This is a genomic window from Dysgonomonas massiliensis (assembly GCF_900240225.1).
Classification (GTDB): domain Bacteria; phylum Bacteroidota; class Bacteroidia; order Bacteroidales; family Dysgonomonadaceae; genus Dysgonomonas; species Dysgonomonas massiliensis.
In genome coordinates this window covers 230,686-288,356 of record NZ_OEPV01000002.1, presented here as the reverse complement: position 1 = coordinate 288,356, position 57,671 = coordinate 230,686, and the positions used below count along the sequence as shown (strand labels likewise).

The 57,671-nt window shown below is 38.8% G+C and carries 48 protein-coding genes and 1 tRNA gene (2 of these 49 only partly in view); 27 read left to right on the top strand and 22 right to left on the bottom strand.

What is annotated here, in order from left to right:
- Both C1A06_RS03460 and C1A06_RS03455 read right to left on the bottom strand, forming a co-directional pair.
- Window positions 1-631 carry the 5' end (the start) of an MFS transporter gene (locus C1A06_RS03460; RefSeq protein WP_101688827.1) on the bottom strand. The gene continues 752 nt to the left of window position 1, outside the view, so only the first 631 of its 1,383 coding nucleotides appear in the window; its start codon is at window positions 629-631; the stop codon falls past the left edge of the window.
- 2 nt (window positions 632-633) lie between these two features.
- Window positions 634-1,215, bottom strand: coding sequence for a thermonuclease family protein (locus C1A06_RS03455; RefSeq protein WP_101688826.1), 582 nt, complete (start codon window positions 1,213-1,215; stop codon window positions 634-636).
- A gap of 188 nt (window positions 1,216-1,403) precedes the next feature.
- On the opposite strand from C1A06_RS03455, the gene glsA reads away from it, so the two are divergent.
- From glsA to C1A06_RS03410, 9 genes are all read left to right on the top strand, one after another.
- Complete coding sequence (gene glsA, locus C1A06_RS03450; RefSeq protein WP_101688825.1) at window positions 1,404-2,237, top strand: lyso-glycine lipid O-acyltransferase GlsA; 834 nt, start codon at window positions 1,404-1,406, stop codon at window positions 2,235-2,237.
- Between the two features lie 5 nt (window positions 2,238-2,242).
- Window positions 2,243-3,298 (top strand): glycine N(alpha)-acyltransferase GlsB, encoded by a 1,056-nt coding sequence (gene glsB, locus C1A06_RS03445; protein ID WP_101688824.1) that lies wholly within the window; start codon window positions 2,243-2,245, stop codon window positions 3,296-3,298.
- Window positions 3,295-3,882: a Maf-like protein gene (locus C1A06_RS03440; protein ID WP_101688823.1), complete on the top strand. Its 588-nt coding sequence runs from the start codon at window positions 3,295-3,297 to the stop codon at window positions 3,880-3,882. Before glsB ends, C1A06_RS03440 begins: the two co-directional genes overlap by 4 nt.
- A gap of 149 nt (window positions 3,883-4,031) precedes the next feature.
- A complete protein-coding gene (locus tag C1A06_RS03435; protein ID WP_101688822.1) occupies window positions 4,032-5,621 on the top strand; it encodes a sulfatase family protein in 1,590 nt (529 codons plus the stop codon).
- A 168-nt stretch (window positions 5,622-5,789) separates the two neighbouring features.
- Window positions 5,790-7,184: a TolC family protein gene (locus tag C1A06_RS03430; protein WP_101688821.1), complete on the top strand. Its 1,395-nt coding sequence runs from the start codon at window positions 5,790-5,792 to the stop codon at window positions 7,182-7,184.
- Window positions 7,185-7,192: 8 nt separating this feature from the next.
- On the top strand, window positions 7,193-8,191 hold the full coding sequence (locus C1A06_RS03425) for an HlyD family secretion protein (protein WP_101688820.1): 999 nt from the start codon (window positions 7,193-7,195) through the stop codon (window positions 8,189-8,191).
- An 8-nt stretch (window positions 8,192-8,199) separates the two neighbouring features.
- A complete protein-coding gene (locus C1A06_RS03420; protein ID WP_101688819.1) occupies window positions 8,200-9,369 on the top strand; it encodes an ABC transporter permease in 1,170 nt (389 codons plus the stop codon).
- A 6-nt stretch (window positions 9,370-9,375) separates the two neighbouring features.
- Window positions 9,376-10,617, top strand: a complete 1,242-nt coding sequence (locus C1A06_RS03415; RefSeq protein ID WP_101688818.1) for an ABC transporter permease — start codon at window positions 9,376-9,378, stop codon at window positions 10,615-10,617.
- Window positions 10,618-10,734: 117 nt separating this feature from the next.
- On the top strand, window positions 10,735-11,847 hold the full coding sequence (locus C1A06_RS03410) for an acyltransferase family protein (protein ID WP_101688817.1): 1,113 nt from the start codon (window positions 10,735-10,737) through the stop codon (window positions 11,845-11,847).
- 2 nt (window positions 11,848-11,849) lie between these two features.
- On the opposite strand, the gene C1A06_RS03405 is transcribed toward C1A06_RS03410, so the two are convergent.
- Both C1A06_RS03405 and C1A06_RS03400 read right to left on the bottom strand, forming a co-directional pair.
- Window positions 11,850-12,701, bottom strand: coding sequence for a polysaccharide deacetylase family protein (locus C1A06_RS03405; protein WP_221405673.1), 852 nt, complete (start codon window positions 12,699-12,701; stop codon window positions 11,850-11,852).
- A gap of 9 nt (window positions 12,702-12,710) precedes the next feature.
- Complete coding sequence (locus C1A06_RS03400; protein WP_101688816.1) at window positions 12,711-13,538, bottom strand: GNAT family N-acetyltransferase; 828 nt, start codon at window positions 13,536-13,538, stop codon at window positions 12,711-12,713.
- A gap of 495 nt (window positions 13,539-14,033) precedes the next feature.
- Between C1A06_RS03400 and C1A06_RS03395 the strand changes: the two genes are divergently transcribed.
- On the top strand, window positions 14,034-14,696 hold the full coding sequence (locus C1A06_RS03395) for a helix-turn-helix transcriptional regulator (RefSeq protein WP_145996330.1): 663 nt from the start codon (window positions 14,034-14,036) through the stop codon (window positions 14,694-14,696).
- A gap of 54 nt (window positions 14,697-14,750) precedes the next feature.
- Here C1A06_RS03395 and C1A06_RS03390 read toward each other — a convergent pair whose 3' ends face one another.
- The 3 genes from C1A06_RS03390 to C1A06_RS03380 are packed head-to-tail and all read right to left on the bottom strand — an operon-like array spanning window position 14,751 to window position 18,529.
- Window positions 14,751-15,866, bottom strand: coding sequence for an Mrp/NBP35 family ATP-binding protein (locus C1A06_RS03390; RefSeq protein ID WP_101688814.1), 1,116 nt, complete (start codon window positions 15,864-15,866; stop codon window positions 14,751-14,753).
- Between the two features lie 34 nt (window positions 15,867-15,900).
- Window positions 15,901-16,668 (bottom strand): tRNA (guanosine(46)-N7)-methyltransferase TrmB, encoded by a 768-nt coding sequence (trmB, locus tag C1A06_RS03385; RefSeq protein WP_101688813.1) that lies wholly within the window; start codon window positions 16,666-16,668, stop codon window positions 15,901-15,903.
- Between the two features lie 22 nt (window positions 16,669-16,690).
- Window positions 16,691-18,529 carry an ABC transporter ATP-binding protein gene (locus C1A06_RS03380; RefSeq protein WP_101688812.1) on the bottom strand — a complete coding sequence of 613 codons (1,839 nt, stop codon included), beginning with the start codon at window positions 18,527-18,529 and terminating at the stop codon, window positions 16,691-16,693.
- Between the two features lie 129 nt (window positions 18,530-18,658).
- On the opposite strand from C1A06_RS03380, the gene C1A06_RS03375 reads away from it, so the two are divergent.
- The 7 genes from C1A06_RS03375 (at window position 18,659) to C1A06_RS03340 (ending at window position 26,394) form a co-directional block, all read left to right on the top strand.
- Window positions 18,659-20,065, top strand: coding sequence for a S8 family peptidase (locus C1A06_RS03375; RefSeq protein WP_101688811.1), 1,407 nt, complete (start codon window positions 18,659-18,661; stop codon window positions 20,063-20,065).
- A 53-nt stretch (window positions 20,066-20,118) separates the two neighbouring features.
- Window positions 20,119-21,447 carry an exodeoxyribonuclease VII large subunit gene (xseA, locus tag C1A06_RS03370; protein ID WP_101688810.1) on the top strand — a complete coding sequence of 443 codons (1,329 nt, stop codon included), beginning with the start codon at window positions 20,119-20,121 and terminating at the stop codon, window positions 21,445-21,447.
- 7 nt (window positions 21,448-21,454) lie between these two features.
- Window positions 21,455-21,652 carry an exodeoxyribonuclease VII small subunit gene (gene xseB / locus C1A06_RS03365; RefSeq protein WP_101688809.1) on the top strand — a complete coding sequence of 66 codons (198 nt, stop codon included), beginning with the start codon at window positions 21,455-21,457 and terminating at the stop codon, window positions 21,650-21,652.
- Between the two features lies 1 nt (window position 21,653).
- The gene (locus tag C1A06_RS03360) at window positions 21,654-22,325 is read left to right on the top strand and encodes a 2-C-methyl-D-erythritol 4-phosphate cytidylyltransferase (RefSeq protein ID WP_101688808.1); all 672 of its coding nucleotides are present in this window, start codon (window positions 21,654-21,656) and stop codon (window positions 22,323-22,325) included.
- A 637-nt stretch (window positions 22,326-22,962) separates the two neighbouring features.
- Window positions 22,963-24,327 carry an LTA synthase family protein gene (locus tag C1A06_RS03350; RefSeq protein WP_101688806.1) on the top strand — a complete coding sequence of 455 codons (1,365 nt, stop codon included), beginning with the start codon at window positions 22,963-22,965 and terminating at the stop codon, window positions 24,325-24,327.
- 82 nt (window positions 24,328-24,409) lie between these two features.
- Window positions 24,410-25,321 carry an NAD(P)-dependent oxidoreductase gene (locus tag C1A06_RS03345; protein WP_101688805.1) on the top strand — a complete coding sequence of 304 codons (912 nt, stop codon included), beginning with the start codon at window positions 24,410-24,412 and terminating at the stop codon, window positions 25,319-25,321.
- 11 nt (window positions 25,322-25,332) lie between these two features.
- A complete protein-coding gene (locus tag C1A06_RS03340) occupies window positions 25,333-26,394 on the top strand; it encodes a M20 family metallo-hydrolase (RefSeq protein ID WP_101688804.1) in 1,062 nt (353 codons plus the stop codon).
- Here C1A06_RS03340 and C1A06_RS03335 read toward each other — a convergent pair.
- The 4 genes from C1A06_RS03335 to pbpC all read right to left on the bottom strand — a co-directional run bounded on the left by C1A06_RS03335 (window position 26,383) and on the right by pbpC (window position 31,809).
- Window positions 26,383-28,368, bottom strand: coding sequence for a KUP/HAK/KT family potassium transporter (locus tag C1A06_RS03335; RefSeq protein WP_101688803.1), 1,986 nt, complete (start codon window positions 28,366-28,368; stop codon window positions 26,383-26,385). The genes C1A06_RS03340 and C1A06_RS03335 overlap by 12 nt on opposite strands.
- 90 nt (window positions 28,369-28,458) lie before the next feature.
- Window positions 28,459-28,845, bottom strand: coding sequence for a DUF2752 domain-containing protein (locus C1A06_RS03330; RefSeq protein ID WP_101688802.1), 387 nt, complete (start codon window positions 28,843-28,845; stop codon window positions 28,459-28,461).
- A gap of 15 nt (window positions 28,846-28,860) precedes the next feature.
- The gene (locus tag C1A06_RS03325) at window positions 28,861-29,361 is read right to left on the bottom strand and encodes a CD225/dispanin family protein (protein ID WP_101688801.1); all 501 of its coding nucleotides are present in this window, start codon (window positions 29,359-29,361) and stop codon (window positions 28,861-28,863) included.
- Window positions 29,362-29,418: 57 nt separating this feature from the next.
- Entirely contained in the window at window positions 29,419-31,809 is a 2,391-nt protein-coding gene (pbpC, locus tag C1A06_RS03320) for a penicillin-binding protein 1C (protein WP_245871994.1), read from the bottom strand.
- Window positions 31,810-31,917: 108 nt separating this feature from the next.
- Here pbpC and C1A06_RS03315 point away from each other — a divergent pair, with 108 nt between their 5' ends.
- The 3 genes from C1A06_RS03315 (at window position 31,918) to C1A06_RS03305 (ending at window position 36,413) form a co-directional block, all read left to right on the top strand.
- Window positions 31,918-32,736 carry an alpha/beta hydrolase gene (locus C1A06_RS03315; RefSeq protein ID WP_101688800.1) on the top strand — a complete coding sequence of 273 codons (819 nt, stop codon included), beginning with the start codon at window positions 31,918-31,920 and terminating at the stop codon, window positions 32,734-32,736.
- A 248-nt stretch (window positions 32,737-32,984) separates the two neighbouring features.
- On the top strand, window positions 32,985-35,702 hold the full coding sequence (locus tag C1A06_RS03310; RefSeq protein WP_101688799.1) for a TonB-dependent receptor: 2,718 nt from the start codon (window positions 32,985-32,987) through the stop codon (window positions 35,700-35,702).
- 114 nt (window positions 35,703-35,816) lie between these two features.
- Entirely contained in the window at window positions 35,817-36,413 is a 597-nt protein-coding gene (locus tag C1A06_RS03305; protein WP_101688798.1) for an acetate uptake transporter, read from the top strand.
- Window positions 36,414-36,490: 77 nt separating this feature from the next.
- Here C1A06_RS03305 and C1A06_RS03300 read toward each other — a convergent pair whose 3' ends face one another.
- Genes C1A06_RS03300 through pta form a run of 3 tightly spaced genes read right to left on the bottom strand, consistent with a single transcriptional unit; the run spans window position 36,491 to window position 39,691 of the window.
- Window positions 36,491-37,690, bottom strand: a complete 1,200-nt coding sequence (locus C1A06_RS03300; protein ID WP_101688797.1) for an acetate/propionate family kinase — start codon at window positions 37,688-37,690, stop codon at window positions 36,491-36,493.
- 4 nt (window positions 37,691-37,694) lie between these two features.
- Complete coding sequence (locus C1A06_RS03295) at window positions 37,695-38,660, bottom strand: 3-hydroxyacyl-CoA dehydrogenase family protein (protein WP_101688796.1); 966 nt, start codon at window positions 38,658-38,660, stop codon at window positions 37,695-37,697.
- Window positions 38,661-38,683: 23 nt separating this feature from the next.
- Entirely contained in the window at window positions 38,684-39,691 is a 1,008-nt protein-coding gene (gene pta, locus C1A06_RS03290; RefSeq protein WP_101688795.1) for a phosphate acetyltransferase, read from the bottom strand.
- A gap of 336 nt (window positions 39,692-40,027) precedes the next feature.
- Here pta and C1A06_RS03285 point away from each other — a divergent pair, with 336 nt between their 5' ends.
- The 3 genes from C1A06_RS03285 to C1A06_RS03275 all read left to right on the top strand — a co-directional run bounded on the left by C1A06_RS03285 (window position 40,028) and on the right by C1A06_RS03275 (window position 41,516).
- Window positions 40,028-40,978, top strand: a complete 951-nt coding sequence (locus C1A06_RS03285; RefSeq protein WP_101688794.1) for a hypothetical protein — start codon at window positions 40,028-40,030, stop codon at window positions 40,976-40,978.
- A gap of 141 nt (window positions 40,979-41,119) precedes the next feature.
- Window positions 41,120-41,293, top strand: coding sequence for a CDGSH iron-sulfur domain-containing protein (locus C1A06_RS03280; RefSeq protein WP_245871993.1), 174 nt, complete (start codon window positions 41,120-41,122; stop codon window positions 41,291-41,293).
- 141 nt (window positions 41,294-41,434) lie between these two features.
- Window positions 41,435-41,516 (top strand) — tRNA-Leu (locus tag C1A06_RS03275).
- Window positions 41,517-41,667: 151 nt separating this feature from the next.
- Here C1A06_RS03275 and C1A06_RS03270 read toward each other — a convergent pair.
- Both C1A06_RS03270 and C1A06_RS03265 read right to left on the bottom strand, forming a co-directional pair.
- Window positions 41,668-42,180 carry a DUF2867 domain-containing protein gene (locus tag C1A06_RS03270; protein ID WP_101688793.1) on the bottom strand — a complete coding sequence of 171 codons (513 nt, stop codon included), beginning with the start codon at window positions 42,178-42,180 and terminating at the stop codon, window positions 41,668-41,670.
- Window positions 42,181-42,227: 47 nt separating this feature from the next.
- Window positions 42,228-42,749 carry a TetR/AcrR family transcriptional regulator gene (locus tag C1A06_RS03265; RefSeq protein ID WP_159461377.1) on the bottom strand — a complete coding sequence of 174 codons (522 nt, stop codon included), beginning with the start codon at window positions 42,747-42,749 and terminating at the stop codon, window positions 42,228-42,230.
- 168 nt (window positions 42,750-42,917) lie between these two features.
- Here C1A06_RS03265 and C1A06_RS03260 point away from each other — a divergent pair, with 168 nt between their 5' ends.
- The 3 genes from C1A06_RS03260 (at window position 42,918) to C1A06_RS03250 (ending at window position 48,084) form a co-directional block, all read left to right on the top strand.
- A complete protein-coding gene (locus tag C1A06_RS03260) occupies window positions 42,918-44,675 on the top strand; it encodes a gamma-glutamyl-gamma-aminobutyrate hydrolase family protein (RefSeq protein WP_101688791.1) in 1,758 nt (585 codons plus the stop codon).
- Window positions 44,676-45,908, top strand: a complete 1,233-nt coding sequence (locus C1A06_RS03255; RefSeq protein ID WP_101688790.1) for a spore maturation protein — start codon at window positions 44,676-44,678, stop codon at window positions 45,906-45,908.
- Between the two features lie 64 nt (window positions 45,909-45,972).
- The gene (locus tag C1A06_RS03250) at window positions 45,973-48,084 is read left to right on the top strand and encodes a prolyl oligopeptidase family serine peptidase (protein WP_101688789.1); all 2,112 of its coding nucleotides are present in this window, start codon (window positions 45,973-45,975) and stop codon (window positions 48,082-48,084) included.
- 76 nt (window positions 48,085-48,160) lie between these two features.
- Here C1A06_RS03250 and C1A06_RS03245 read toward each other — a convergent pair whose 3' ends face one another.
- The 5 genes from C1A06_RS03245 to C1A06_RS03225 all read right to left on the bottom strand — a co-directional run bounded on the left by C1A06_RS03245 (window position 48,161) and on the right by C1A06_RS03225 (window position 55,475).
- Window positions 48,161-49,027 carry a YitT family protein gene (locus C1A06_RS03245; RefSeq protein WP_101688788.1) on the bottom strand — a complete coding sequence of 289 codons (867 nt, stop codon included), beginning with the start codon at window positions 49,025-49,027 and terminating at the stop codon, window positions 48,161-48,163.
- A 35-nt stretch (window positions 49,028-49,062) separates the two neighbouring features.
- Window positions 49,063-49,929 (bottom strand): YitT family protein, encoded by an 867-nt coding sequence (locus tag C1A06_RS03240; protein WP_101688787.1) that lies wholly within the window; start codon window positions 49,927-49,929, stop codon window positions 49,063-49,065.
- 27 nt (window positions 49,930-49,956) lie between these two features.
- Window positions 49,957-51,603 (bottom strand): ArnT family glycosyltransferase, encoded by a 1,647-nt coding sequence (locus tag C1A06_RS03235; RefSeq protein ID WP_159461376.1) that lies wholly within the window; start codon window positions 51,601-51,603, stop codon window positions 49,957-49,959.
- A gap of 29 nt (window positions 51,604-51,632) precedes the next feature.
- A complete protein-coding gene (gene leuS, locus C1A06_RS03230) occupies window positions 51,633-54,449 on the bottom strand; it encodes a leucine--tRNA ligase (protein WP_101688875.1) in 2,817 nt (938 codons plus the stop codon).
- Window positions 54,450-54,584: 135 nt separating this feature from the next.
- A complete protein-coding gene (locus C1A06_RS03225) occupies window positions 54,585-55,475 on the bottom strand; it encodes a LysR family transcriptional regulator (RefSeq protein WP_101688785.1) in 891 nt (296 codons plus the stop codon).
- Between the two features lie 131 nt (window positions 55,476-55,606).
- Between C1A06_RS03225 and C1A06_RS03220 the strand changes: the two genes are divergently transcribed.
- On the top strand, window positions 55,607-56,320 hold the full coding sequence (locus tag C1A06_RS03220; RefSeq protein ID WP_101688784.1) for a pirin family protein: 714 nt from the start codon (window positions 55,607-55,609) through the stop codon (window positions 56,318-56,320).
- A gap of 93 nt (window positions 56,321-56,413) precedes the next feature.
- Here C1A06_RS03220 and pyk read toward each other — a convergent pair whose 3' ends face one another.
- On the bottom strand, window positions 56,414-57,671 hold the 3' portion of the coding sequence (gene pyk, locus C1A06_RS03215; protein WP_101688783.1) for a pyruvate kinase. 209 nt of this gene lie beyond the right edge of the window; 1,258 of the gene's 1,467 nt are visible here — the last part of the coding sequence; its start codon lies off the right edge, out of view; it ends in the stop codon at window positions 56,414-56,416.

Below are 57,671 nucleotides of genomic sequence, written 5' to 3'. Positions count from 1 at the left end.
AAAGTCCTATCGCAAATAATATGGAGCCTACGAGATCGAATTTGCTTTTCTCCTCTTCTTTCCAATCATCTTTTATGAAAAGAAAGCTTCCGACCAATACCAACACACACAATAATGTTGTGATATAAAACACCGTGTTCCACCTCAAATATTGAGTTATAATACCACCCAAAAATGGACCAACGGCTGTAGAAAAATAGATAACGGAAGTATTAATACCCAATGCCATACCTCGTTTCTCGGCTGGAACTGATGATGTAAGTATTGCCGTACTGGTACCAAACATCAGAGCGCACCCCACTCCCGTAAGGAAACGATATATAATCAAAGCTGCTCCGGATGTAGCCAAAGCACTCATAAAAGTAAAAATGGCCGTCACAACAACTCCGGCAATAAAAACTTTTCGTCGTCCGATCATATCTGCTATACGGGCACTCGGGATTTGCAGAATAGCTGTCGATAACAGAAAAGCAGCCGGAACCCATCCCGACACAACTGCATCAAGCGACAAATCGCGATTAATATACGGCAAAGCCAGATTCAGAGCCGACCCCATAAAAGGTACAATAGCTGAACCTAAGCAGATAATAAAGAGTAAAGCACCAATATTTGTAGTTTTGCCGTTTGTCATAATTATTTATTCTCCTTTCGCCATGTATGAGGATTTTGAGCATTTGGATCACTCCAAATATTTATTTTTTCACGTCTGGCCTTATCCATCAAATCGTTATAAGACTGATCTTTATTATACTTGTATTGCCAAGCCATTCCATTTTCAAGCATTGCCTTATTTATATCTTTCCCTTCAAGGAATAGCACTCCAAGTACTCTATTATACTGATCTACACCTATCTTTTTTACTTCGACACGTTTATTCAACACCAAACTTTCGAGAAAAGCTTTAGACTCTTGCCCATAACTCTGTCCCATCTCGGGTGCATCGATTCCATCCAGACGGATTTTTTGCTCTTTACCATCCTCATCCTCCAGGATAACCGTATCACCATCCGACACGTGTTTAATAAACCCTCTAATAATATTCTTTGGCTTACCTATCTCTACTGTTTGATCTTGCTCTACTTTAGGCTCCGATTTTTTATTTTTAATCAGATCCTCGCCTCCTCCAAAGTAAGTAACGACCAAAATCAAGCCAATCAATAATACATTTACAAGGGTATTGTTCTTTTTCTTCACGTATTTTCTCTTTTTACTCATACACAAATGTAATCATTGTTTTAGAATTCGTGAAAACATCCGATTTCTTAATCACACGTGCAAACTCGATGACATTTTTTTACATTTTTTCCGATAATTCAACACTTTTATCTGCTACATAGATCGCAACTAGATTATAATGTAACGAGAAAGCATTAACTTTGTATTATAGCATTCAATGAAAATGTATGAGTAATACCAAACCTCAGTTTATCGATCTCGACAAGATATTCGAAAGTAAAGCACCGGGAGTATACAAGAAAACTCCTCGTTTTGCGATCAATTACCTGAAACGTAAAGTTCACGTTGACGAGCTCAACGATATACTCGACCGTTATGCCGACTGCGATGGTGTTGATTTTATGACCTCCGTAGTCGATTATTTTGACCTGAAGTTGAATGTAATCGGATTGGAAAACATTCCGAATGAAGGCCGTTTTCTTTTTGCATCCAACCATCCACTAGGCGGACTAGACGGCATCTGCTTATCGGCAATTATAGGAACTAAATACGACAAAAAAATACGTTATCAGGTAAATGATCTTCTGCTGAATATCCGTAACTTACAATCCATTTTTTTACCAATTAACAAAATAGGTAAACAATCGAAAGAAATAGTTGAAAAAATTAACAACGCTTTCGACTCCGATAATCAGATCATAACCTTTCCTGCCGGACTATGTTCGCGAAAACAAAAAGGCCAAATACGAGACTTGGAGTGGAAAAAAAATTTCATCCAGAAGGCAATAGAATCTAAAAGAGATATAGTCCCTATCTATTTTGATGGTACAAATTCAAATTTCTTTTATAGATTTGCAAATATACGTAAGGCCATCGGCTTGAAATTTAATATAGAAATGGTATTTTTACCTGACGAAATGTTTAAGAACAAGAGCAAGACATTCAATATTGTGTTTGGCGAGCCAATCCCTTATACATTTTTCGATAAATCGAAGAATGCTATGCAGTGGGCTGAGTACATGAAAGAAAAATCGTACTCTTTGAGCAAAATGATAAAATAAATCGTATGGAAAAGATTTTAGCGCCTATCGACCCGAAGGTGTTGATGGCAGAACTTACACCCGATAAATTTTTGCGCCGTACCAATCGCGCAAACAACGAAATATACATCATAACGCACGACAATTCTCCGAATGTCATGCAAGAGATTGGCCGTCTTCGCGAAGAAGCATTCCGATTTTATGGTGGAGGTACCGGTAAACCTGTCGATATAGACGAGTATGACACGATGGACAATCCGTACAAACAGCTGATTGTATGGAATCCCGAGGAAGAAAAAATAATCGGTGGATATCGATTCATCTGCGGACCCGATATCACTTTCGACGAAGAGACCGGAGAGCCTTATCTGGCGACATCGCATCTATTCAACTTCTCAAAAAAATTCATCGACGAATATCTGCCTTACACATTCGAGTTGGGACGTTCGTTCGTTACACTTGAATATCAATCTACACGATCGGGAACTAAAGGCATTTTTGCACTCGATAATCTTTGGGACGGATTAGGAGCATTGTGGGTAGCAGATCCTTCGATGAAGTATTTCTTCGGAAAAATGACTATGTATGACACCTACAACGTGGAAGCTCGTGATATGATTCTTTACTTCCTCAACAAATATTTTCCGGATCCCGACCGCTTGGTTACTCCGAAGAATCCGCTAGAGATACAAACCGAAAAGAAAAAGCTAGCACGAATATTCCACGGCGAAACATTCCGCGAAGACTACAAAATACTAAACACATCGGTTCGCAAGCTTGACTTGAACATCCCCCCACTAGTAAACGCCTATATGAGCTTATCGCCTCAAATGAGAGTGTTCGGTACGGGTGTTAACGATGAATTTGGTAACGTCGAAGAGACCGGTATTCTTATCGCGATGGAAGAAATTCTTGAAGAGAAGAAAAAACGTCATATCGAATCGTATCTGAATGATAAACCATCGAAACGTTTACTGAAACGACTTCGTCAAAAAATTAATTGGAACTGGAGCAAACCAGAGGAAGAGCCTACTACTCCGAAAGAGACATTCTGGATCCAAAATAAACGTCAGCAAAAGTGAGTTTTCTCCAGAATATATCTAAATATAAAATTATTCTTGCCTCGAATTCACCTCGTAGGAAAGAATTGCTATCGGGCTTAGACATTAACTACAAAATCAAAACGATTCCGAATGTAGACGAGTCGTATCCCGACTCAATACAAAAGACCGATGTATCTCTATACATAGCTAAAGCCAAGGCAGCAGCCTACGAGCAACTAATGCAAGACGATACTCTGCTGATCACAGCCGATACAGTTGTCGTTCTTAACGATGTGGTATACGGCAAGCCCAAAACTGAAGAAGAAGCTCGACAGATGCTTCGTCAGCTATCGGGAAATACACATATAGTGGCAACTGGAGTATGTATAACGACGAAGGAGAAACAATGCGCATTCAAAGTGGAAAGTGAAGTTCGATTTGCGAAGCTTGATGACGAAGAGATCAACTACTACGTTTCGAAATACAAACCTTTGGATAAAGCAGGCTCATATGGTATTCAGGAGTGGATAGGTTATGTAGCTGTCGAGTATATTTCAGGATCATATTTCAATATTATGGGCTTACCTGTCCAACGGCTTTATCAGGAACTAAAGAGGTTTTAAGACATTACAATTCTTAATATATCGCAGAGAATCTATTCACAGTAACCTGACTAGATTCTCTTTTTTTACGATCTATTATACAATCACAGCCTTTTACTTTTAATATCTTTAATGTATCTTTAACTACTTAATTAAAGACTCAACAAAGAATGAAAAACGCAACTCTATCCAGCTTAGCAATCGTCCCATTAGTATTTTTCGGGTCATGCTCATCTACACAGAAAGAACAAGACAATAAGAAGCTAAACATTATACACATCATGACTGATGATCATTCTTATCAGACCATCAGCGCATATAGGCATCCATTATCTAAATTAGCACCCACTCCAAATCTTGATAAATTAGCCAACAAAGGCATGCTATTCCAACAAGCTTTTGTTGAGAATTCGCTTTCCACACCAAGTCGAGCTTGCCTTATGACCGGATTATATAGCCACCAGAACGGACAACGCCGCTTGGGTGCAGGTATCGATTCGACCAAAACATTCGTTTCCGAAATATTACAAGAAAATGGTTACGAAACAGGTATATTCGGAAAATGGCATATGCAGTGCGAGCCTAAAGGTTTCGATCATTACTCTGTACTTTGGGATCAAGGCAATTATTACAATCCTGAATTCAAGACAGAGACTTCAAACGGAAAATACATCCGAGAAGAAGGTTATGCTACAACACTGATAACCGATCATGCCATCGAATTTCTGGAGAATAGAGATACAAATAAACCTTTTGCCATGTTTGTACATCACAAAGCACCGCATCGCAACTGGAAGCCCGAAGAAAAATACCTGACACTTTACAACGATATTGAATTCCCATATCCTGATACTTTCGACGACGACTACAGCACACGCGAAGCTGCATCGAAACAAGAAATGCAAATAGATAAGGATATGAATCTGATTTACGACCTGAAACTCGAAAATTTACTTGAAGACCCAAAATACAATAAAGAAATAAACGCTTCTACACTCACTAATTTGCTATCGCGGATGACTCCGGATCAGCTTGCTGCTTGGCGAAAGGCTTACTCGTCTCGTCAAGAAGATTTCGTAGCAAAGAATCTTAGCTGTGAAGAATTGAAAAAATGGAAATATCAGGAATACATCAAAGATTATTTACGTTGCATCAAATCTATTGATGACGAAATTGGCCGTTTGATCGAATACCTCGAAAAAGAGAACTTAATGGAAAATACCGTTATTGTCTATACTTCCGATCAGGGCTTCTATATGGGCGAGCATGGCTGGTTCGATAAACGTTTCATGTATGAAGAATCATTCAGAACGCCATTAATCATCTATCATCCTGATATCAAGGAAGGAAAATCGACAAAATCACTGTCCCAGAATATCGACTTTGCACCTACCTATCTCGATATAGCCGGCGTAGCGAAACCCGCGGAGATGAGCGGACGCTCGTTACTACCTTTATTGGACGGAACGCAGCCTGCCGATTGGAGAGATGACATCTATTATCACTATTATGATTATCCTGCTGTCCATATGGTTCATAGACATGATGGCGTAAGAACAGATCGTTATAAACTTATCCATTTCTATAATGGTACAGAAGAAGATGAACCGGATAAAATCGATTCGTATGAATTGTTTGACCTGCAAACAGATCCGAATGAACTGAATAATCTATACGGAAAAGCCGGATACGAAGAAATAACCGACGACATGCTAATGCGACTCAAAAACTACAGAGAGAAATTGAATGTAGACGAGTAACGAAAACAAATAGCAAGCAATATATCACAAGTTAGACACTCACATTTTTATCATAAAATCTATACAGACAATAAAACAAGTTAGTTCTTTTATTCTGTTTATATTTTGTGTGAAAAAATTGTATATCTTTGCAGAATAGTTGTCGATGCAATCTTTAATTTATTGTTTATGTTTAAAAAGACTCTACTAGCATCAATTGTATTTTTTGCTATATGCACACAAATATCAATAGCTCAGCAACTCTTGACACTCGACGAATGCCGTCAGTTAGCTATTGAGAATAATAAATCGTTGAAAGCCGCATCCGAACAAGAGCGCGTAGCATATTATCAAAAGCGTGAAGCTTTTATGAATTTTTTTCCCAAGCTATCAGCTTCGGGAACCTATATGCATCTTAGCAAAGATATCCACTTGATAGGTAAATCATCTATACCTAGCGAGCTATCACTAACTATACCGGGATTAGGTCCGATCAATATTCCTGTTGATCCAAAAATTCAAGGAGCATTATACAATGCAGGTAAAATAAGCCTTAGCGATATTTGGATGGGTGGCTTTACACTGACTCAACCCATATTTGCAGGAGGTAAGATCGTAGCCTACAACGACCTTCGAGCTTATGCCGAAGAACTTGCAAAAACAATGAACGAGACAAAAGCTTCGGACATCATTGTTGAGGTAGACGAAGGCTATTGGCAAGTTGTTTCATTGGTCAACAAACAGAAATTGGCAAAATCGTACCTAGACGTTATCAGCCAAATGAGTTCGGATATCAACGAACTAGAAAAAGAAGGACTGGCAACAAAAGCTGACAAACTAAACGTAAATGTACGCCTCAATGAAGCAGAAATGACTCTGACCAGAGCGAATAATGGCGTAAGCTTAGCGAAAATGGCTCTCGCACAACTATGTGGATTAGAAATCAGTGACAATATAACACTTGCCGATGAAAATATCGAATCGCTGCCCGATGCATCAGCATACGATTTGACAATCAACCAAGAAGAAGCTATCAGCAATCGGTCGGAAATACGAAGTCTGAGTTTGGCAACCCAAATATATAAGAAGCAAGAAGCTATTGCCCGCTCCGAGTTTCTACCGACTGCCGGAATTGCCGTTGGTTATAATTGGATGAATCCGAATGGTGCTGATGGCCTGAAATACGAGTTTGGAGGCATGTGGAATGTAGCTGTACAAGTAAAAGTTCCGCTAAACTTCATATCAAGTTCTGCAAAGCTAAAAGCAGCTAAAGCCCAAACACGTATCAAGCAGTTTGAGCTGGAAGAAGCCCGCGAGAAAATCAAATTACAGATAACTCAATCAAATTATAAACTGGCAGAAGCCAATAAAAAGCTGAAATCGGCACAAAAGAATTGCGAAACAGCAGACGAAAATCTTCGCTATGCCAATGCTGGTTTCGAAGAGGGAGTAATATCAGCCCTAGATGCCATGCAAGCACATACAGCATGGATAGCCGCTCATGCAGATTTGATTGATGCACAAATAGATGTTAAACTTTGTCGCCTATACTTGGATAAAGCATTGGGACGTAAATTAAAATAATCTGGAGTATGAATACTGAAAACGTTAAAACAGATTCTTCATCAAAACTCATTCCTATACTTGCATTTATCGCATTTATAGTTGCCATTGCCCTTTATGGATTTTTCTTTATGAATCGAAAAGACAATATTATACAAGGAGAAGCCGACATAACCGAAGTACGCATCTCGAGCAAAATACCGGGACGTATTGCCAAATTTTATGTGCAAGAAGGCGATTATGTCAAGAAAGGAGATACACTTGCAATACTTAGTGCTCCGGATATAGATGCAAAACTGACTCAAGCCGATGCTGCTGCCGAAGGAGCCTTGGCACAAAGTCTGAAAGCACAGAAAGGCGCACGCGAAGAACAAAAGCAAGCAGCCTACGAGATGTGGCAAAAGGCTAAAGTAGGAGTTGACATAGCCGAAAAGTCATTCAAACGTGTACAAAATCTTTTCGACAAAGGAGTTGTAACTGCTCAAAAACGCGATGAAGCCGAAGCAAACTACAACGCATCGATAGCGACCGAAAAAGCTGCCCGCTCACAATACGACATGGCTGTGAATGGTGCTGAACGCGAAGATAAGATGGCTGCCGCTGCTCTAGTTGATCGAGCACGCGGAGCTATTGCCGAAGTGGCTTCTTATGTGGCCGAAGGATACATTATTTCGCCGGTCGAAGGTCAAGTATCCGAGCGATTCCCTAACGAATGGGAGCTGGTAGGGACGGGAGCGCCAATATTCAACATTATGGACTTTTCCGATAAATGGGGTTCATTCAACATCACAGAAGACAGACTGATGAATTACGAGATGAACAAAGAAATAGATGTATTCGTTCCGGCTCTGGATCGTAACGTTAAGATGAAAATATACTACCTTAAAGATCTTGGATCGTACACAGCTTGGAAAGCAACCAAAACAACGGGGCAGTATGATCGTAAGACATTCGAAGTAAGAGCTCGATTTATCGATCAAGAGGAAACAAAAGTTATTCCGGGAATGTCTCTCATCATCAAAGAGTAATTCGGACAATGATAGAAAAAACAGGCATCATACCCGTATTTGTCAGAGAGTACAAGCGCATTGCTTCTTCCAAAGTTTTAATTTGGGGATTCATCCTTGCGCCCATATTGTCGATGCTTGTCCTAGTGTATATGATGGACGAGGGATTGCCTCGTAAAATTCCGATTGCAGTAGTTGACTTCGACAATTCGGTAACATCGCGCAAGCTTATCCGTCAGCTTGACGCCTTTCCTAAAACAGATATTAAATTTAAAAGCCTGAATTTCAGAGAAGCCCGCCAACGAATGGAGCAAATGGAAGTATATGCAATCCTCACCATTCCTCAAAACTTCTCGACCGATGCTGCTTCGGGCAAACAACCCAAATTGGTATATTATACCAATAATGCATTCCTCATTTCAGGATCGCTATTATTTCAGGATTTAAAGACAATTTCTACACTTGCATCGGCATCAGTCGGATTACAAACCGGGCAAGCCAAAGGTTATACAGTATCACAGATCATGCCCATTGTACAACCTATATCAGTAGCATCGAATCCGATAGGTAACCCTTGGCTCAACTATGGAGTGTATCTGCACAGCTTATTACTACCTGCTATTTTGCAACTACTTATATTTATGTTTACTGTATCCAGCTTCGGTTCAGAGTTAAAAGAAAGCAGCGGTAAATATTTGCTTGAATTATCTGGCAATTCAATTGGAAAAACGATCATAGGAAAAACGCTGCCATATACGATAGTTGCAAGTATTATCAGCTTGCTTTTTATGTCGGTGCTATACTACTATAAGCAATTCCCTCTACATTGCGGATTTTGGCCAATGTTTGCAAATTATATCTGTCTGATAATAGCTTCACAAGGGTTTGGTATTATACTGTTAGCAATATTCCGTAATTATCGCTTTGCTTTGAGCATAGCCAGTCTGCTGGGAATGGTAACATTTTCAATTATGGGAATGTCTTTCCCCGTACTTGCCATGAGTGGAGATCTTCAGAGCTTATCCAATTTTTTCCCGATGCGCCATTTTCTACTCATATACAACGATCAGGCATTGAATGGCTACCCTATAGGTTACTCAGCTTATAACTTCGCAGCCTTGCTGGCATTCGGTTTGGTATCTGTCTTCTTCTGGGGAACGATTCGAAAGTTGTTATACAAAAACCAATATGAAGAATAGAAAAGAATGAAAAGGTGGTTTTTAGACATATATTACGTTTGGGTCAATGAATTCAAGGTCATACTTCGCGACGAAGCAGTGATTCTCCTATTCATAATCGTTCCTTTTGCATATCCCATACTATACAGCTACATCTACAACAACGAGGTAGCACACGATGTAAAAATGGTTGTAGTCGATGAATCGCATTCAGCAATGAGCCGCGAATTCGTCCGCAAACTAGATGCTACACCAGATGTTCAGATAGTTGGAAAATCGACCGATATGGAAGAAGCCAAAGAACACCTTCGCCGAAAAGAGGCTTACGGCATTTTATACATTCCTAAAGATTTTAGTAAACGTATCCACCGTCAAGAGCAGGCGCAAGTGAATGTATATGCCGATATGAGTAGCATGTTGTTTTACAAGGCTATGCTTTTAGGAACAACCGAGGTTTCTCTGGATATGGGCGCTCAAGTTCGCGTAGCCGAAATGGGGTATAAAACGAGAATGGAAGATAAAGTTTCTGAACAAGCTGTTTTGAACGAATGGGTATCATTCTACAATGTACCGAACGGATTTGCCAGCTTTTTGATTCCTGCTATTCTTATTCTGATTATTCAACAGACACTACTATTGGGGATTGCAACTCTAGTCGGAACCCACAACGACAAAAAACGCTATTCTATAGCTTCGCACACACATAAAGGCAAACGCGTCAATGCGTTCAAACTGACTATTGGAAAGGCTTTCTGTTATGCAACTATATACGTGATTATGTCGGCTTGGATATTACGCGTAGTGCCATACATCTTCAATCTTCCGATGATAGGTAATCCGTGGACAGTAGCTGTATTTCTTCTTCCGTTCTTGCTGGCTGCAACTTTCTTCTGCATGACCATATCGTACTTTTGTTCGCAACGCGAGTTCGGGATGCTTTTATTCGTATTTACGAGCGTTCTATTCGTTTTCCTATCTGGTGTATCGTGGCCATGGATATCTATGCCTGGGGCGCTGCAATCTATCGCATACATGATTCCTTCAACACCGGGAATACATGGTTTTGTCAAAATCAGTACAATGGGAGCAACTCTGTCCGATGTATGGTTCGAATATTGCGTCTTATGGATTCAAACTGGAATCTATTGGATCACTGCAACACTTATGTATGTGTGGTGGATTCGCAACTATGACCCTATCAACAGAGGTCGCGAAATGCACCGAGTAGATGATGATTTTATATTTGGGACTAAGGATATTAGTAGATAAGATCAGTCAGAATAGGCTTCAATTATCTACTTCTGAAATCTGCAGTAATTAGAATTAGATTTAATATATAATATAGCTAATTTAATTATATTTGTCGATATTTCAGAAATATAATTAATGAGTCTCTCCCTATATAATCTAAACAAAGATCAAGTAAATATAATGAAGGCAATCGCTATAATACTGATTGTTCTTCATAATTTCTTCAATCATATCACGGATATTGGAGTAAACGAAATGTTCTTTGACTCAGATAGAGTGTACCGATTATGGGACAAACTTATTGAATACCCCAATATATGGAACACAACATTAGAGCTAATATCTTATTATAGCTGGCCAGCCGTTCTTTTATTTATTTTTATTAGTGGCTATGGTTTAGCTAAAAGATATCTTGGTAAAGAAAAGTTCGACACTAAGTCATACTATATACACCATACAACAAAGCTATTAGCCCTATATATATTTGCACATATAATTTATTTTATTCTCGTATCAAGAACTATAGATATAGAAGAATTTGGCGAGTTCATAATACAAACAATATTTTTACCTTTCAAAAACTACAACGAAGAGCTAATGTTCAAATATTCTGGGCCATTCTGGTATTTCTGCCTAGTTGCTCAATTATACCTCATTTTCCCGTTAATATTATTCGGCATAAAAAAATATGGAGAGAATTTCTTATTAATTTTATTCCTTTTCTCATACTTATTGATTTATATAATGACACCCTTAGCAGAAAAAGTAGAATACCCAATCTATGGAAATATATTTGGACATCTACCTGAATTTACTCTAGGCATTTTGCTCGCTTTTTCACCCAAATACAGAATAACTATATGGTCATTTATTATAGCTTTAGGGATAGCCATAACAGCTAACTTCTACGAGATAGTACATCCTTTATCATACCTAGCCTTACTTATTATTATCCTATATACTTTCTATCCTCTTTATGCAAATCTGCCGGCAAAAAGTATCATGTACAAGACTTTAGTCTTTATAGGCAAAATAAGTATGTTCATGTTCATAGTCAATACTATGATTAGAGAAAAGTACACTCTAAAACATTGTGCAAATAAGAGTATAGAAGAACAATTGATTATAGGATTAATTCATTTATGCATTGTCATACTTGTGTCATACATACTATCAATAGCATATCGGATGAGTGGGAAAACAATCGGACTTATTGGAAGAAAACTGTTTGCTAGATCTGGCCAATAAAGCTAAAGTTCGATTTGTTTCACTGCAGACCAGTCCACAAGCTCAGCTGCCTGATGTACATCTACCCATTTGAAGTCTTTCAACATTCTCTCGAATTTAGGGTATGCATTCTTCATCCCGTAATATGACTTGAATTTGCGCATTGCCGATAAATGATTGAAACGAGGTTGTTCGTAATCAAAGTCACGCATATGCAAGTACGTCATATTATAATCGAGTTTGTTCATTTCTCTCTTGATAAACCAATATGGAAATAAGCGGAAATAGCCACCACCACCGAAAACCATTTGTTTTCCGAGAAAAGTTCCAGTACTGATTGGAAATTCTTTGATCGAGTAATCTTTGTATTTTATTATAGCAGGATTTGCTTCTCCGAACGATGGGAATCCGCCAAAACTGCGTGTAGTAGGGAATATCGAACAATCTATCTCAATGCCATTTTTAGCAAGCACTTCGAATGCCCAAGTAGCCTCTTCGGTAATAGAAAAAGCAGGAGCACGAAAAGCATTAATTTTCTTTCCGGTCACATTTTCTATACTATTTATCGACTGACGAAGATCTGCGTCAAATGTTTCCGGCGTCATTTCACGCACAAAATAGTGTTTATCACTATGACAAGCCAATTTATGGCCTCTGCTGTCTATTTGTTTTACAAATTCAGGATAATTACGAGCAATCCAACCAAGACAAAAGAAAGTAGCTTTAGTATCAAGTTCATCCAATCGATCAAGTATCCGAGGCAAATACAAATCGATACGTGATGGATAACTCAACCATGTATCTTCTGTAGATTCTATGTCGAAATGAAACCATTCTTCTATATCAAAGGTTAAAACATTGATTTGCTTGCTCATAATTTTGTATTATATTGTGTCTAAGTCAATTAATTGTATAAAAACGTTTTCTTTTTGTATAGGGGGTATTTCTCCCGTAAAATCCTTGAAAACCAAATTAAAAGGCGGCCTCTTAATAAATGAAGGCATATTGAAGTAAAATCCGCGTGAAATGTCAGCTCCTAACCCGACATAAAGATTCAATGGACGAAAGCCTATATTCTGAGATAATTCTTCTACTGTCTTATTAAACAAATTGATTTTAGATATAGTTTTAGCAAAAAATGAAATTGGAGAATACAGACACCCATCCGAGCAAGAATATTTGTTTACAGGGCTATTTAAACGCCATTTATACTGTTTTTCGTCCCATGATTTATAGCAATCAAAGTGCCTATCCGAGAAAATATTATTCCCAATTCCAACTTTTACCGATAAAGGAGAAATTAAATAAAAGCCCAGATATTTTAGAAAAGTATGACTACTGTTGGCATTTGGCACTGCAATCATAAAATCATATCCGTTATCCATTGCATATTTTACAGTACGTTCTCCGAGTGTTTTGAAAAGCTTCTTACCCTGATATTTCGGATCAGTAGAGACATTGATGCATAACAATCCTCGACGTTTTTTATCAAACAAGTTCATTTCTATAGGGAGACCCGCAAAATGTGATATGATCCTCCCATTATGCCAAGCGTTAAATCCCTCCATTTCACCGAGAGGATTCTCTTTATATTGCCAACGAAGAAAATCGAGAGTAAATCTGGAAGTACGAGGAAATACTACCTTCAGAAAGTGTTGCAACTCTACCAAAGAATTGTCATCAGTAGCAATATATTTTATCTCATATTCCATATCCGCATATCATGTAATAATGAATGACTTGCAAAAATAGAAAGTTTTTCCCGTATTACTCGAAAACGCACCTATATAAAAAATTTGAAGGGCTTCTCCTCTACGGAGATTCCCTTCAATTGTCATCCTGTATACAAATAATAAAACTGAATTAGCATTCTAATTCTCGTTGCTTCACAGCAAGGATTTCTAACTTAGGTCTAAAATTCTAAAAAAACACCTGCAAAGGATGTTATACTTATAATAAATCTTGGATTATTATATATATGATTTAGAAGTTTGGTCAAAAAGTATTCTTTAAGACACTTACAACAGAATCGCTATCTGTCTTGTCTATAGTACAAAGGTAAGGGTATTTCGAGACTATAGATAATCTATAAGCCTGTATATAGATTATTTATAGATTTAAAATATCTAACATACTGGTTTAATGTGTAATAACATTTAACAACAAATAGATGTATATAGATATTTTAGCAGATAAAAATTCGTTTTATGGCTTTAATTAGCTACTTTTACCATCCCAAATGTTACGGTTTTATGGTTTATAAGCACAACATACACTACATTCTACACAGCAATATTTATCCCAGCAATACAATTGTTGTAGTAATCATATTCTTTCTGATTGCCGCTATAACTCTGTCTATTTTCTATTTCAAAATTCACAAAAAGAATAAACAAAACACCAATGAATCGAAAGATATTGATCCGAAGGAAGAAAAAAAAGACACAGGAAATACGTTAACAAAAGAAGTCGCAACTGACTATCTGAGAATTCTAAGCGATACTGCTCTGATAGAATCATTCATTCCTGAGGAAGATCGCAAACTTGGGCTAAGAATTTTAAGAAAAACATACGATGTAGTTTACGGAAAAAAAAGCTATCCTTGGGAGAAAGCCTATAAAGCCATAAGCATATTGTACGACAATCTACCCGATAAGCTCCGTCAGATTTACCCCGAACTAGATGAGGCGGAAATACGCATTTGTTGCTTGACCTATATGGAGGTCAACAATACAGAGATAGCAGCAATAATGCGCTTTAAAATCAATACCGTACAATCCAAGAAATCTGTTATCCGGAAAAAACTCGGAATTGATGGTTATGGCAATATAAGGGACTTCATTATAGAAGATCTAAACAAATTAAAATAAATAGGCTGTTCCGACAAACGGAACAGCCTATTATATATAGTATAAGAAACAAAATCACTTAATCTTCACATCTACCTTCGCTGTAGGAGCTTGTTCAGAGTTACGCTTATCCACTGCAGCAACAAAGTTATCAGCCAATGAAGCGAATGCCATTCCCGTAATGCTATCTTCATTCAATGCCACAGGTTTACCTTGGTCTCCACCTTCACAGATACTTTGCACAATAGGAATTTGCCCTAGCAATGAAATGTTCATTTCTTCAGCCAAATCCTTAGCCCCACCTTTACCAAAGATATAGTATTTATTCTCTGGAAGTTCGGCTGGCGTAAACCAAGCCATATTCTCGACTAACCCTAAAATCGGCACATTTACCTTATCGTTCGTAAACATATCGATTCCCTTACGGGCATCAGCCAAAGCCACTTGTTGGGGAGTACTTACTACCACAGCACCAGTAATAGCCAATGTTTGAACCAATGTAAGATGTATATCGCTTGTACCAGGAGGTAAATCCATCAGAAAGAAATCCAATTCTCCCCAGTTTCCTTCTGTTATCAGTTGTTTCAAAGCATTACTTGCCATAGCTCCACGCCATACAACTGCATTTTCCGGATTTACGAAGAAACCAATAGAAAGCATTTTCACTCCATATTTTTCGATCGGAGAAATCATTTCTTTACCATCTACCGGATCCAATGTTGGACGAGCGTCTTCTACACCAAACATCTTAGGAAGCGATGGCCCGAATATATCTGCATCCAGCAATCCCACTTTATAGCCTTTATTAGCTAGAGCTATAGCCAGATTAACCGAAACAGTACTCTTTCCTACTCCTCCTTTTCCCGATGAAATGGCGATAATATTCTTAACTTGAGGAAGCAGTTTAGCTTCTTTTGCCGGAGTTGGAGCTGCTTGTCTTGTCACGACATCAATATTTCCTTTTATATCGATATTAGGGTCTGCAAAAGTCAATATTGCTGTTTCGCAGGCTTTAACTACCGACTTGATAAAAGGATCGTTTGCTTTCTCGAACATCAACGAAAAGCTAACCTTATTACCAGCGATATGTATGTCGTCAGACACCATACCCATCTCCACTACATCTTTGCCTGTACCCGGATAACGTACGTTCCGCAAGGCATCAATTATCAATTTTGGATATATTGCCATGATATTTGAGTTTTAAGTAAAATATTTAATTCTATTATTTTGTCGTCCGTTTTGTTTGAATACTTTCCATATTACTTCGCCCAAAACTACGATAATCATCTTTTTCGATTTCAACATCCGGCTCGATCCATTCTGTCAGATGCTTGTACTCGAATTTCAGATACTTTATGTTTAAACCACGAGCCAACCACTGTTGTTCGTAGAAAGTCTGTATTTTTAGTATATCGTCTACCAAATCCGAGTGATAAAGATCATTTGTAGAATACAATACGGGCAGATTGTTAGCTTTCACCATCTCACACGTATAAGTATACATGAAGTTACTATCCGACTTCAGATGAATTATACTTCCTTCTCCAAGAATTTTACCATACATCTCCATAAAACGGGTAGATGTCATTCGCTTAATTACTTTTCTCATCTGAGGATCAGGAAACGTAATCCAGATTTCAGCAACCTCTCCCTTTTCGAAGAAATGAGCTATCAGTTCAATATGGGTACGCAAAAAAGCGACATTAGATAAGCCAGCCTCCAAAGCTTCGGTTGCACCCGTAAACATACGTGCACCCTTTATATCTACACCGATAAAATTTTTATCGGGATACATTTTAGCTAAACCAACAGCATATTCCCCTTTGCCACATCCCAGCTCTAACACGATCGGATTGTTATTCTTAAAAAAGCGTTCGTTCCAATGCCCTTTCATATCAAACCCTTTCTCTTTCAGTACCGAAAAAGGATATTGAAATACATGAGGATAATCCTCCATTTTGGCAAACTTAGCTAGTTTATTCTTTCCCATTCTGATTCTTTATTCTCTTATTTTAGAATTGTTGCATATCAACTAATTTGCGATAATAACCATCCATAGCTATCAGCTGGTCATGCGTACCACGTTCGACTACTCGCCCTTCGTGCATAACATAAATTTCGTCAGCATTCTTGATTGTTGACAAACGATGTGCGATAACCAAAGTTGTACGATTAGCCATCAGCTTGTCAAGTGCTTCCTGCACTAATTTTTCTGATTCTGTATCCAAAGCCGAAGTTGCTTCGTCAAGAATAAGAATCTCCGGATTCTTCAGAATGGCACGAGCAATGCTCAATCGCTGGCGTTGTCCTCCCGATAGATTTCCTCCGCGGTCTCCGATATTAGTATTGTAGCCATCTGCTGTTTCCATGATAAAATCGTGTGCATTGGCTATTTTTGCAGCCTCGATCACCTGCTCCATTGTAGCATCATTAACACCAAAAGCTATATTATTGAAAATTGTATCGTTAAACAAGATCGCTTCTTGATTTACATTTCCCATCAGAGCCCGAAGATCGAATACTTTGGCATCTTTTACATTCACATCGTCAATGTAGATTCCGCCTTTCTGAACGTCATAGAAACGAGGCAACAAATCGGCCATTGTCGATTTACCCGACCCTGACTGTCCAACCAGAGCTACAGTCTTACCTTTTGGTATCGTCACATCAACACCTTCAATCACCCACTTCTCATTGTACCTGAACCAGATATCACGGTAAGAAATCTCTTTCTCAAATTTAATTGCTTTTGGATTCTCTGGATCTACAATTGTATTTTCAGCTTTGAGAATCTTATCGATACGCTCAACCGAAGCCATCCCTTTCTGAATAGCGTAAACTGATTTCGATAAATCTTTTGCAGGATTGATTATCAGATAAAATATGGTCAAGTAATAGATAAACTGAGCACCATCGATTGTGCTATTTGCCGAGAAAATCAACGATCCCCCGTACCAAAGGACAATTACAATCGTAATTGTTCCCAACAATTCACTCATTGGATGAGCTAACTGTTGACGGCGCGCAATTCGGTTTGTCATTTGTCTGAATATATTGCTCTCTCCATCAAAACGACCTTCTATCTTAGATTCAGCGTTGAATGCTTTAATGACACGCAGCCCTCCCAACGTTTCTTCAACCATCGAGATCAATCGTCCCCATAGATTTTGAGCTTCCAGCGATTTTCTTTTCAGACTTTTACCTACTTTGCCCATAATATAACCTGCAATAGGCAATAGAATAAGCACAAAAACTGTCAGTTGCCAGCTGATAAATAGCATTGTCCCCAGATAGATGATGATCATTATCGGATTCTTACTGACCATATCCAGAGAACTCATCACCGAAACTTCGACTTCGTTCACATCTCCAGTCATGCGGGCAATGATATCACCTTTACGTTCGTTCGAGAAGAAGCTCAATGGCAATGAAAGTATTTTATCATTGATTTGCTTACGAATATCACGAACTACTCCCGTACGCACATCAACTATATAATAAGCAGCCATATATGTTGTCAAAGTTTTCAGCGTGGTCATGAATACCAAAGCCAAGCCCAACATGAGCAATACTGTCCCACCTGCACTTTGCTCGATCATATTACTCATATACCAATAAGCATTATTCTTCAGCACATCGAAATCTAGCATAGCACTTAAACTCGAGTTATCGACAGGCATATATTCATATACCGCATCGTTTACCTTAAATAGAATTTGAAGAATAGGGATTATCAGGGCAAATGAGAAAACATTAAGAAATGCACTCAATATATTGAAGAAAATATTCAAAAACACCTGCCTCTTATAAGGAGGAACAAAGCGTTTTATCAGTTTAATAAAATCTTTCATCAGACTGTTTTAAGTTCAAAAAAATGCCCTCCGAAAGGGCTTTGTTTTCAATTGAGGGCGCAAGTTAGTTATTATTTTTTCCTTACTAAAACAATTATATTTACTTTTGTATCAAACTGATAATAAATTATGAAAAATTTGCTATTACTATTTTTTTGCACGCTACTGCTAACTTCCTCTTATGCACAAGAGTATGATTACAAGTTCAGACTCATACTCAAAGATAAGGGCAAGACGAAATACGAAGTAGACCGTCCTGAAGAATTCTTATCAGCAAAATCTATCGAACGACGCAAAAAACAAAATATAAACATAACTATCAGTGACTTACCAATATCTGGTGAATACATCAACAAAATAGAATCACTCGGAGCAAGAGTAGTTACAAAAAGTAAATGGCTCAACTCTGTATCAGTCAATTGTCAAGACAGCGCAATGATTGATAGTTTAAAAAGTTTACCTTTCGTTAATGATGCTATTTTCGTATGGAAAGGGAAACGTACAGAACCGAAAGTCGTAACTTATCCCGATACGTTGAAACTCCCGAATCTTCAGGAAGCACTGCCCGGCGATTATTATGGATGGGGATATCAAAACATCAAGGCTCTTAATGTAGACACATTACATAAAATCGGATTTAAAGGAAAAGGTATTGATATAGCAGTGATAGATGCAGGATTCAAACATCTTCCGTCAATTGAACTATTAGACAACATCAGTATAAAAGGTCAGAAATCTTTTGTAGATGGCATGCAAAATGCATATGTCGAAGGTAATCAGCATGGACTAAATGTTTTGTCATGTATAGCAGCAAACAAACCTGAATATATTGTCGGAACTGCTCCTGAAGCAGATTTTTGGCTTCTTACGACTGAGGATAGCAATAGCGAATTTCCTATCGAAGAAGATTATTGGGTAGCTGCAATAGAATACGCAGACAGCGTAGGTGTAGACGTTGTTAATACCTCGCTAGGTTATAGCTCGTTCGACAATCCAGCCCACGTTTACAAACACGAAGACTTGGACGGACGAACAGCATTCATAACGAAAGGAGCAAACATGGCTGTTCGCAAAGGGATGTTTGTCGTAGTAAGTGCCGGCAATTCAGGCGATAGCGAATGGCGAAAAATAACACCACCATCGGATGCGTACAATGTGCTCACAGTTGGTGCTATCCGTCAAGACTCAGTGATAGCACGTTTCAGCTCTCGCGGGATGACTGCCGATTTACGCGTCAAACCCGATGTTATGACACTGGGAGCAAACTCGACTGTAATAGACTCTAGAGGTACAATTGCCTACAAAAGCGGCACATCTTTCTCGTCACCAATCATGACAGGTGTGGTAGCTTGTTTGTGGCAGGCATATCCAGAACTATCAAATATTGAGCTACTAAATATCATACAAGAATCGGGACACAAGTACGAAAATCCCGATGAAAACTACGGATATGGCATTCCGAACATAAAAATAGCAATACAAAAAGCAGAAGCTTTGTTGAAGAAAAAACAAGAACGCAAAACTAAAAAGAAATAAGGAATACAGCATTGGCAGACAATCAGGCAATATCGCTTTACGATCTGAATCGTATGATAGGAGCTACTCTTTCGGGTGGCCTCCCCGAACTGATGTGGGTACGTGCCGAAACTAGTGATGTCCGCGCCAATCAGAACGGGCACTGCTATCTCGAATTTATTGAAAAAGATGCATCGGGACGAAGTGTTGTAGCCAAGATGCGCGCAATGATATGGGCAAGCACATTCCACATGCTGAAAGCCTATTTCGAGTCATCAACGGGACAACCCTTCGCTTCGGGTTTGAAGGTCTTAGTACAAGTTAGTATATCTTTTCACGAAGTTTTCGGATTAAGCCTCGTCGTACACGATATCGATCCCGCGTACACACTTGGCGATCAGGCCCTGAATCGCACAGCAATACTTCGTCAGCTGGAAGAAGATGGAGTATTGACACTCAACAAAGAATTGGAATTAGCTACACCAGCCAATCGCATAGCTATCATTTCATCGCCAACCGCTGCCGGATACGAAGATTTTTGCGATCAATTATCTCGTAACCCTCTAGGACTGGCTTTTTATACAAAGCTCTTTTCTGCTATCATGCAAGGCGATCGGGCGGAAGACTCAATAATATCGGCTCTCGAAAGAATATATGATAATCAAGATTGCTTTGATGCAGTTGTTATTATTCGAGGAGGAGGAGCTACTTCCGAGCTAAGTTGTTTCGATTCGTACCTGCTAGCAGCCAGTTGCGCACAGTTTCCGCTGCCTATCATTACGGGTATCGGACACGAACGAGACGAAACTGTACTAGATATAGTTGCTCATACACGAGCAAAAACACCTACAGCAGTAGCTGAATTTCTGATTGATGAAATGACCTATTTAGCTGACTCTTTATCCGAAGTCGAAGACTTCTTCGCATCCGAAGTACCAGCATTATTACAAAATGAGGTTCAAACTCTGAATCATTTCGAAAAGGAATTCTACTATTTCGGAAAGAGCTGGTACAATCAGCAGTCGAACATTCTCGATGTTATGACTATCAGTCTGAAGAAAGAAATACTTTCGAACCTGAAAGATAGCAACATGCTATTTGCAAACTATGCGAACAGTATACAACGAGCAGCTCAACGAGCAGAATCAGAATCCGATCAGCTAAACGTTTTATCAGAACAATTACACAAAAACATTAAGAATAAACTAGATCAGAAAAGCGAACGACTTGATAATATTGCTAAATTTATAGAACTTGTATCCCCTCAGCATATTTTGAAAAAAGGTTATTCGGTAACCTTAAAGGATGGGAAAGTTATAAAATCGGCAAAAGAATTGCAGGCAAATGACGAACTGACAAGTTATTTTGCTGATGGCGAAGTGAAATCAATTGTAAAAAACTAACAACTATATGGCTAAAAAAGAGCAAACTTACGGAGAAGCAATGCAAGAACTACAGGAAATTATGCAACGCATCGAAAACGAAGATCTGGATGTCGATCGTCTATTGGAAGACGTAAAAAAAGCTGCTACTTTGATTAAATTCTGTAAGGAGAAATTATTCAAGACAAATGACGAGATTCAGAAAATCCTAGATAAAATCGAATAATATGGCACAGCTAAATGTAATCATTGTTGCCGGAGGAAAGGGCTTACGCATGGGAGGCGAACTTCCAAAACAATTCATAGAAATAGGCGGTAAACCTATCCTTATGCACACCATCGATGCATTCTTTCGTTTCGACAGTTGGATACGCATTATCCTTGTTTTACCCGAATCACACCGCGAGTATTGGCAGGAGCTTTGTCAAAAATACAATTACGACGTACCTCATGTTGTTACCATTGGAGGTGAAACACGTTTTCATTCGGTAAAAAATGGTTTGGCTCTAGTTGATGATGGTCTTGTAGCCGTACACGATGGCGCACGTCCATTTGCTAGCGAAGAACTGATTGGTCGTTGTTTCTTGGCTGCAAGGGATAACGCAGCAGCTATACCTGTCGTAGATGCTACTGATAGCTTGAGACAAATACAAGAAGATGGCAAAAGCAAAATTATCGATCGCTCGAAAATAAAGCAAGTACAAACACCCCAAGTATTCTCGGTCGTGCTATTAAAAAAAGCTTACGAACAAGAATTCAGTAATATATTTACCGATGATGCTTCGGTTGTAGAAACTTTAGGGCAGGAAATAAAACTAGTTCAAGGCGAAATCACAAACATAAAAGTAACTACGCCAATAGACCTTAAAATTGGAGAACTGATATTAGGGAAACACTAACATTACTGTATAGAACAAACTTACATATTTAACAAAAGCGATAATTCTTCATGAAACGTTCTACACAATACGCTGATATACTACTTCAGTTCTTACTACCAATATATATACTCACAATCATATTACTTACGATATTCAGACTGATATTTATATATCATCAGTATGATGATATTATACAGCTTTACCCATCAAACAGTGAGATGTATCCAATAATCAAAACCGCAATGGGTAAAGGATTTCGGTTTGACAATATTGTCACTTCAACTACATTGATCATCCCTTTCATAACATTGATCATACTTTGGATAACTAATCAGCCAACCAAATTATACCTCAAACTCACAACAATATACCTAATAATAGCATTAGCTGTTATATTCGGGTTTTCGTGTATAGATTTCCCTTATTATGAATATTTCGGAATACATCCCAATAAATCTATTGCGAATTGGCTTACTCATAACAGTACATACAAGATGATTCTAGAAGAATCATCTTATTATATATACTTTTTAGTTTACATAATAACGATAGCTATATCAATATCTTTCGTTTTATTTTGCTATAAAAGGATAAAAAAGACTAGAGAAAATGGGAATAGTTTGTTGAATAAAGCCTGGATTCAAGTCTGTATTTTTTGTCTATTATAGTATTAATTCGAATCGGGTACAAAGGTCATACAAAACACCCTATAGATAAAAAGAATGCTACATTTACGATGTTCTCATTTATAAACGATATTCCACTTACCCCAATTTATAATTTTGCAGTATCATTGAGAACAGATGAAGTTGGGCAACAATATTTAGCAGACTCTGATTCAGCCCTCGATTTTGTAAAGAATGAGCTAAATTCAGACACTAACAATACCTATAAAAATCCTTTAACACGTAAAATTGAGATCGATAACCTAAAAGAAGCAATTACACCCAATATTATACTGATTTTCATGGAGTCAATGAGTGTAGATCTATTGGGTAAGGAAGACAATAATATAAAACTCACTCCTTTTCTAGACAGTCTGGTTCAGAATTCGTATTATTTCGAAAACTTCTACTCATCGGGGACTCATACAAACAATGGTGTCGGATCAGTTGTTACCGGTTACCCATCTATGTTTGAACTGCATATGATGAAGCCTCCTCATCAATATAAAGGGATTGCAAGTACACTAAAAGAAATTGGTTATCAGAGTTCTTTCTTTATCCCTCATGATGAAGAATATGATTATATGGGTGATTTCTTAAGGGCATGTGACTTCGATCGTGTTTATGATAGAAAAGATTACAACGAGGAGACATCAGAAGTATGGGGAGGGGTACCGGACGATGTACTTTTCCATCATTCCATCAACTATATAAATAGCTTCTCTGAAAAACCATTTCTTTCGATGATTATGACAGTTAGTAATCATCCGCCATACATCACCCCTGAGAGATATAAGAAAATTAGTGATGATCCAGAGAGAGCCGTTCTAGCATATACAGATGATGCTTTAAAAGATTTCATCCGTGAAGCTTCTGAACAAGATTGGTATGATAATACAATCTTTATTCTGGTAGGCGATCATGGAAAAAAATCTCAAAACTACAAGTATAACATGGATTTAAGCTACAATCACGTGCCTTGCATCATATTTAGCACATTATTTAAAGATATGCCTCGTAAATTTTCTCAGTTCGGAGGACAGATCGATATTTATCCGACAGTTATGGGATTATTAAATCAGCCATACTTTAATAATACTCTAGGTATTGATTTATTTAAAGATACAAGACCATATATGTTTTTCACTTCAGATACACATATGGGATGTATCAACGACTCACTTTTCTTTGTTCTTGACCCTCTGAATGATAGTGAGTACCTCTATAATCTAAAAAATGGAGAGAATGTTATTAATAAACTACCAAACAAGGCAAAAGAGATGAAAGAATATGGTACTAGCATGCTTACAGTTTCTAAAGATTTGTATATGCAAGGCCTAGCAAACCAATATTAGTGTAAATTTACAGCTGTTAGGGAAATCCCTTTTTATTGGTTAACTTTGCAAGTTCTGAATTTTATAAAGGTCTAGAATTATTATGAAGAAATTTAAACAAATCACCATGATCGACGCTTGTCGTCTTACGCAAGAGTCATTACCGAGAATTCAAGAGCTTTCGGAGAATCCATTGAAATTGTATTGGAGTTTTCCCGAAACAACCGAAGAAGTAATCGAACGCATAGGAGATAGCGACTGCGTATTAATTAGTTTTCAGACACGACTTACGCCCGAAATCATCAATGCAGCTCCAAACCTGAAATACATCGGTATGTGCTGTAGCCTATTTAGTGAGGAAGCATCTAGCGTAAACATTCCGGCTTCGCGTGAAAGAGGTATCGTAGTGAAAGGAGTATTTGATTATGGAGATGAAGGCGTTATTGAATACATCTTTAGCAAACTAATCAGCCTTGGAAAAGGTTTCGACAAATACCAATGGAAAGAAGAGCCTTGCGAACTAGGAGGTAAAAGCCTTGGGATCATCGGAATGGGAACCACTGGTAAAATGGTTGCAGCAGCAGCTCGTGCATTTGGCATGAAAGTTTATTATTACAGCCGTAATCGCAAAGAGGATGAAGAAGCAAGAGGATCGGAATATCTTCCATTGAAAGACCTTATGGCTACTTGTGATGCTGTTACTATCCACTTGCCACGATACACTATTCTGCTAAACGAAGAAGAATTTGCAGTAAAAAAGAAAAACTCTATTCTAATAAACACTTCGTTTGGTCCGTTGTTTAATAAAGAAGCTTTCGACAAATGGTTAGCTAGCGATCATACTTCGTATGCAATCTTTGACAAAGATGGATGCGGTCCGCTTTACGATGAGATGATTACTCGTGAAAGAGTTATTACCTACGATAAATCGGCTGGATTTACAGCAGAGTCCAAACAACGTTTGTCGGACAAAGCCATACAAAATATGATAACTTTCTTGGAAACAGGAAAATAAAATAAAGCTATATGAGTGTTGACGAAAAATATTACGATGCTGTTGATTTGCTTAAAGCAATGATACAAATACCATCGTTCAGTCGTGAAGAAGATGCTGTAGCAACAATGCTGGAAAGCTATATCCGCAAGAACGGACATAGCCCGCATCGAAAAGGCAATAATGTTTGGATATTATCTCCAGACTTCAGTGATTCAAAGCCTACAATTATACTCAATTCTCATATAGATACCGTCAAACCAGTTTCCGCTTGGACTCGCAATCCTTTCGAAGCTATAGAGGAAGATGGGAAATTATACGGGCTTGGAAGTAACGATGCCGGAGCCAGTCTGGTATCGTTGCTACACGCCTTTTTCTTGCTAACAGAAAAGCCTCAACATTACAATTTAGTATTTTTAGCTTCTTGCGAAGAAGAAGTATCGGGCAAAGGCGGTGTTGAATTTGCTTTGCCGGAGTTACCGAAGCCTGCTTTTGGAATAGTTGGTGAACCGACTGGAATGCATCCTGCTATTGCCGAAAAAGGCCTAATGGTCTTGGATTGCATTGCTCACGGAAAATCGGGACATGCAGCCCGCAACGAAGGAGAAAATGCGATCTACAAAGCAATGAGAGATATTGAATGGTTCCGTACATTTCAGTTTCCAAAGGAAAGCAAAACGTTAGGCCCTATAAAAATGTCGGTAACAATGATTAACTCAGGTACTCAACACAATGTAGTTCCAGATCGCTGCGAGTTTGTTGTCGATATCCGCAGTACAGACACATACTCCAATCAGGAGTTATTCGAGATCATAGATAATCATACAGAAAGTGAAATCAAAGCTCGTTCATTCCGTCTGAATTCGTCCGGAATTTCTCTTGACAATCCCTTTGTACAAAGAGCTATAACGATTGGAAAAGAGCCATACGGATCTCCTACCCTTTCTGATCAGGCATTGATGAATTTCCCTACTGTAAAAATAGGTCCAGGAGAATCAGCGCGTTCACATACAGCCGATGAATATATCGAACTAGATGAAATACGTGAAGCTATCGAACTATATTATAAGCTTTTGGACAATCTAGAACTTTGATTTTAACTTCTCCTTATCTTTCTTATAGAGAAGCCTATTCAACTGCGCTCTGGTATATTCTCCTTCCTTAATAGGCACTAATTCTACCAAGGCCAACGATGGGTCAACATCGTACATCTGTGCATTGGATGTTGAGAATCGTTTCACGATATTGTACAAGCTTATAATAATTTGCTGAACGGGCTTCAATGGCACATTTCTGAAAATCCTATCAACTACTACATACAAGAAGTCTCCCATATTATCTTCCGAATCTGACAACGAAGGATAGCGAGTCTTAAGATCAACCATACCTTGGCGTTCTAACTCACGAGTAATTAACGAGACATATTTATCGGTATGAACACCGACTTTAAATCCGACACGAATATCTAAACGAAAGGCTTTCTGAGGAATCAAAACTGTTGTATCATAACCAAATTCGTATGGCTCGTCCGAATGATCGATATGTATAAACCAATATGTATCTGCACGTTTAGGCGTCTTCTTGAATAGTGAATAAGCAATTTTACTCTCTATACTATTTTTCTCTTTAGCTCTTATCAGATAAACCAAATGCGTTGCAGCCTTCGGAATTGATGTATCAGCACTAACTTTTTCTATCAGATCCAAATACTTATCATCTACTATATCATAAATTGTATTGTGTTGCTTAATACGCCTTCCATTGTACCACGAATACATAATTACTAATATTACCCCGCCCATTATGATAGGAACAAATCCTCCATGAGCAAACTTCTGCATATTGGCTATAAAGAAGCTGAACTCTATTACGACAAAGAACAATGTGACTGGTATACTATACCAAAGAGGCTTCTTCTTGATCATAAAGTACAAGAAAAGAAGTATGGAAGTCATCAACATACTGATTGTAATGGCAAGTCCGTATGCAGCCTCCATGTGTACCGAAGATCTTAGCATCAGGATGACAATTATACACATTATCATCAGACTGTAATTGATCGAAGGAATAAACATCTGCCCTTTTATATCAGTTGGATATTTGATCTTTACGTTCGGCCAAAGTTTCATCGATACCGCCTCACTGATTACCGTAAACGATCCGCTTATCAGCGCTTGACTTGCAATAATTGCAGCCAAAGTAGCCATCAGAACTCCTATCAGCGAAAACCATTCAGGCATCATCGCAAAGAATGGATTTATCTCTGTGTTTACCATTGATGGATTATTAATTATCCATGCTGCTTGCCCTAAATAGTTTAGTAATAATGCAGCTTTAACCAGTCCCCACGACATACGGATATTCTTTATTCCACAATGCCCAAGATCGGAATAAAGAGCCTCGGCTCCGGTGGTACAAAGGAAAATTGCTCCCAGAATTACAAGTGCTTGGGGTGCTTCGGTTACAAACTGATAAGCATACCAAGGATTGAAGGCTCTGATTACAGAAATATCTTGGAACATTCGCCAGCCACCAACAGTAGCCATCATTATGAACCAAAGGAGCATAAAGGATCCGAAATATTTACCTAAAGATCCCGTACCGAATGGCTGAACAAGGAAAAGAGCTACAACAATTACTATTGTAACCGGTACTACCGGTACATGTGGAGCTATTGCATTCAGACCTTCTATGGCTGATGTTACTGTCATCGCAGGAGTAATAACTCCGTCGGCCAAAAGCGTGGCAGCCCCTACAGCTGCAATAACATATGCCCAGCGATATTTTTTCCTTATCAGAGCATAAAGAGACAGAATACCTCCCTCTCCTTTATTATCTGCCCGAAGTGTAATAACTACATACTTCAGCGTTGTTTGTATTGTCAAAGTCCAGATAACGCAAGATACTGCACCTAATATATAATCAGGGTTCGAGAGCTGCCCAGCAGGTAGCCCATTCAGTATTGCTCGCATTACATAGAGAGGAGATGTACCAATATCACCAAAAACGATTCCGATTGCCATAAGAACCCCAATTGGGCCAAATGGAACTTTGTGAGTCTTTTCCATAAATTTGCATTATCTTCAAAAAAAGTGTGTAAATGTACTTATTCAATTGAAGATGGAAACAAACCCTCCGTTAAAAGAAATTAATGCAGATTACAATACATTTCGTCCTATCCAGAACAAAATGACTATAATCAGTATTAAAAAAATAGCTTTTCGTCCAAAAAGCACCCTATACAGCTGTGGAAATCGTTTCTTGCCATTTAGATACTCTAAATATAGTCCTAATATTATATAAGGAATTGATATTACGAATAATGCATTCTGCTGAAAAGCTTTGACAATATCGAAATTCAGCAAATGGTGTATTGCTCTTTGTGACCCGCATCCGGGGCAATCATAACCAGTCAAATAATGAAAGGGACACGATGGAAAGAATCGGGAAAGAGCCGGATCAAATATATAGTATAGCAAAATCAAGAAGACGACAGCCAAAAGACCAATAAGAGGAATGATACTTTTCTTTTTTGATACACTCATTTCAATCAAATACTATCACAGATAGGAAAACGCCATAACGCCGTAAAATAGCATTATCAGAACAAACAAACCTAAAGATCCGAAAAGCCCAATAAGTACCCACATTTTAGCACTCTTCGCCGAGCTTACCGCTCCATCATAATCTCCTGCATAATAGCGCGATTCTACTTTATTTGCATAGATTATTGCAATGATCCCAAAAATAGGAGAACACAACAATGTCAACAATATAGCTTCTATAAACCAGTTTTTGGGCATAGGTCTCATTTCCGGAATGTTCACATTCCCATTACCACTCCCTGCACTATAACTAGGTTGGGGAGGTGTAGTAGAACTATATCCTGAATTATAGAATAGATTGCTCAGCTCCGGTACTTTTCCGGCCTCTACCCAGTCTGCCATACCATTGCTCCATACCAAAGTATTAGGAGTGATTCCTTTACGTTTAAGTTCTTCTACCGGAAACGGGCCGTATTGTGCGTTTGTATTTCTGTCTATGTAGTAATAAGATACCATGAGGTAATGTTTTTGTTAATCAAATTGTTCAAAGGTAATATATTTCTTGCAATTGTATTATTTAATGGTAAAGTTTAAGGAAACGCTTGCACCACCTTCATCTACCACTGTCAGCTTGTGTTTCCCCGGGCTAGGCGTGTAGTCTTTCTTATGAAAATCACGCGTTTCGCCAATATACTGATCGTCTATATGCCAGAAGACACGATTAGACGGAATACGATGTGCTATTTCGAATACGATACGCCCTTGTGATCCATCCAACTGACGAGGAATGCTAAGCACACTGTTCGGTTCAGGATATAGAAACTCCATAAGACGTCGCTCGTTATCTTTTCCACACTCAGGTGAATAAGGAGGTAATGGCATATACGAGGCATCCTTATCGCGATAATACTTCTCCCAAGATGGTGGCAAAACAAACCACGATGCATGAATTATACCACGATCTCCGGTACAATCTTCATAAACCTGAAAAAGCTTGTCTTGCGAGAGATGGACACGTTTATGAAACGGGCAAACTTCGGCCTCAACTCCTTTCGGGCTAATGAATATTTCATCTATTTCATCGTCAGGACAATTGATTCCTCTCAAGAAACCACTCTTGCGACAGACTTCTATACGTCTCAAATCTCCGGTTGGTATCTTAAACCAAGGACTTTTAGGCAATCCGTTGAATATATCGAACATCACCATACCTGCTGTTGGGGCACCGACCAATCCCGGACGACCTTCGCCATCCGAATTTCCAACCCAAACGCCCACTACATAACGAGGGGTAACTCCTACAGCCCATGCATCGCGCGAGCCAAAGCTCGTCCCTGTTTTCCATGCAATCCGCTGTATTGAAGGGATCGACTGTATATCAATTTCTTCCGGACGATCTACGCCTGTCAATGCATTCAAGGTAAGCCAAGCTGCTCCGGCTGTAAAATGAGGTTTCGAATCCGTTTCTTTATCCGATTGATCCTCTTCATCCAAATATTTAGGTAAAGAATGCTCGTAGTACATTCCGCTATCATTGAAATCGCTTAAGGATTGTGCCATCCGTAAATACATCAGACTGATATCCCACAATTTACCTTCAGCACCACCAAGCACCAATGACAAGCCGTAGTCTTCGTTCGTACGGGTCAAAGTAGTCATGCCAGCTTCTTGTAGAAAGTTTCTGAACTTAGGAACCCCATAATCTCTCAAACAAATAACAGAAGGGATATTCAACGATCGGGCCAATGCCTCGGAAGCGGCAACGGCACCATCGTATTTTCTGCTAAAGTTCTTCGGTGTAAAGCCCGACATATTCACAGGAATATCTACCAACAACTGATCTGGCAGCAGTAAACCCTCTTGCAACATAGCCTGATAAAGAAATGGCTTAAGAATACTTCCAGTACTGCGTGGAGCCTGAATTATATCGACCTGATTACCTGACACATTCTTACTGAAATGTACATTTCCACAATAACTTACCACCTCATTACGTTCGACATCGAAAACAATTGCTGCAATGTTATTTATTCCATTTTGGGCAAATTCTGCATTCCATCTGTCTAAAATCGCTTCGATATGCTCTTGCTGACTTTTCTCTATTGTAGAACGAACCTGCCGGCCACCTTCTTCAAGATAAATTTTCGTCACCAAATGCGGAGCAGTTTGCGGCAAAGCTAGTGGATGTGATGGTAAAGGTTCAGTCACAGCCAATTCGTAATCCACATCATCAAGAACACCTTTTTCGTGAAGTCTGTAAAGTAGTCGATTACGCTTTTCAACCAACTTATCCCGATTGCGTCCAAAATGCATTAATGCCGGCGAATTGGGCAATACAGCCAATGTAGCAGCTTCGCTCCACGACAAAGAGGATGACGAGTGCCCGAAATAGCGCCACGATGCAGCTTCTATTCCTACCACATTCCCTCCCATCGGAGCATGCGAAGCGTAAAGTCGAACAATCTCATCTTTCGAATACGCAAATTCAAGACGTGTAGCCAATATCATCTCAATGATTTTCTCCCAATAGGTACGATCTTTATTCCGCGACAGACGTATCGTCTGCATCGTTATCGTACTTGCGCCACTTACCACTCGCTCTCCTTTCAGATTCTGCTTGATGGCTCTGAATACAGATGCTGGATTTACCCCCCAATGATAGTTGAAGTAACGATCTTCGAATTCAATGAGGCAAGTCTTATATTTCTCGGGAACAGAGTCTGCTGTTGGAAATCTCCATTGCTCATCCGATGCAATACGCGCACCAAGTAACATACCATTGCGATCATTCACAACAGTACTATACGGCACATCAAATAATGGAGATGGCAAACAAAAGACATACCACGTCAAAAGTATCAGTAAGATAGGAATCCCTATCTTATATCTTAGCTTGCTGTGTTTGTACCAATCAGTTATACGCTGCAAAAAGGATTTAATATATGTAGCTATCTTCGTGTTCAATTGCTTAGAATCTTGATTGTTGTAAAAATACAAAAAGATACCATCACCCTTCGAATGTTTTACTAAATTTGTCTACTATACAGTTAATTATTAAAGTCATCTTAATTCATGAAAAAAATCACATTCCTATTTTTAATCTTTGCTCTGTTTTCACTAGCATCCTTTGCTCAGAAAGTAGATACAATATCTGTGTTCAGCCCGAAAATGGGGCGCGAAATCAAAAATATAGTTATTACTCCTGCCGAATACGGGCAAAACTCGGGGAAGAAATATCCGGTTATATATCTTCTTAATGGATACAGCGGTAATCATCTGACATATATTAACGGCGTGAAGAAAAACCTTCCTGAAATATCGTCTCAGAAAGAGATTATATTCGTATGCCCCGACGGACAAAACAGTTGGTACTGGGACAGCCCAATAGATTCGAAATTTCAATTCGAGACCTATGTCAGCCACGAGTTAACTGCGTATATCGACAAAACATATACAACTATTGCTTCGTCTAAAGGCAGAGCTATCACCGGATTAAGCATGGGAGGACATGGAGCTTTATGGCTCGCAATCAACAATCCTGATATCTTCGGCGCCTGTGGCTCGATGAGCGGCGGTGTAGACATCCGACCATTTCCAAATAACTGGAGCATGAAAGATCGTCTGGGCAAATATGCCGACAACAAAGACATCTGGGATTCGCATACTGTGGTTGAACAATTGCATAAAATACAGCCCAATAGCCTCGATATTATTATTGATTGCGGAATAGATGACTTTTTCTACGATGTAAACTGCAAGCTACACGAGAAAATGCTCCATCTCAATATTCCACACGATTTCATTTCCCGTCCCGGGGCTCATACCGGCGAATATTGGAACAATGCTATAGATTATCAGATTCTATTTTTTGAGAAATTCTTCAAAAAGTAACAGAAGTAACAAAATAAACACTATTTATAAAAAGGCTTTATTCTTTCATGGATGAGCCTTTTTTTCATTAATATAGATAAACTTATAGTTTTCTCTTTACTGACCACTTAAAACTGCAAGACAAATATCACTAATTTACACAACTATTACACATATTGTCAATACAATTAAAAATTAGAGTGCATTTTATTGCACTAAACAAAACAATCAACTATATTAGAAGAACTTAACCTTAAATAACGGACACTATGAGTAAGATTAGAAACACTTTAATCTGCTGTTTGTCGCTATATTTAATATCACTGAGCCTATTTGCCGGCGACACCGACAGTGTGCAAACAATCGTATTAAACAACTACAACCTACAAGCAGAAGCATTCCCTCAAGAGAAGATTCATCTGCACATTGATAAACCTTCTTATCTTTCGGGAGAGCGAATTTGGTTCAGAGCTCATCTTGTAAATGCAACGATTCACACTCCATTGTCTGCAAGTAAATACGTCTATGCTGAATTGATTGACAACGAACAGAAAGTCCTTTCACGAGTGAAAGTAAGGAAAGAAGAATCTTATTCAGGATACATTGGTATAGCCGAAGATTTACCTGAAGGAAATTACTTCATACGTGCATATACCCTATTCATGAATAATATGAAAGGTAAATACGATAGCTATATACCCATATCAATCTATGATCCGGCAAGTGCCAGAACATCGATAAAGCCTTCTTTCGAATACCGGAACAAAAATAACGTCAGAGTCACATTAAGTATAACCAGCACAAGCAATAACTCGAAAATAGTCCCTACACTTTTAAGGATTTCCCATAATGGTGAAAGCATCAACCACCGGCAAGATGAGGATGGAAATTATTACTTCGACTTTAAGTTCGATAAAAAATCGAAAGTAGAATCGGTTCTTGTAGAATGTGACAGATACAGAAAAAGCATATTCATAGCACGTCCTGCGCAAGATTATGAAGTATCTTTCTATCCCGAAGGCGGCAACATATTATCCGATACTGAAAATACGATAGCATTTAAAGCTCTCGACAACGAAGGAAGAGCTTTAATATTAGAGGGAGAGATTATTGACGAGCAAGGTAATCTGGTTACTAATTTTAAGACTATGCATGAAGGCATGGGAAGTTTCAGATTGAAGGGTGAGAAGGATAAAAGATATTTTGCAAAAGCATCCTATCTTGAGCAAGAAAAACAATTTGAACTTCCTCCCGTTCGGGAAACTGTTGGTCTGAACATAAAACAAAAGGGGGATAAACTGACAATACAACTTTCTGGCAATACACAACTCTATCAGGATAGAACGCTTTATCTGGTAGCCCATACTCGGGGATTCCTTCACTTTGTTGGGAAGTATGTCAAAAAAACAAATAATAGCATAGAACTCGATACAAAAGATTATCCTTCTGGGATACTGCATCTTCTACTTATCAATGATAAAAGAGAAACTCTGAGCGAGCGCTTGGTATTCTGTCTCAATAACGATAAGGCTAAAATAAAAAACAAAAAAAACAATAACACTTTTGGCACTCGCACACATATACCTGTAAATCTTTCATTATTTGACTCTAATGATAGCTTAACAGATGCAGACAATATCTCTGTATCGGTTGTCGATAGTAAAGATGTTGATCCAAACGTTAATCCGTCAATTCTTTCAACACTACTCCTGACGTCCGACCTAAGAGGCAACATAGTCAATCCAAACTATTATTTCGAGAATGATGACCAAAATCGCAAAGAAGCTTTAGATCTTCTAATGCTTACACATGGCTGGAGACGCTACAATATTCCACAAGTCATCAAGGGCGAAATCCAATACCCCGAAGACCCCATCGAAATCGGTCAGGTAATCTCAGGCAAAGTAAAATCTTTAGTACGTGGAAAACCTTTAAATAATAGTGGCATAATAATAGCATCTCCCAACTCGCGCTACAGTGATGCTACATTAACCGATGAAAACGGCAATTTTCTTTTTCAGGGGTTCGAATATCCAAATAATACAAGATATATAATACATGCACTGTCCAAGAAAGGGTCTTCAAATGTTGAATTGTTGATTAATCAAGATAGTTTCCCTTCAGTGAATCAGTTACCTTTCATTGACTATAATGTTCCTCTGGTTAAAAATGACAACAAAGATTATATCAATTATATAAATAAAGCAGAGCAGAAGTACACTCTGGAAAATGGAATGCGAACAATCTATTTAAAACCCGTAGAAGTAAAAGGACAATCCCTCAAAGAGAAATACACAACACCTTATTCCATACTTGCGGACAATAGATTTTCTTTGGAAAATATGGAGCAGAACTCGGCGACATCTTTATCAGATTTATTATGGAATATACCTGGCGCAAGAGTTAGCGATACAGATGTATACTTCTCTCGTTACCATGGAAAACCTGCGTTGATATATATCGATGGTGTACATTACTACAGAGAAGGTGACGAAGAATACCTAGGATCCGGTACACTACTCGATACACCTCAATTAGGATATTCAGAAAGTCTTATACGAGGAGCCTTGGATAATATTATTCCTTTTGACATGATAGAGAGTATTGAGGTATTTCGATCTGCAGGAAGCGCAGCAATATTTGGAACCAATGGCGCAAATGGTGTTATAATGATCAACACGAAAAAAGGTAATTTCACTGATAATACAAGACCATATTACAATATAAAAGAAACAAGTCCTCTAGGTTATCAGAAACCTACTGAATTCTATTCACCTAAATACGAAACAGCTGAAGAACAAAACAACTCAGATCCTGATTTAAGAACAACAATATACTGGAATCCTAAGTTGAAAGCCGACAAGTCGGGGAAAATCGAATTCGATTTTTACTCAGCCGACTCTGAGGGGAACTATATTATGACTATAGAAGGTGTGACCAACGATGGACAGATCATCCGATACCAGAATGAAATAATCATAAAATAAGTAAAAGACACAGCCTTTTAACGAGAAGACTACGAAATCTCTAAGGATAATCCTCTATCTATTTGAAATCTCAATATTATATCTATTTTTGCAACCGAATTTTAAAATCTAAAAATGGAAACGAAAAATGTGAAAATTGAAGTAGCTGATCCTACTACTTTAGGCCTGTTTGGCTTGGCAATGGTTACCCTAGTGGCATCAACGCAAAAACTTGGATTGACAGATGGATTGTCATTTGTTTTACCTTGGGCATTCTTTCTTGGAGGACTGGGACAACTCATAGCTGCAATGTTCGACTTCAAACACAACAATCTGTTTGGCGCTACTGCTTTCAGTGCATACGGATTGTTTTGGATTGCTGTAGGAATGAGCTGGCTTATCAAACTGGGGTGCTTTGGCGAAACGTTGGCTGAGACAGCCGACGGACGTCAGTTGGGAGTAGCATTCATCGGTTATTTCATTCTTTCGTTTGTACTCACAATCTCATCGCTGAAGATGTCGAAAGCAATGTTCATCTTGATGTCGCTGATTGTAGTATTATTCTTAAGCTTAGCACTCGATGCTCTGGGATGCGGTTCGACATGGCATACTATTGCGGCATGTTCTGAGATGGCAATCTCGCTGACAACATTCTACGTGCTTGCCGGTAAATATCTGAACTCATATTTTGGAAAGACAATTGTTCCTCAAGGAAAAGCTTTTCTTCAATAAATAGCTTCTGATGTTATAAATAAGGGGCAAATCTCGTTTGAGATTCGCCCCTTATTCTATTGTAAACAGAGTATGAGTTACTTGTTAATGATTTCCATTGTATCAGCAGCAATCATATATTCCTCGTCAGTAGGAACTACCATTACTTTCACTTTCGAATCGTCAGTACTGATTATTGCTTCTTCACCTCTGGCATTGTTGCTCTTTTCAAGATCGAGCTTAATACCCATGAAGTCAAGGTCTGCACAGATTTCCTCACGCGAGTTTAAGTGGTTTTCTCCAATACCTCCGGTAAATATCAGAATATCGATACCTCCTAGTGCAGCAGCATAAGCTCCAACATATTTTTTTACACGATACTCAAACACATCATGCGCCAGTTTAGCACGCTCGTTACCGGCATCCATCGCAGCTGTTAGTTCACGCATATCAGACGATACACCCGAAAGACCTAACAAACCACTGTGTTTATTTACCAATGTATTGATAGCCTGAGGACCGATATTTTCTTTTTCCATGATGAACGAAAGTACACCAGCATCCACATCACCCGAACGAGTTCCCATCAACAGGCCTTCTACCGGAGTCATACCCATCGAAGTATCGATAGATTTACCATCCTTGATAGCAGCTACTGAACCACCGTTACCCAAGTGACAAGATACAATCTTAGTTCCTTCAGCCGGAATGCCTAATATTTCGCATGCACGTGCCGATACATAACGATGGCTTGTGCCATGGAATCCATAACGACGAATAGCATATTTTTCGTACAACGAATATGGCAAGCCATACATATAAGCTGTAGCCGGCATAGTTTGGTGGAATGCAGTATCAAACACAGCCACTTGAGGGATATCCCCCATCAGCTCTTTCACAGCCGAAATACCTGCTAAGTTAGGTGGATTGTGTAGAGGAGCAATCTCAATACAAGCTTCGATTCCTTTGATCACTTCATCGGTAATCAATACACTGCTATTGAATTTTTCACCACCATGAACCACACGATGTCCTACTGCATTAATTTCATCAAGCGACTTAATACAACCATATTTTTCGCTGGTCAATACACCTAATATATATTCGATACCTGCCTGATGCTCTAGGATTTCACCTTCAAGAATAACTTTATCGCCATTCGGTAGAGGGAATTTCAGGAACGAACCTTTCAGTCCTATTTTCTCGATTCCGCCCTGAGCGATAACCGATTTGCTTTCCATATCGAAAAGCTTATATTTGATAGAAGAACTACCACAGTTCAAAACTAATACTTTCATTTTCTTAAATTAAATTGTTAGGTCCAACTTTTTTTCCTGATTCGTCATAGATATAAAAGCCTCTCTTTGTCAGAAGTCCGTATTGTTTCGAACGGTAAAGTCTCCATAGAACAGTAGATGCTTTGTATTTTCTGTCGCCATAATCATGGAACATATCTTCCATCAGCATCACAATTTTTTCGATACCTACAATGTCAGCATATTCGAAAATTCCGTATCGTTGACCAAATGTTATGGTAAATTCTTTATCTATATCTTCCATGCTTGCAGTATTGTCTTGCCATATCTGACAAGCTTCGTTCAGCATCGTTACAAGAAGACGCATACTTACAAGACCACTGCTTTCGTGAATCTCTACCGGCATGAACTTGATAAGTTTAGCAAACAAGAATATTTTGTCTACAACTTCTTGCGGTGTAAATGCACCACGTACAATCTCCAACAAGCGAGCATCGGTATGAGCTACCGGGAAATGTACACTTACGCAACGATCTTTATGTTCAAGTTCGGCTGCAAGTTCACTAACAATTACTGTCGTAGCATTTGTAGCGATTATAGCATCAGGGGCTAATACTTTCTCAAGATTACGGAAAACTTCTTTACGAAGTTCGGTACTTCTTTCGCCATTTGCTTCGTAGCGAATGCATTCAACCACGAAATCACAATCGCGAAGAGCCGAGTAATCCATCGTGCCGTAAATACGTCCCATTGTAGCACGTTTTTCCGACTCAGTCAAACCCCAGTTTTCTATTTTTGTATCTAATCCGTGTTCGATATTTCGCAAAGCTTCGTTGATCTTTTCTTGCGATATATCTACAAAGATTACTTCCATGCCCGACAGAGCTGTTAGGCTAACTATGCTTTGCCCGTCGCGGCCACAACCTACTACTCCGATTTTCGAGAATAGAGATTTCTTTTTGTGTTTTGCACTTAACCCAAAATTCTCAATGGGTTCTTTGATTTCTGCCATGTGTATTGTTTGTAAGTATTAAATTATTTCTTTGCTGCTATTGCCTGATTAGCTGTGATAGCTGTCATATTGTAGATATCTTCGACAGAGCATCCACGAGACAAGTCGTTAACCGGAGCTGCCATACCCTGAAGGATAGGACCTACTGCTTCGGCACCGCCAAGGCGTTGAACCAATTTGTAACTGATATTTCCAACTTCCAGTGTAGGGAACACCAACACATTTGCTTTTCCTGCAACTTCGCTACCCGGAGCTTTGCTTGCTGCAACTGATGCCACAAGAGCAGCATCTGCCTGCATCTCGCCATCGATTTGCATTTCGGGTGCTAATTTTTTAGCCAAATCAGTAGCTTCAACTACTTTATCTACAAGTACATCTTTTGCACTACCTTTTGTAGAGAAGCTCAACATAGCTACGCGAGGTTCTTCACCGACTAGAGCTTGAAGTGTTTTTCCTGTAGTGACAGCTATTTCTGCTAGTTGCGGAGCTGTCGGATTTGGTGTTACAGCACAGTCGGCAAATAATAACAATCCGTCTTTTCCGTATTGTTTTGTTTGTGTAAACATTAGAAATGCTCCTGATACAACGCTGATACCAGGTGCAGTTTTGATGATTTGAAGTGCCGGACGCAATACGTTTCCTGTTGTATTTTGCGCACCTGCAATTTCGCCATCTGCATCACCGCTCTTAAGCATCAACGATGCAATGTAAAGCGGATCAGATGTCAATTTAGAAGCTTGCTCAACTGTCATACCTTTCGATTTTCTCAATTCGACAAGCAGATTAGTATAAGCTTCTTTTTTATCGTAGTTTTCTGGATCTAATATCGAAGCCTTATCGATGTTTTTCAGATCAAACTTTTCAGCTAAGCCTTTAATTTCAGAAGGGTTTCCGATCAAAATAATTTCTGCTAACCCATCAGCCAATATACGATCTGCTGCTTTAATAGTTCTTTCTTCTGTGCCTTCAGGTAGCACGATGCGTTGCTTGTTTGTTTTTGCACGCTCAATAATTTGCTTCAATAAATCCATGATATATGTATATTAATTATTTATATTTCTCAATAAAACAGGTCTTTTACAACACAACCCGATTAAGCTAACAAATATACAAAATTGTAACGTAGAGTTAGCAATATTAGAACACAAAAAACGTGAACGATTATGTCTATCATTGATAGTGAAAGTCAATACCATCAGTCAGTTAAGCTACCAGAAAGAGATACAATCAACTATCAATTAGCAATTTACAACAAACAAAATGTAAGAATCGACATTTTTATCAAATAAATTAAAAAGAACTTTCGTCACAAATTGAAACATTTTAGTTTAGCTTTACATTTATATAATACCCAATACGCCCAAGTAATGAAAATAAGATTGACACTTTTATCTATTTTATTCAGCATCGCATCTATAGCAAATGCTCAAATAAACACAGCCGATTCTACCGTTCAAATAATCTCTTATTGGGATCTGAACGAAAGTCATGTCTATGAAATCACTCAAATAACCAATAGTAAAGAAAGTGACAATACTGCTAAAATCGATTCTATATCGATGAAAGCAAAAGTCACAGTAATTGATTCGACTGCTACATCATATACTGTAACATGGGAGTTTTCAGACTACAATGTACGCGAATCAGCATTTTCACCGAAACTAGAGATGCTACTGAAAGCACGTAAAATAGTCTATAGAACAAATGAACTTGGCGTTTTCGAAGATCTCCTGAATTGGGAAGAAGTCCGCGACAACCTAATAGCCCGCACCAAAGAAAGTATAGCTATTGTTGGTGGAGAATACGACTCCGAAGAATTCAGAGAGAACATGGATAAAGTGATGAGTTCAACTCTGCAAACAATATCCACCAAGGAATATATTCTTAACAAAGAAATAGAACCGGTACAATTATTTCACACGTTCATGGGCAGTGCCTTCAAACTTGGAGAGATTATCGAATCCGAGATTCAGACTCCGAATAATTATTTTCCTGACAAACCTTTTAACGCTCAAGCAACCTTATATCTAGACACAATAGCTGCAGAGGACAACTACTCAGTCATAAGATACGACCAAATGGTAGATCAGAAACAGTTAACCACCGCAGCCAGAGACTTCATCGCTCAGATGGCTGAAAGCATGGGACAAGAAATTGATCTGGACGAAGCCATTAACGAAAGACAGCTGGAACACAAAAGCAATGTAGCAGCAGCTATAGATAACTGGGGCTGGCCATTATACATCGAAAGAAGGACAAAGGTAAAATTCGACAGTAACGAAAAAACAGTAACAATGACAATTCAGATGATAGAGTAATACTGCTGCTGAAGCAGATCGACAATAAAGGTGAGCAGTAGATTTTATCTATATAACTTGATTATATTTTCTATTATAAATAACTTTATCGTATCATCAAATTATATAAAACTAAAAAGTTATGGAAAAAAAGACTCATTATTGAAAATTAAAGTTGTACCTAATGCTCCTTATCTAGTAGAAGGAACAGTTGAATTAACATTAGCAGACGGAACAGTTGTAGTAAAAGAAAATCCGCATCTTTGCCGCTGCGGTGCATCGAAGAATAAACCTTACTGCGACGGTGCTCATGCTAAAATTGGCTTTAAGGACTAACAATCAATACAATAAATCTCGTAAAAGTACACCTCATTAAATAGAAGTGTACTTTTTTTTATTATTTTCGAATATTTTTATTCAAAAAATTGCATGAGTTATATTTTTTATTCTATCTTTGTACCCGCTAACATAATAGCCGCGGATGTGGCGTAATTGGTAGCCGCGCTAGACTTAGGATCTAGTGCCGAGAGGCGTGGGGGTTCGAGTCCCTTCATCCGCACTGAGAGCGACAAATTGAATATTTATTCTTTTTGTCGCTTTTTTAATTCTTATAACTTACTATTTATGTGATAATTAGACGAAAGAATGAATTATGCTTAGGTGTTCGATAATCCGATACCCTATCGCACAAAGCCTGATAGAAAAATCTGTCAGGCTTTTGTTAATATATGCCTCATCATACCTTTTACCACAAGTTTATGGAAAGGACATATCGGATAAAAATAGACATACCCCAACCAATTATGGATATCTACAACTGTGGATATGCTTATGCAATATTTACCCTCTGAAGCTTTCACGATATAAGCTGACACATACGCATCAAGATGTCTGTCCGATAGCTTTAGAACTGTCTCATATTCCGATTTTCCTTCTACCGAGAAGATACTATAGCTTGTCCCTTGTCTAATACATTCTATCAATTCATTTTGACTCTGATCATCTCCCGAATCCGCCCCTTTCAAGCCGATTTTCTTCACTATCTTATTCCGTAGTGTGAATAAAAAAGCGACCCATTTCGGAGGTTTTGTCCAGAATTCAATCATTAAATCATCAGGAGATATCTCCTCGTCAGTCACACATGAAAACACATCATAATAATTAGCTGGAAGATATTTCCTCATCAGACTATCAACAGGCAGATCACTCTTTTTTATTTTCATAGTATTTATTTTTATAGTCTATATCAGAAAAAAAATTACAATAAAAACTACTCTTTATACACTCGATATAATTTATCAAGTTCATTTCGGGATAGCTTAGGATACAACTGTTGCAGTCCAACTAACAACGCATAATCAATGCGAGATTTAATTTCCGCATCTTCTTTACTCTCACCTTTCAGCACACGCAAACGGACTAGATACTCTAGACGAATCTCGTCAATCTGATCCAAATACTTCTTCACAATCTCATTCGAATAACTCCACGCCCTTATCTTATGTGCAACATTATAATCAGATACAAAACCCATCAATCTGATCAGGTCAAGACGCTTCTCTAAATTTTGCTCTTTATCGGCTTTTTTCATATAATCCAGAGCTTTTTTCTCTAAAATATACGCCATGAATGCATCGATAAAACCCTCAATATTACCAAAGTGGTGATAAAATGAGCCCTTTGTAACATTCAACTTCGAGCACAAGTTATCAATTGTTATCTTAGAAAAACTTTCTTTATCCAAAATCGACAATGCAGCCAAAAACCAATCTAATTTATCAAGTCTTTTCATAAAACATACCTTATGGTATGGAAAGATATAAAGAATAAATACGATATAGAAATTATACACACAAAAAGTATCTATCACTCTCTTTTGTATTTGCATCACTTTTTACTATAAAAGCAAGCAACATATCCTACTCATCTTCGTATATTTGTATATTAACTCGAAGAAAAAATGACCAACAAAATAATAGATTTCAAAACAGCAAGCGACGGCTCGAAGCCAGTTAGCGAACGAAACAACAATCCCGTAATAGGGATTTCCGTAAATATCGACTCTCAAACATCTCGCTTACACGAAGCATACATCAATTCAGTTCTCAATGCTGGAGGTATCCCCGTGCTAATTCCGGCTACGGATGATGTAGACGTACTACGCGAAATAGTAGACCGATTGGACGGACTGCTACTTTCGGGAGGATCGGATATAGATGGTCGCTACTTTGGCGAGGAGACTCTTGAAGAACTGACAGATGTATCGCAAGAGCGTGACACATACGATTTCCTATTGCTCCGTATAGCAGCCGATCGCCAATTGCCTATTTTCGGTATCTGCCGAGGCATGCAGGTTATCAATGTTGCTTTCGGTGGTGGCATGTATCAAGATATTCCATCGCAATTCCCGGGAGAACCTCTAAGCCATAGCATTCTGACCGACAAGGAAAAACCGGCTCACAGAGTACGTATCGAGAACGGAACAGTACTACATGATATCTTCGGTTGCGATGAAATCGGTGTCAATTCGCGCCATCATCAGGCAGTAAAAGAGATTGCACCTGGCTTTAAAATATCGGCAATTTCTACCGATGGAGTTGTGGAAGCCATCGAAGCATTTCCTGAATATCGAATACTAGGTGTACAGTGGCATCCCGAGAATATGGCTACCGATGGCAACGACGAAGGCATGAAAAGGCTTTTTGCGCGACTCGTCGAGGAAGCGAAACTATTCAGCAAAGCCAAGCAATTTCATTCACAACATTTGTCTGTAGATTCGCATTGCGATACACCTATGCTTTTCGAAGAACATACAATTGATATAGGTCTTCGCAATCCCGCTGCACAAGTAGACCTGCCAAAGATGTACGAAGGGAAGCTGGATTCTGTCTTCGTTGTCGCATATATTCCTCAAAGTTATCCCGAAAAAGGAGCTACAAAATATGCTACAGATTTGCTTACTGAAATGCAACGACAAATTGAGAATAACAGTCAATATGTAGGTCAGGCACGTACTTTTGAAGAAGCCATCGAGCTGAAAAAACAAGGCCGAAAGGCTATTTTTCTAGGAATTGAAAACGGACACGCACTTGAGGGCAATCTTGACAACTTAGAGTTCTTCAAAAAAATGGGCGTCACCTATGTTACACTTTGCCACAACGGAGCGAATGCTCTTTGCGATTCAGCTATAGGAGAGCCACTCTACGGAGGATTGAGCGAGCTAGGAATAAAAGCAGTAGAACGCATGAACGAATTGGGCATAGTTGTCGATCTATCTCATGCCGGAGAGTCCACTTTCTATCATACGCTAAAAGTGAGTAAAACTCCCGTTATAGCTTCGCATTCATCAGCGCGAGCTTTGTGCAATCACCCTCGAAATCTGACAGACGATCAGATACGAGCAATTTCAGAAGCAGGTGGCGTAGTTCAGGTTTGTATCTATAGCGGATTCTTAGTAAAAGATCGTAAAGCAAGCATCATGGATGCAATAGAACATATCGAACATATTATTCGCGTCGGAGGAATCCAATGCGTTGGTATAGGTTCCGATTTCGATGGTGGTGGCGGTGTCGAAGGATGTCAGGCAACAAACGAACTGATCAATATCACAGTTGAATTGCTTCGCCGCGGATACACCGAAGAACAAATCGCAGCTATTTGGGGAGGTAATATCCGCCGAACGATAGAAGCTATTCAGAACTATAACAAGATAAACTAAATGGCTTTAAACTATATTTGGATCGGATTTTTTCTGGTTGCACTGGTCGTAGCTTGCGCAAAGCTTATATTCACGGGCGATACGCAGGTATTTTCCGATATCATCAACGCAACATTTACTTCTGCTCGAAGTGGATTCGAAATATCACTTGGTTTGACGGGAGTATTGGCTCTTTGGCTAGGCATTATGCGTATCGGCGAGCAGGGAGGAGTGATCAATACCTTTGCGCGCATTGCAGCACCCGTGTTTGGGAAGTTGTTTCCCGACATACCCAAAGGTCATCCCGTAATCGGACGTATGTTTATGAACTTTTCGGCGAACCTACTGGGACTTGACAATGCGGCAACTCCAATTGGACTAAACGTCATGAAAGAGCTTCAGGAACTCAATCCGCAGAAAGACACTGCAAGTAATCCGATGATAATGTTTCTCGCCATCAATGCTTCAGGACTGACACTCATTCCCGTAACCATATTGATGTATCGCGCACAATTGGGAGCTGCTGCACCTGCTGATGTATTTATACCGATACTACTTGCAACGCTTATATCGACGTTGACAGTTATCTTTCTTGTAGCCACGAGACAAAAAATACAGCTGTGCAATCGCGCTATCCTTATTCCATTCGGCGGGATAATGGCATTTGTAGCAGGAGTATTACTATTATTCGTCACAATGGACAGAGAAGTAGTGGCTTCTTATGCCACGACTGCGGCAAATATCTTGCTACTGACTGTTATCTGTGGATTTATTCTAGCCGGAGTTATCAAAAAAATCAATGTATACGATGCTTTCATCGAAGGAGCCAAAGACGGATTCAAAACTGCCGTAACAATTATACCCTACCTCATCGCTATACTTGTTGCCATCGGAGTATTTCGTGCTTCGGGGGCAATGGATTATCTGATCGATGGCATCAAAGCAGTAATAATGCTTGTAGGAATTGATACTGCATGGGTTGATGCTTTACCTACGATGCTGATGAAACCGCTTAGCGGTAGTGGAGCTCGCGGAATGATGGTTGACGCTATGCAAACTTATGGTGCAGATTCACTTGCTGGACGATTAAGTTGTATAGTACAAGGCACAACAGATACTACGTTTTATGTCGTAGCATTATATTTCGGATCGGTAGCTATCAAAAATATACGCTATGTACTATCATACTCACTGATAGCCGACTTTGTAGGACTAATTGCAGCTGTATTCTTGGCATATATTTTCTTTGGATAAATAAAGTATGAAGTTAGAAACATTGTTTTTAACTTTATACCACTTAAATCATATTAATACGCATATGAAAAACAAAATTTTACTAGGTTCAATCTTACTTACATTCATGGCTTGTAACAACAATGTAAAGCAAAAGATCACCTACCCTGAGACACGGAAAGGTGATGTAGTAGATGTGTATTTCGGCGATTCGGTTGCCGATCCATACCGTTGGCTGGAGGACGATCGTTCGCCAGAAACTGAGGCTTGGGTAAAGGCTCAGAACGAAGTTACATTCGGCTATCTCTCTAAGATCCCATATCGCGACCAGATAAGCAAACAGCTCGAAGATATGTGGAATTACGAACGTATCAGCGCACCATCTAAACAAGGAGACTATACATATTATTTTAAAAATGACGGGCTGCAAAATCAATCGATCATATACAGAAAAGATGATAAAGGCCAAGAAGAAATTTTCCTTGATCCTAATAAATTTTCGGCAGACGGAACTACTTCGCTCGGAGGAATGAGTTTTTCTGAAGATGGTAGCTTGTTTGCTTATGCAATATCTGAAGGTGGAAGCGACTGGCGCAAAATCATTGTGATGGATGCCAAAACAAAAGAGATTGTCGGCGATACACTGATTGACGTTAAATTCTCAGGCATGTCTTGGTACAAAAACGACGGTTTTTACTATTCGAGCTACGATAAACCTGAAGGTAGCGAATTATCAGCCAAAACTGATCAGCATAAATTATACTACCACAAGTTAGGCACAGCACAAAAAGAAGATAAAGTCATCTTCGGAGGCGATATCAAGAGACGTTACGTTGGCGGATATGTTACCGACGACAACCGTTTCTTAGTCATCACTGCTGCAAATTCAACTTACGGAAACGAACTTTACATCAAAGATCTTTCAGCTGCTAATAGTCCGATCAAAACTATTGTAGACAATTACAATAGCTCGAACTACATTCTAGACAATAAAGGTGATGTATTGTATATTTCGACCGATATGGATGCACCAAACTCGAAAGTTGTAACAGTAAATATCAATGCTCCTCAACCTAAAAACTGGAAAGACTTTATCCCTGAAACTGAAGAAGTATTGAATCCTTCAACCGGAGGTGGATATATATTTGCACAATATCTGAAAGATGCACTAACCCAGATAAAACAATACGACTATGATGGCAATCTAGTACGTGATATCGAATTGCCGGGATTGGGCTCTGCAAGTGCACCGGATGGTAAGAAAAACGATGAAATTCTTTACTACAGCTTCACAAACTATGTGACACCTACGACCATCTATTCATACGAGCCAAAAGAAGGTAAATCGGAAGTTTATCAGAAACCTGATGTAAAATTCGATCCTAGCGCATACGAATCAAAACACGTATTCTACAACTCGAAAGACGGAACTCGCATCCCAATGATGATCACATATAAGAAAGGAACTGAATTTAACGGTCAGAACCCAACAATTCTTTATGGATACGGAGGCTTTGGTGCCAGTATGACTCCTGGATTTAGTGTATCGAATGCCATTTGGATTGAGAACGGAGGAATCTACGCCGTAGCCAATCTTCGTGGAGGTGGTGAATATGGCAACAAATGGCATCAAGCTGGAACACAGATGCAAAAACAAAATGTTTTTGACGACTTCATAGCTGCTGCCGAGTATTTGATTGCAGAGAAATATACATCACCAAGCCATCTGGCTGTTAAAGGCGGATCGAACGGAGGTTTACTTGTTGGAGCTGTTATGACTCAACGTCCTGAGTTATTCCAGGTAGCACTTCCTGCTGTTGGCGTATTGGATATGTTGCGTTATCATACATTCACAGCCGGAGCTGGTTGGGCATTCGACTATGGAACAGCTGACGACAATAAAGAAATGTTCCAATATCTGAAAGGATATTCTCCGCTACACAACGTGAAAGAAGGCATTTCTTATCCGGCAACACTTGTCACAACGGGCGATCATGACGACCGAGTGGTTCCGGCGCACAGCTTCAAATTTGCAGCCGAATTGCAAGCCAAGAACACCGGCGACAATCCGATGTTAATCCGCATCGAAACAAATGCAGGACACGGAGCTGGAAAATCGATGACTCAGATCATTCAAGAGAATGCTGATGTACAAGCATTCACTCTATACAACATGGGTGTAGAAAGTTTGAAATAAACTATTAGTTATACAATATAAAAAGGTTTAGATCTTTATGATCTAAACCTTTTTTATTCTTTGTGTATTAATACTTCTAACCCTTTATCTCGTCAAAACCTTTTCCATATACACCCCTCACAGTACTTTGCGAAATGAATGCATTTTCATCGATACTCTTTATCAAGCGGAACATTTGTACAGATTCCGATCGTTTAGTCAAAACAACTACAACCTTAACAGCATTATGTGAATAGGCTCCTGTACCATCCAAAAGCGTACATCCTCTATTCATTTCACTAATGATCGCTTGAGATATAATTTCGCTTTTCTCTGAAAAGATAAAAAACTGAACTGACTGACGGAATCCATTGATAACCATATCGATGGTATAGGTCATTACACCCATAACGATCAAAGCTGTTACAATTTTATTGAAGTCATGGAATAATAGATACGAGCTTGATATAATTAAGAAATCGCACAAAAGCATACCTCGTCCGAAGGACAGATTCTTATACTTATTGATTACTGCCACTACTATATCCGTACCTCCGGTACTACCATTAGAACTGAAGACCAAACCTATACCGGCACCACATAACATAGCCCCGATTACACCTGACAAAATAGGCTCACCCACAAGCAGAGGCTCCTTAATTAATTCTTGAGCTCCAGCCAATAGCAGAGTAAGTACAACAACACCGAATATTGTCCTCTTCAAAAAATCAGCTCCAAGAAACTTAAATGACAACAACAATAACACTGCATTGATTGTAAAATAAGAGTATTGTAACTTTATACCTACCGCATATTCTATCAAAAGACAAACCCCAGTCAGACCTCCAGTAACAATCTCGCCTGGTTTTATAAAACCGACCAGACCGATTGCATACAACATCAAACCAATAACGATATTGATATAGTCTTTTACATAAAAGGATTTTAAATACTTTTTCGCCATATTATATTTTAAATATTAAACTCATTACTGTTTCCTTAAGCCCTTAGTTCATCGAAGCCTTTACCATATACACCTCTAACTGTACTTTGCGAAATAAACGCATTCTCATCAATACTTTTTATTATTCTAAATATTTGAACCGACTCCGATCTTTTAGCCAATAGAACAACTACCTTCGATGGTTTATGTGTATATGCTCCCATACCATCCAGAAACGTACATCCACGCCCAGTATTTGCTATTATCGCTTGGGCAATCTCCTCATGCTTTTCGGTAAAAATCATAAACTGTACCGACTGACGGAAACCATTAACTACAGTATCGAGAGTAAAGGTCATCACACCCATTACAATGAGTCCGGTAACTATTTTATTGAAATCATGAAAAAGGAGGTATGAACTTGATATAATCAAGAAATCGCACAACAACATTCCTCTGCCAAAAGACAGATTCTTATATTTATTGATTGCCGCCACAACGATATCCGTTCCTCCGGTACTACCATTCGAACTGAAAACCAATCCAATACCTGTACCACACAACATGGCACCAATTACTCCCGACAATATAGGCTCGCCAGTCAAAAGCGGTTTAGATATAAATGTTTCGGCAATTGATAATATGATGGTCAACGTAACAACTCCGAAAATTGTTCTTTTCAGAAAGTTAGAACCTAACATCCTGAAAGACAATAATAGTAAAATTGCATTGATTACGAAATAAGAGTATTGAAGCTTTATCCCAGAAGCATACTCTATCAACAGACATACTCCGGCCAAAGCACCGGTCACTATTTCGCCCGGCTTGATGAAGCCGACCAGACCTATGGCATACAATGCCAGACCGATAACTATATAAATATAGTCTTTGATATAAAAGGACTTCAAATACTTTTTAGTCATATCGCGATACTTTTAAATTATCTAAGGTTAATCATTCCACAGAACGGAGAAATAATCTCCTCTGAATATTTTATATTGGGTCTCGTCTACCTTGTCTATTGCTATATTCGAAATAACATATGCTACACGAGATGTTGGCCTCAAAACAAATGGAGTTTTAAAATAGTGTTTCCCATAATCTCCACTTCCGGAATATCCTTCTCCCACTCGCCTTTTCTTTTCCACGTATTCATAAGGATTCATCGGCGTATAGAACAATATTTGAGGATAAGCAGGTACATGAACATTATAAACTGTATCTACATCCAATTGATCGGTAAATTTAGCTATTTCTTCAAGACCTTTCACGAAACCATTGTAGTTTCTTTTAGTAAATGAACTCTGAGAATAATACATGAAATAATATGCCCCGAAAAACAAGCCTAGCATAAAAAATCCTGAATAAATCAGCTTTCGCCATTTCACGAACCAGGATGTAAACAGATATATTCCTTTACCAAAAAAGAATAATAATGGTGGCCATATCAAATTCCAATGGTTGGTATTTGGTTCTACTAGTATGAATATTAATATTGTAGATGCAAGCCAAAGCAGGAAAATCTTATCTATATCACCTAGTTTTTTCGTTTTTACATAGTTACAAAAAGTATAAATGATAAAAGGTAGTCCTATGATGTTATAAAACTGCCCCCAAAGAAAGAAGCTATTCCATCTGAATGAATCGTCTCCCGTAATAAGGAACATTATTCCTCGTTTCAAATATGACAATACAGACATTCCGCCTAAAACAGTGGTAGAACTAGCACGATCCCCATCTAGTTTTGTGATTGTCATAAATCCCAGCTTAAATTCTTCGAGATCGAAGAACATTACGCAGGCAAAACAGATCAAAGGAATCAATACGATGAGCATCAAGGTTCCACATATAGCTATCTGAGGAACCGAAAGCTTTTTATTCTTTAATAAGAAACCATATATCAGGATGCAAAATAATGGCAACATAAACCAACTTACACCATATGCATATGCCGACAACGCGATAAGCAATGAAGCTACAAGCACATAAACAAATCGTCGATAAGATGATTCTTCGTAACAAACAATAATAATCAGGCTGGTTGCAATGATCAATAGATTTGGACACAGATTACAATCCAATGCCCAACGGCTCATCATCCAATGCCACGGACTTATTACAAACATCATTAAGACTATAAACTGCATAGCGTATGCAACCTTAGTCTTTTTCAAGGCATAATAGATTGAGAATAAAGCTGCGCAACTTGTTATTATCATTGGCAGCCGGAAAGTGACTTCCGAAAGTCCGAACAATTTGATAAATGGTACTGCAAGATATGCGTACAATGCCGATTGACCGGTTCCCCACGATTTGAAATATACCGGATAGGAAGCTAAATGTCCGTCAACACCATAGTTTGCCAAGCTCCATGCATCATAACCGCCTATGGCTTCATCCGAATAAAGTCCGAAAGGGTAAGATGGCCAAATACTGCGTACGAATACACCAAACGCAAGGATAAATAACATAGCGTACCAATAGTTTTTATCGCTAGAAGCGGGCAATTCCTTAGCTATTTTATATTCTCGAAACAGAAGTACAAAACAGACGACCCACAAAAGCAATATTACACTATGATACGCCTCTATATCCATTACGTCTTCAGTAAGAATTTACTACTGAATTATATTACAACGTTTACGATTTTTTTCGGAACTACGATAACTTTTTTCGGAGTTTTACCTTCCATCCATTTAGCTGAATTCTCGTGCTCCAAGACTGTTTTTTCGATCTCTTCTTTAGCTGCATCAGCTGCAAATTCGAGTGTAAAACGAGCTTTCCCGTTGAACGAAATTGTGTATGTAATTACATCTTCAACCAGATATTCAGGTTTGAATTCAGGCCAGACAGCATCGCAAATTGTTGTATCGTGTCCTAATGCATGCCATAATTCTTCTGCAACGAAAGGCGCAAACGGAGCTAATACAACAAGCAGTTCTTCAAGAATTGCCCGCTTACTGCATTTCAATGCTGTTAGCTCATTCACACAAATCATAAATGCCGAAATAGACGTGTTGAACGAGAAATGTTCAATATCGTAAGATACTTTCTGGATCAATTTGTGCAATGCTTTCAATTCGTCTTTCGATGGAGCATCATCAAATACTGCTAAAGAATCTCCTTTATAGAAAAGATTCCACATCTTGCGAAGGAAACGGTGAACACCATCAATACCATTTGTATCCCAAGGCTTTGATTGCTCTAATGGACCTAAGAACATTTCGTAAAGGCGTAGTGTATCAGCACCGTATTTCTCTACTATAACATCCGGATTCACTACATTGTGATACGATTTAGACATTTTTTCAACTGCCCAACCGCACACATATTTACCATCTTCAAGAATAAATTCTGCTGTATTGAACTCAGGACGCCAAGCTTTGAATGCTTCAAGATCAAGTATATCATTGCTTACAATATTTACATCCACATGAAGCTCTGTTGTTTCGTATTGATCTTTCAAGTTCAACGATACAAACTTGTTAGTTCCATTTATACGATACACATAGTTACTTCGTCCCTGAATCATACCCTGATTGATCAGCTTCTTGAAAGGTTCATCCTCGCAAGAAACACCCATATCGAACAAGAATTTATCCCAGAAACGGCTGTAAATCAAGTGACCAGTCGCATGCTCCGTTCCACCGATATAAAGGTCAACATTGCGCCAGTATTCGTCTTTTTCTTTCGAAACAAGAGCTTCGTTATTATGCGGATCCATATAACGCAAATAGTATGCTGACGATCCTGCGAAACCAGGCATCGTATTCAATTCAAGTGGGAATACTGTCTGATTATCTATTTTTGTGTTTTCTACAACTTTGTTATTTACTGTATCCCAAGCCCAAACTGTTGCACGACCTAGAGGCGGCTCGCCAGTTTCGGTAGGCAGGAATTTATCAACATTAGGCAACTCCAACGGAAGTGCTTCGAAAGGGAGCATTTGTGGCATTCCGTCTTTGTAATATACAGGGAATGGCTCACCCCAATAACGTTGACGAGAGAAGATCGCATCACGCAAACGATAGTTTGTCTTGATACGTCCTAATTTATTTTCTTCGATGTATTGTTTTGTCTTTTCGATAGCCTCTGGCACAGTCAAACCATTTAGATTCAAACCTCCTTCTGCATTCGAATTGATCATAATACCTTCTTTAGCATCGAAGCTCTCTTCCGACACATCAGCACCTTCGATCAATGGAATAATTGGTAAATCAAAATGTTTTGCAAAAGCATAGTCACGGCTATCGTGCGCCGGAACAGCCATAATAGCTCCCGTTCCGTACCCTGCCAATACATAATCTGCAATCCAGATCGGAATTGATTTTCCGTTCAAAGGATTTACTGCATACGAACCTGAGAATACACCCGTAACTTTTTTATCCATCTGACGTTCACGCTCAGTACGCTTCTTAGTAGCAGCCAGATATTCGTCTACAGCTTCTTTCTGATCTGCAGTAGTTACTTGCGCCACGTATTCACTTTCGGGAGCCAACACCATAAATGTTACTCCGAAAATAGTATCGGCACGAGTAGTAAATATATCGAATTTAACGTCCGAATCTTTTACAGCAAATTGCATTTCTGCACCTTGACTGCGACCAATCCAGTTACGTTGAGTTTCTTTTATCGAGTCTGTCCAATCTATCTTATCTAAACCATCTAGCAGACGTTGTGCATAAGCCGATACACGTAAGCTCCATTGACGCATAACGCGTTGTTCAACCGGATATCCGCCACGTTCTGACAATCCGTTGATAACTTCATCGTTAGCCAATACAGTACCTAGTGCAGCACACCAGTTAACTGTAGTATCTGCTAAATATGCGATACGATAGTTTAGAAGTATTTCTTGTTTTTCTTTATCCGATTTTGCTTTCCATTCATCAGCAGTAAATTCCAACTCGTCAGTACAAGCTACATTCAAACCTTTAGCTCCATTTTCTTCAAAATAAGCTATCAGCTCTTCAATCGGACGAGCTTGTTGTTCATCGTTGCAGAAGTATGAGTTGAACATTTTGATGAATGCCCATTGTGTCCAATGGTAATACTCGGGCTCGCAAGTACGGATTTCACGGCTCCAGTCGAACGAGAAGCCAATCTTATCCAATTGCTCACGATAGCGATTGATATTCTGTTCGGTTGTTATTGCCGGATGCTGACCTGTTTGTATTGCATATTGTTCGGCAGGAAGACCGTAAGCATCATAACCCATTGGATGCAAAACATTGAAACCGCACAGACGTTTGTAGCGCGAATAAATATCCGACGCAATATATCCCAGTGGGTGCCCAACGTGCAATCCCGCTCCCGATGGGTATGGGAACATGTCGAGGACATAAAACTTAGGTTTATCTGCGTTCTCTACTGTCTTGTATGTTTTGTTTTCGATCCAATACTGATACCAACGTTTCTCTATCTCTTTGAAATTGTATTCCATAGCTGAATAATAATGCATTAAAAAAATCGGTTCAAAGTTAGTCAATTCTTCGGATTAAAATGATGGTATACCCAAAGAATATTACAGCAGATATCCTTATCGCAAGGATACTGACAACAACATCTATTCAGACGACTAGTCGTTTGCTAAAATCTTCCGCATTTCCGACAGCTGTTGTTCCTCTATCGACAACGGATCATATGCCAGCCAAAGCTGATTAGTAGCCTTTTCGTTACCTTCCCACAATATTTTCAAACGCTGTCGCTCAAGACTATCACCCAACAACATATCCGAAGCAATAGTTATACCGTATTGAAGATGAACTGCTTTAAGCATTATATCCAGATTAGGTATTACAAAATGTGGCTTAATAAGAGGTCTTTTCTTGAAATTCTCACGCCAGAAACGACGAATTATAGATAATTTATTATCAAATACTATCCATGGCTGAGCCAGCAACCATTTCTCGGCAGCATCAATATCTCCCTTCGAGATATATTGCTCTAGCTCACGGCTATCTAAATTGATGTGAGAAACAATAAGAAATCGTTCTTCAATAACCGGCTCATAAACGACTTTGTCCGACTCTACTTGTTGAGTCACAATTGCAAAATCCAGGTCTTTGTTCAAAACTGCTTCTACCAAATCTCCTGGAAAACCGAATCGAAAGTTGACATCTATCTTACAATCTGCAAATTTATCGATCAGTACATTATATGTATATTCTATGGGTGCACCAATCCTCAGATTTCTCAGTCTCTGCAACGATACCTTACGGAATTCGCCTTCCACACGCTCCAGATTTTGCACCGAATCCACAATCTGCGTATAAAGCAGTTTTCCATATTCTGTAGGAACAAGTTTACGAGGAAGTCGTTTGAAGAGTTTATGACCAATATAGCTCTCCAATGCAGCCAGTTGAATACTCACATTAGGTTGAGACACCAACAACTCTTCGGCTGCACGTGTCAAATTACCATTCTGATAAATGGCTTTAAACGTTCTATACCATTCTAAATTAACCATATGACAAACATACACATTTATCTATAAATATTTTTATAGATATGCATAAATTATTCTATTTTGATTATAAATAAAGGCATCGTATCTTTGTAATGTAAAAATTAACACAACAAATTAGAAAGGAACATAATATGAAAACTACATTATTCAAAGAAGCAACAAGAGGTCACGCATACCACGGATGGTTAGATTCTAAACACACATTCAGTTTTGCAAGATACTTCAACCCCAACAGAATGGGATTCGGATTACTAAGAGTAGTAAACGACGATAAGGTAGCACCAAGCGAAGGTTTCGGAACGCACCCACACGACAACATGGAAATTGTATCAATACCTCTTTCGGGCAAACTAGCTCACAAAGACAGTATGGGACACGAACAAGTTATCACTACGGGTGAAGTTCAAGTAATGAGCGCAGGAACAGGTATAACTCATAGCGAGTACAATGGAAGTAGCGACAAGCTAGTCGAATTTTTCCAAATATGGGTATTCCCTCGCGCACAAGGCTTGAAACCAAGATACGATCAGAAAGCGTTTGATTTCGACATGAAGAAAAACGATCTAACTCTTACTGTATCTCCTGACGGAAGCGAAGGCAGCCTATGGGTAAACCAAGACGTATGGTTTAGCATCGGAAACTTCGACAACAACAACGCCAAAGAATACAAAGTAAAGAAAGAGGGAAATGGTGTTTTCGCAATGGTAATAGAAGGCGAATTTGAAGTAGCCGGAACGAAATTATCTCGCAGAGATGCTATCGGAATAGAAGACATAGACAAGTTTGATATAAAATCTCTATCTGACGATGCTCGCATCTTATTGATAGACGTCCCAATGAATTGACTTCCAACAGACACTAATACACAAAACTAGACAATAAAAAAGCTGCAAACTTATGGTTTGCAGCTTTTTTTATTTATCGAAACTAAACGATCCTTATTCTACCGGAACGCTATAGTTATCACCAGCATCAAGAACAACACCAGCATTGTTGATTTCAAGGAATGTTGTACCTCCACCTTTCGCGAAACTTCCGCTTAGGTAAGTTACCATATCTTCACGTTTTACGTGACCTTGTTCAACTAGGTCTGCAAGAGCTTTTAAGAAATACTCTTTGTGTTTGTTTGTTGTATAACCTGTAGATTCTCTGTATCTAGCAGTCACACCGTAACATACTGAAAGTTGACGAGCAACTTCTACATCAGAACAGAATGCATAAACAGGGCTCTTGCTACGGAATGCAGCTAGAGTACGAGCTGTACGGCCAGTAACACTATCAGTGATGATAGCTGCAACTCCAAGTTGGCTACAAGACTTAACCGCTTGTTTAGCCAAGAATGAAGTTTCATCGTATTCACTATCTTTGAAAGGAACTGGAACTACTTTTTCAGCCAATTTAGAAACCTCAGTAGCAGCACAGATTTGTGCCATTGCACGAACTGCTTCAACCGGGTATTTACCATAAGCTGTTTCACCACTCAACATCACAGCATCAGTTCCGTAATATACTGCGTTAGCAATATCTGTTACCTCAGCACGTGTTGGACGTGGATTTTCGATCATTGTATGCAACATTTGAGTAGCTACGATAACCGGTTTTTTATATTCAATCGATTTGCGGATCAATAGACGTTGGATAGCAGGGATTTGTTCTTGTGGAACTTCAATACCTAGGTCACCACGAGCTACCATCACACCATAAGCGTGTTCGTAGATTTCGTCGATATTATCAACACCTTCTTGGTTTTCAATTTTAGCGATGATTTTGATTTTGCTATTGTGAGCATCAAGGATTTTTTGAACATCAAGAACGTCTTGTTTGTGACGAACGAATGAGTGAGCAATAAAGTCAGCGCCGTTTTTGATAGCAATCTCGATAGATCTTTTATCTTTTTCAGTGATTGAAGGAAGATTGATGCTAACGTTAGGGATGTTTACACTCTTACGGCTTCCGATTGTTCCGTCGTTTTGAACAACGCACAATAGAGCGTCAGCTGTTTTGTCAACAACTTGAAGAGCAGTTTCACCATCGTCAATTAGAATAACGTTACCTACAGGAACGTCTTTAACGATGCTTGGATATGATACAGAAATCGTTTCTTGATTTGATTTGAAATCAATATCACCGATTACATTTATTTTGTCTCCTGCTTTCACTTGGATTTTACCTCCATCAGCAGTAGCAGTAGTACGG

What these genes read in the sequence shown, in the direction of transcription:
- glsB (WP_101688824.1), top strand. Translation starts at nt 2,243, where the DNA reads ATGGAAAAGATTTTAGCGCCTATCGACCCGAAGGTGTTGATGGCAGAA.
- C1A06_RS03305 (WP_101688798.1), top strand. Translation starts at nt 35,817, where the DNA reads ATGGAAACGAAAAATGTGAAAATTGAAGTAGCTGATCCTACTACTTTA.
- C1A06_RS03310 (WP_101688799.1), top strand. Translation starts at nt 32,985, where the DNA reads ATGAGTAAGATTAGAAACACTTTAATCTGCTGTTTGTCGCTATATTTA.
- C1A06_RS03300 (WP_101688797.1), bottom strand. Translation starts at nt 37,690, where the DNA reads ATGAAAGTATTAGTTTTGAACTGTGGTAGTTCTTCTATCAAATATAAG.
- C1A06_RS03330 (WP_101688802.1), bottom strand. Translation starts at nt 28,845, where the DNA reads ATGAGTGTATCAAAAAAGAAAAGTATCATTCCTCTTATTGGTCTTTTG.
- C1A06_RS03420 (WP_101688819.1), top strand. Translation starts at nt 8,200, where the DNA reads ATGATAGAAAAAACAGGCATCATACCCGTATTTGTCAGAGAGTACAAG.
- C1A06_RS03345 (WP_101688805.1), top strand. Translation starts at nt 24,410, where the DNA reads ATGAAGAAATTTAAACAAATCACCATGATCGACGCTTGTCGTCTTACG.
- C1A06_RS03340 (WP_101688804.1), top strand. Translation starts at nt 25,333, where the DNA reads ATGAGTGTTGACGAAAAATATTACGATGCTGTTGATTTGCTTAAAGCA.
- leuS (WP_101688875.1), bottom strand. Translation starts at nt 54,449, where the DNA reads ATGGAATACAATTTCAAAGAGATAGAGAAACGTTGGTATCAGTATTGG.
- C1A06_RS03260 (WP_101688791.1), top strand. Translation starts at nt 42,918, where the DNA reads ATGACCAACAAAATAATAGATTTCAAAACAGCAAGCGACGGCTCGAAG.
- C1A06_RS03295 (WP_101688796.1), bottom strand. Translation starts at nt 38,660, where the DNA reads ATGGCAGAAATCAAAGAACCCATTGAGAATTTTGGGTTAAGTGCAAAA.
- C1A06_RS03325 (WP_101688801.1), bottom strand. Translation starts at nt 29,361, where the DNA reads ATGGTATCTTATTACTACATAGACAGAAATACAAACGCACAATACGGC.
- xseB (WP_101688809.1), top strand. Translation starts at nt 21,455, where the DNA reads ATGGCTAAAAAAGAGCAAACTTACGGAGAAGCAATGCAAGAACTACAG.
- C1A06_RS03375 (WP_101688811.1), top strand. Translation starts at nt 18,659, where the DNA reads ATGAAAAATTTGCTATTACTATTTTTTTGCACGCTACTGCTAACTTCC.
- C1A06_RS03415 (WP_101688818.1), top strand. Translation starts at nt 9,376, where the DNA reads ATGAAAAGGTGGTTTTTAGACATATATTACGTTTGGGTCAATGAATTC.
- C1A06_RS03225 (WP_101688785.1), bottom strand. Translation starts at nt 55,475, where the DNA reads ATGGTTAATTTAGAATGGTATAGAACGTTTAAAGCCATTTATCAGAAT.
- C1A06_RS03425 (WP_101688820.1), top strand. Translation starts at nt 7,193, where the DNA reads ATGAATACTGAAAACGTTAAAACAGATTCTTCATCAAAACTCATTCCT.
- C1A06_RS03235 (WP_159461376.1), bottom strand. Translation starts at nt 51,603, where the DNA reads ATGGATATAGAGGCGTATCATAGTGTAATATTGCTTTTGTGGGTCGTC.
- C1A06_RS03405 (WP_221405673.1), bottom strand. Translation starts at nt 12,701, where the DNA reads ATGAGCAAGCAAATCAATGTTTTAACCTTTGATATAGAAGAATGGTTT.
- C1A06_RS03240 (WP_101688787.1), bottom strand. Translation starts at nt 49,929, where the DNA reads ATGACTAAAAAGTATTTGAAGTCCTTTTATATCAAAGACTATATTTAT.
- pta (WP_101688795.1), bottom strand. Translation starts at nt 39,691, where the DNA reads ATGGATTTATTGAAGCAAATTATTGAGCGTGCAAAAACAAACAAGCAA.
- C1A06_RS03220 (WP_101688784.1), top strand. Translation starts at nt 55,607, where the DNA reads ATGAAAACTACATTATTCAAAGAAGCAACAAGAGGTCACGCATACCAC.
- C1A06_RS03430 (WP_101688821.1), top strand. Translation starts at nt 5,790, where the DNA reads ATGTTTAAAAAGACTCTACTAGCATCAATTGTATTTTTTGCTATATGC.
- xseA (WP_101688810.1), top strand. Translation starts at nt 20,119, where the DNA reads ATGATAGGAGCTACTCTTTCGGGTGGCCTCCCCGAACTGATGTGGGTA.
- C1A06_RS03285 (WP_101688794.1), top strand. Translation starts at nt 40,028, where the DNA reads ATGAAAATAAGATTGACACTTTTATCTATTTTATTCAGCATCGCATCT.
- trmB (WP_101688813.1), bottom strand. Translation starts at nt 16,668, where the DNA reads ATGGGAAAGAATAAACTAGCTAAGTTTGCCAAAATGGAGGATTATCCT.
- C1A06_RS03245 (WP_101688788.1), bottom strand. Translation starts at nt 49,027, where the DNA reads ATGGCGAAAAAGTATTTAAAATCCTTTTATGTAAAAGACTATATCAAT.
- C1A06_RS03410 (WP_101688817.1), top strand. Translation starts at nt 10,735, where the DNA reads ATGAGTCTCTCCCTATATAATCTAAACAAAGATCAAGTAAATATAATG.
- C1A06_RS03265 (WP_159461377.1), bottom strand. Translation starts at nt 42,749, where the DNA reads ATGAAAAGACTTGATAAATTAGATTGGTTTTTGGCTGCATTGTCGATT.
- glsA (WP_101688825.1), top strand. Translation starts at nt 1,404, where the DNA reads ATGAGTAATACCAAACCTCAGTTTATCGATCTCGACAAGATATTCGAA.
- C1A06_RS03390 (WP_101688814.1), bottom strand. Translation starts at nt 15,866, where the DNA reads ATGGCAATATATCCAAAATTGATAATTGATGCCTTGCGGAACGTACGT.
- C1A06_RS03455 (WP_101688826.1), bottom strand. Translation starts at nt 1,215, where the DNA reads ATGAGTAAAAAGAGAAAATACGTGAAGAAAAAGAACAATACCCTTGTA.
- C1A06_RS03380 (WP_101688812.1), bottom strand. Translation starts at nt 18,529, where the DNA reads ATGAAAGATTTTATTAAACTGATAAAACGCTTTGTTCCTCCTTATAAG.
- C1A06_RS03250 (WP_101688789.1), top strand. Translation starts at nt 45,973, where the DNA reads ATGAAAAACAAAATTTTACTAGGTTCAATCTTACTTACATTCATGGCT.
- C1A06_RS03435 (WP_101688822.1), top strand. Translation starts at nt 4,032, where the DNA reads ATGAAAAACGCAACTCTATCCAGCTTAGCAATCGTCCCATTAGTATTT.
- C1A06_RS03360 (WP_101688808.1), top strand. Translation starts at nt 21,654, where the DNA reads ATGGCACAGCTAAATGTAATCATTGTTGCCGGAGGAAAGGGCTTACGC.
- C1A06_RS03270 (WP_101688793.1), bottom strand. Translation starts at nt 42,180, where the DNA reads ATGAAAATAAAAAAGAGTGATCTGCCTGTTGATAGTCTGATGAGGAAA.
- C1A06_RS03400 (WP_101688816.1), bottom strand. Translation starts at nt 13,538, where the DNA reads ATGGAATATGAGATAAAATATATTGCTACTGATGACAATTCTTTGGTA.
- C1A06_RS03315 (WP_101688800.1), top strand. Translation starts at nt 31,918, where the DNA reads ATGAAAAAAATCACATTCCTATTTTTAATCTTTGCTCTGTTTTCACTA.
- C1A06_RS03255 (WP_101688790.1), top strand. Translation starts at nt 44,676, where the DNA reads ATGGCTTTAAACTATATTTGGATCGGATTTTTTCTGGTTGCACTGGTC.
- C1A06_RS03335 (WP_101688803.1), bottom strand. Translation starts at nt 28,368, where the DNA reads ATGGAAAAGACTCACAAAGTTCCATTTGGCCCAATTGGGGTTCTTATG.
- C1A06_RS03395 (WP_145996330.1), top strand. Translation starts at nt 14,034, where the DNA reads ATGGCTTTAATTAGCTACTTTTACCATCCCAAATGTTACGGTTTTATG.